The 54,616-nt window shown below is 42.6% G+C and carries 37 protein-coding genes, 2 tRNA genes and 1 pseudogene; 25 read left to right on the top strand and 15 right to left on the bottom strand.

Annotation, left to right across the window (positions count from 1 at the left end):
• Positions 1–688 (top strand): annotated as a pseudogene (locus ACOCD9_RS02380) (NADPH-quinone oxidoreductase); the annotation flags it as partial.
• Between the two features lie 118 nt (positions 689–806).
• On the opposite strand, the gene ACOCD9_RS02385 reads toward ACOCD9_RS02380, so the two are convergent.
• Positions 807–992, bottom strand: a complete 186-nt coding sequence (locus ACOCD9_RS02385) for a hypothetical protein (protein WP_419546278.1) — start codon at positions 990–992, stop codon at positions 807–809.
• Positions 993–1,118: 126 nt separating this feature from the next.
• On the opposite strand from ACOCD9_RS02385, the gene ACOCD9_RS02390 reads away from it, so the two are divergent.
• The 8 genes from ACOCD9_RS02390 to ACOCD9_RS02425 all read left to right on the top strand — a co-directional run bounded on the left by ACOCD9_RS02390 (position 1,119) and on the right by ACOCD9_RS02425 (position 11,082).
• A complete protein-coding gene (locus ACOCD9_RS02390; RefSeq protein WP_419546279.1) occupies positions 1,119–2,504 on the top strand; it encodes a hypothetical protein in 1,386 nt (461 codons plus the stop codon).
• Positions 2,486–3,457 (top strand): AAA family ATPase, encoded by a 972-nt coding sequence (locus tag ACOCD9_RS02395; protein ID WP_419546280.1) that lies wholly within the window; start codon positions 2,486–2,488, stop codon positions 3,455–3,457. The genes ACOCD9_RS02390 and ACOCD9_RS02395 overlap by 19 nt, the downstream gene beginning before the upstream one ends.
• 8 nt (positions 3,458–3,465) lie before the next feature.
• A complete protein-coding gene (locus ACOCD9_RS02400; protein ID WP_419546281.1) occupies positions 3,466–6,183 on the top strand; it encodes a formylglycine-generating enzyme family protein in 2,718 nt (905 codons plus the stop codon).
• 55 nt (positions 6,184–6,238) lie between these two features.
• Complete coding sequence (locus ACOCD9_RS02405; protein WP_419546282.1) at positions 6,239–6,712, top strand: hypothetical protein; 474 nt, start codon at positions 6,239–6,241, stop codon at positions 6,710–6,712.
• Positions 6,713–6,791: 79 nt separating this feature from the next.
• Entirely contained in the window at positions 6,792–9,140 is a 2,349-nt protein-coding gene (locus tag ACOCD9_RS02410) for an HD family phosphohydrolase (protein WP_419546283.1), read from the top strand.
• Positions 9,137–9,604 carry a DUF29 domain-containing protein gene (locus ACOCD9_RS02415; RefSeq protein ID WP_419546284.1) on the top strand — a complete coding sequence of 156 codons (468 nt, stop codon included), beginning with the start codon at positions 9,137–9,139 and terminating at the stop codon, positions 9,602–9,604. The genes ACOCD9_RS02410 and ACOCD9_RS02415 overlap by 4 nt, the downstream gene beginning before the upstream one ends.
• Before the next feature lie 38 nt (positions 9,605–9,642).
• Positions 9,643–10,290: a Uma2 family endonuclease gene (locus ACOCD9_RS02420; protein ID WP_287700313.1), complete on the top strand. Its 648-nt coding sequence runs from the start codon at positions 9,643–9,645 to the stop codon at positions 10,288–10,290.
• 144 nt (positions 10,291–10,434) lie between these two features.
• Positions 10,435–11,082, top strand: coding sequence for a Uma2 family endonuclease (locus ACOCD9_RS02425; protein WP_287700311.1), 648 nt, complete (start codon positions 10,435–10,437; stop codon positions 11,080–11,082).
• A 414-nt stretch (positions 11,083–11,496) separates the two neighbouring features.
• On the opposite strand, the gene ACOCD9_RS02430 is transcribed toward ACOCD9_RS02425, so the two are convergent.
• Together ACOCD9_RS02430 and ACOCD9_RS02435 are read right to left on the bottom strand one after the other, a co-directional pair.
• A complete protein-coding gene (locus ACOCD9_RS02430; protein WP_419546285.1) occupies positions 11,497–14,337 on the bottom strand; it encodes a UvrD-helicase domain-containing protein in 2,841 nt (946 codons plus the stop codon).
• Between the two features lie 279 nt (positions 14,338–14,616).
• Positions 14,617–15,189 carry a Uma2 family endonuclease gene (locus ACOCD9_RS02435; RefSeq protein ID WP_104397758.1) on the bottom strand — a complete coding sequence of 191 codons (573 nt, stop codon included), beginning with the start codon at positions 15,187–15,189 and terminating at the stop codon, positions 14,617–14,619.
• Between the two features lie 209 nt (positions 15,190–15,398).
• Here ACOCD9_RS02435 and ileS point away from each other — a divergent pair, with 209 nt between their 5' ends.
• The 4 genes from ileS (at position 15,399) to ACOCD9_RS02455 (ending at position 21,986) form a co-directional block, all read left to right on the top strand.
• Positions 15,399–18,257: an isoleucine--tRNA ligase gene (gene ileS, locus ACOCD9_RS02440; RefSeq protein WP_419546286.1), complete on the top strand. Its 2,859-nt coding sequence runs from the start codon at positions 15,399–15,401 to the stop codon at positions 18,255–18,257.
• A gap of 103 nt (positions 18,258–18,360) precedes the next feature.
• Positions 18,361–18,783 (top strand): hypothetical protein, encoded by a 423-nt coding sequence (locus ACOCD9_RS02445; protein WP_419546287.1) that lies wholly within the window; start codon positions 18,361–18,363, stop codon positions 18,781–18,783.
• A gap of 10 nt (positions 18,784–18,793) precedes the next feature.
• On the top strand, positions 18,794–21,460 hold the full coding sequence (locus ACOCD9_RS02450) for a ParA family protein (protein ID WP_419546288.1): 2,667 nt from the start codon (positions 18,794–18,796) through the stop codon (positions 21,458–21,460).
• Between the two features lie 109 nt (positions 21,461–21,569).
• Positions 21,570–21,986 (top strand): RidA family protein, encoded by a 417-nt coding sequence (locus tag ACOCD9_RS02455; RefSeq protein WP_002762767.1) that lies wholly within the window; start codon positions 21,570–21,572, stop codon positions 21,984–21,986.
• A gap of 40 nt (positions 21,987–22,026) precedes the next feature.
• Here the strand turns inward: ACOCD9_RS02455 and ACOCD9_RS02460 are convergent, their stop codons facing one another.
• From ACOCD9_RS02460 to ACOCD9_RS02480, 5 genes are all read right to left on the bottom strand, one after another.
• Complete coding sequence (locus ACOCD9_RS02460) at positions 22,027–23,907, bottom strand: DNA-directed RNA polymerase subunit gamma (RefSeq protein ID WP_272105027.1); 1,881 nt, start codon at positions 23,905–23,907, stop codon at positions 22,027–22,029.
• Positions 23,908–24,087: 180 nt separating this feature from the next.
• Complete coding sequence (locus ACOCD9_RS02465) at positions 24,088–25,623, bottom strand: hypothetical protein (protein WP_419546289.1); 1,536 nt, start codon at positions 25,621–25,623, stop codon at positions 24,088–24,090.
• A 42-nt stretch (positions 25,624–25,665) separates the two neighbouring features.
• The gene (locus ACOCD9_RS02470; RefSeq protein WP_419546290.1) at positions 25,666–27,246 is read right to left on the bottom strand and encodes a photosystem II high light acclimation radical SAM protein; all 1,581 of its coding nucleotides are present in this window, start codon (positions 27,244–27,246) and stop codon (positions 25,666–25,668) included.
• A gap of 257 nt (positions 27,247–27,503) precedes the next feature.
• Positions 27,504–31,034: a chromosome segregation protein SMC gene (gene smc / locus ACOCD9_RS02475; protein WP_419546291.1), complete on the bottom strand. Its 3,531-nt coding sequence runs from the start codon at positions 31,032–31,034 to the stop codon at positions 27,504–27,506.
• Positions 31,035–31,207: 173 nt separating this feature from the next.
• Positions 31,208–31,477 (bottom strand): YciI family protein, encoded by a 270-nt coding sequence (locus ACOCD9_RS02480; protein ID WP_106908692.1) that lies wholly within the window; start codon positions 31,475–31,477, stop codon positions 31,208–31,210.
• 321 nt (positions 31,478–31,798) lie between these two features.
• Between ACOCD9_RS02480 and ACOCD9_RS02485 the strand changes: the two genes are divergently transcribed.
• The gene (locus ACOCD9_RS02485; RefSeq protein WP_419546292.1) at positions 31,799–33,046 is read left to right on the top strand and encodes a phosphatase PAP2 family protein; all 1,248 of its coding nucleotides are present in this window, start codon (positions 31,799–31,801) and stop codon (positions 33,044–33,046) included.
• Between the two features lie 292 nt (positions 33,047–33,338).
• Here ACOCD9_RS02485 and ACOCD9_RS02490 read toward each other — a convergent pair whose 3' ends face one another.
• From ACOCD9_RS02490 to psbU, 4 genes are all read right to left on the bottom strand, one after another.
• Positions 33,339–34,412 carry a glycosyltransferase gene (locus ACOCD9_RS02490; protein WP_287701527.1) on the bottom strand — a complete coding sequence of 358 codons (1,074 nt, stop codon included), beginning with the start codon at positions 34,410–34,412 and terminating at the stop codon, positions 33,339–33,341.
• Positions 34,409–35,530, bottom strand: coding sequence for a HEAT repeat domain-containing protein (locus ACOCD9_RS02495; protein WP_287701528.1), 1,122 nt, complete (start codon positions 35,528–35,530; stop codon positions 34,409–34,411). The genes ACOCD9_RS02490 and ACOCD9_RS02495 overlap by 4 nt, the downstream gene beginning before the upstream one ends.
• A gap of 206 nt (positions 35,531–35,736) precedes the next feature.
• A complete protein-coding gene (gene nadB, locus ACOCD9_RS02500; protein ID WP_287701530.1) occupies positions 35,737–37,404 on the bottom strand; it encodes an L-aspartate oxidase in 1,668 nt (555 codons plus the stop codon).
• Positions 37,405–37,597: 193 nt separating this feature from the next.
• On the bottom strand, positions 37,598–38,005 hold the full coding sequence (gene psbU / locus ACOCD9_RS02505) for a photosystem II complex extrinsic protein PsbU (RefSeq protein WP_130757639.1): 408 nt from the start codon (positions 38,003–38,005) through the stop codon (positions 37,598–37,600).
• Positions 38,006–38,483: 478 nt separating this feature from the next.
• On the opposite strand from psbU, the gene ACOCD9_RS02510 reads away from it, so the two are divergent.
• From ACOCD9_RS02510 to ACOCD9_RS02530, 5 genes are all read left to right on the top strand, one after another.
• Positions 38,484–39,119, top strand: coding sequence for a peroxiredoxin (locus tag ACOCD9_RS02510; protein ID WP_287658282.1), 636 nt, complete (start codon positions 38,484–38,486; stop codon positions 39,117–39,119).
• 591 nt (positions 39,120–39,710) lie between these two features.
• Complete coding sequence (locus ACOCD9_RS02515) at positions 39,711–40,004, top strand: ferredoxin (protein ID WP_419546293.1); 294 nt, start codon at positions 39,711–39,713, stop codon at positions 40,002–40,004.
• A 137-nt stretch (positions 40,005–40,141) separates the two neighbouring features.
• Positions 40,142–40,226 (top strand) — tRNA-Tyr (locus ACOCD9_RS02520).
• A gap of 8 nt (positions 40,227–40,234) precedes the next feature.
• A tRNA-Thr gene (locus ACOCD9_RS02525) sits at positions 40,235–40,306 on the top strand.
• A 144-nt stretch (positions 40,307–40,450) separates the two neighbouring features.
• Complete coding sequence (locus tag ACOCD9_RS02530; protein ID WP_419546294.1) at positions 40,451–43,459, top strand: alpha-mannosidase; 3,009 nt, start codon at positions 40,451–40,453, stop codon at positions 43,457–43,459.
• Here the strand turns inward: ACOCD9_RS02530 and psbN are convergent.
• Positions 43,456–43,587 carry a photosystem II reaction center protein PsbN gene (psbN, locus tag ACOCD9_RS02535; RefSeq protein ID WP_002736132.1) on the bottom strand — a complete coding sequence of 44 codons (132 nt, stop codon included), beginning with the start codon at positions 43,585–43,587 and terminating at the stop codon, positions 43,456–43,458. The genes ACOCD9_RS02530 and psbN overlap by 4 nt on opposite strands.
• Positions 43,588–43,755: 168 nt before the next feature.
• Here psbN and ACOCD9_RS02540 point away from each other — a divergent pair, with 168 nt between their 5' ends.
• Entirely contained in the window at positions 43,756–44,604 is an 849-nt protein-coding gene (locus tag ACOCD9_RS02540; protein WP_108937450.1) for a carbonic anhydrase, read from the top strand.
• A 132-nt stretch (positions 44,605–44,736) separates the two neighbouring features.
• Here ACOCD9_RS02540 and ACOCD9_RS02545 read toward each other — a convergent pair whose 3' ends face one another.
• Positions 44,737–46,362 (bottom strand): ATP-binding protein, encoded by a 1,626-nt coding sequence (locus ACOCD9_RS02545; RefSeq protein WP_149107079.1) that lies wholly within the window; start codon positions 46,360–46,362, stop codon positions 44,737–44,739.
• Between the two features lie 556 nt (positions 46,363–46,918).
• Here ACOCD9_RS02545 and glsA point away from each other — a divergent pair.
• From glsA to ACOCD9_RS02560, 3 genes are all read left to right on the top strand, one after another.
• Positions 46,919–47,935, top strand: a complete 1,017-nt coding sequence (gene glsA / locus ACOCD9_RS02550; protein ID WP_287767373.1) for a glutaminase A — start codon at positions 46,919–46,921, stop codon at positions 47,933–47,935.
• A 391-nt stretch (positions 47,936–48,326) separates the two neighbouring features.
• Positions 48,327–48,686, top strand: coding sequence for a YtxH domain-containing protein (locus ACOCD9_RS02555; RefSeq protein WP_419546295.1), 360 nt, complete (start codon positions 48,327–48,329; stop codon positions 48,684–48,686).
• Complete coding sequence (locus ACOCD9_RS02560; RefSeq protein WP_002735843.1) at positions 48,687–49,052, top strand: hypothetical protein; 366 nt, start codon at positions 48,687–48,689, stop codon at positions 49,050–49,052.
• Between the two features lie 449 nt (positions 49,053–49,501).
• On the opposite strand, the gene ACOCD9_RS02565 is transcribed toward ACOCD9_RS02560, so the two are convergent.
• Entirely contained in the window at positions 49,502–52,195 is a 2,694-nt protein-coding gene (locus ACOCD9_RS02565; RefSeq protein ID WP_419546296.1) for a COR domain-containing protein, read from the bottom strand.
• A gap of 574 nt (positions 52,196–52,769) precedes the next feature.
• On the opposite strand from ACOCD9_RS02565, the gene ACOCD9_RS02570 reads away from it, so the two are divergent.
• Together ACOCD9_RS02570 and ACOCD9_RS02575 are read left to right on the top strand one after the other, a co-directional pair.
• The gene (locus ACOCD9_RS02570) at positions 52,770–53,576 is read left to right on the top strand and encodes a TPM domain-containing protein (protein ID WP_419546297.1); all 807 of its coding nucleotides are present in this window, start codon (positions 52,770–52,772) and stop codon (positions 53,574–53,576) included.
• A 150-nt stretch (positions 53,577–53,726) separates the two neighbouring features.
• Positions 53,727–54,431 carry a DUF2993 domain-containing protein gene (locus ACOCD9_RS02575; protein WP_419546298.1) on the top strand — a complete coding sequence of 235 codons (705 nt, stop codon included), beginning with the start codon at positions 53,727–53,729 and terminating at the stop codon, positions 54,429–54,431.
• Positions 54,432–54,616: the final 185 nt, after the last annotated feature.

Raw genomic sequence — 54,616 nt, forward strand, 5'->3', positions numbered from 1 at the left:
GGATTTACCCTACGGATGGGTGGATAAGTGCGAGGATTTCTGTGACTATTTTGACCCCAAAGTGGACGAATACGAGAAATTAATCACTAATAACCCGATTTTCCGCCGTCGTATTGAAGGGATAGGCTGCATTACCAGAGATGAAGCGATTAACTGGGGTTTATCCGGTCCGATGTTACGCGCTTCTGGGGTGAAATGGGATTTAAGAAAAGTTGACCATTACGAGTGTTACGACGATTTTGACTGGGAAGTGCATTGGGAAACCGCCGGCGATTGTTTTGCTCGTTATCTGGTGCGGATTCGGGAAATGCGCGAATCGGTGAAAATTATCCGGCAAGCACTGAAAGGTTTACCCGGTGGTCCCTACGAAAATCTGGAAGCAAAACGGATGGCAGAAGGGAAAAAATCAGCTTGGAATGATTTTGACTATCAATATATCGCCAAAAAAGTCGCCCCCACTTTTAAGATTCCTAAAGGTGAACATTATGTGCGCTTGGAAAGTGGTAAAGGGGAATTAGGTATCTTTATCGTCGGTAATGATGATGTTTTCCCTTGGCGTTGGAAAATTCGGGCCGCCGATTTTAATAATCTTCAAATTCTGCCTCATATCCTCAAAGGGGTAAAAGTTGCCGATATTATGGCGATTTTAGGCAGTATTGATATTATTATGGGGTCAGTCGATCGCTAAATCTCTTTCAGGGTGAGTTATCTTCTTAACTCACCCTCGTTTTGGCCTAGTTTTATGAAAAAAGCACATCGGCCTTTATTTCAGGTAATGTGCTTCAATCCCTAGTATTTATCTTCATTTAGTGGGTGTGAGTCTTTTTCCCCGCTTCCAATTGAACCTCAGGGATAGGGGGAATCTCGTTTTGGGGAATCTTTAACTCTCCCACCTGAACACCCAAACTAGCCAAGGCGGTTAAAGTGGTGATGATGCGGCAAATCACGTCAATGTCCGCTTTATGTTTTTGCCAGAAATTTTCCTTTTTCATAGATTTTGCTCCTGTCGCCTTAGGGCTTGTTTTTTGAGGACAAGTTGATTAAAATGCTTTCAGCAAATGCTGGCAAAAGGGGATCAAAAAGTGGATCAGATGGTAGGTTGACGTTTGACGAGATTTATGTTAAGGTCTGGCGAAATCAGATTATCGGATGAAGATGTAGAAACCCTTCGTAAGGCTAAAGATGCTTATGAGGGAGACTATTCTTGTGCTTCGGAGAAAATAGAGAAAATATTAATAGAAGCAAGTCGATGGTTACTTGAGGCATTTCTCGAAGAATACCGTAGTCAAACAAAAACTTCCAGTTATACCATTCCATTAAATGTCTTGAAAGCTTGGATGACAGAATCTCAGCCACAATCTGGAGCAACTAAAGAGGTTTTAAAACCAAAGGGTAAGAAATTGTACTTACAAAATAAATCTAAGTTTCAAGGATTTGAAAATGAGAAGAAAAGGGAGTACATTACTCAAAATAAAATAAATACAACCAGAATTGAAGATATTAATGATAATTCAATTCATTTAACCTTAGCAGATATTAATTATCTATTAGATTTGTCTATTTTAAAGGTAATTGGCATATCTGGAGATAGTTTGCGGTTTTGTACTGAACAAAAATATGGACTAGGAAAAAAAGGGCGAACCGCTAAACAATCTTATATTGTTCAAGCTTATTGCGAAGTATTAGGCCTAGATTTTGAAAGCTTACAATGTTGTCAACTTCATCATCAAAACCCAAAAGATCAACGAACAAATAATGGGAAGATTTATGATATTTTAACAGAATTTAATTACACTAATCTAGTAAAATTTACCAGTTCAATAGCTGCTAAACCTTTACGAGAAGGCAGTATTTATATTCCCCCTTGTCCTCATACATATCGTTTTTGGTGTTTACATCGTTTACACAAACAACTCTTTATCACTAATAATTTGCCCGTTAAAACCATTGTTTTTAATTTTCAAGAAGAATGGAATAGGTATAGTCTTTATGGACATTTTTTCAAAGATTTTAAAGATATTAAAGATATTAAAGATATTAAAAAAGTTTTAAAGGCTAATAATCTCTGGTTGATTTTTGAAGGAATTGATTGTGCAAACTTTTCCCTTTTAAAGGATATTTATTCGTTTTGGGAAAGCTTAATTGAAGAAGCTAGTAGAATACAAAATAGTCCCATTAAAGGCTTTTTATTAATGATTTGGTTAGATTATGGAAAAAGTAATGATTGGAGAGATAAGGACAAATTATCAGAATTTACTATTCACCGCTTACAGATTGACTCTTGCTTTGAAAAACGGTCTTTTCAGGAAATTATTCCTACTTTTGCTCAACAACTTCAGTTAGGTTGTGACTTACAGGATGAAACCACAGACTTATTTAAATCTACCTTGCAGAAATTATGGGAAAATAGCAATCAAGGCGACATAGAAAAGACATTGAACGCTTTTTATCAACAATTTCAAGGACAATTATCGAGGGAAAATAGATGGCTAAACTATCCTTAACTTACAGGGGAGAAATTCAACCCAAATCGGATCCTTATTATGAACCGATTCAACAAAAAATTTATCCCTATGACGCAGGTGATGAGTTAATAGAAGTTGTTAACTTGGCTATTGAATTGGAAATGCCTTTGTTACTAGAAGGTGAACCGGGATGTGGCAAAAGTCGTCTAGCTCATGCCTTAGTTTATGAATTTAATAATGGTCAGCAAAGTGGTCCTATAAAATATTATGAGTGGATAGTTCAATCTACAAGTAAAGCGGAAGATAGTCTCTATCAATATGATTATATTGGCCGTTTACAAGCTGCTCAAATTAGCGGAATTTTAAGCCAAAAAGAAATAGAAGAATCTTCTTCTGAGCCAAAAAATCCAGCTACTTCAAAGGATTGGGTTGATTTACAACCCTTGGGTAAAGCATTTAAACAAAGTCAAGATAAGCAAGAACAATCGGTAGTATTAATTGATGAAATAGATAAAGCAGATCGAGATTTTCCTAATGATTTACTTTTAGCCATTGAATCTCGTCGTTTTTTCATTAAAGAAACAGGAGAAACAATTCAAGCAAATGATCAAGCTTTTCCTCTGATTATAATTACCAGTAATCAAGAAAAAAACTTACCCAATGCTTTTCTGAGACGTTGCATTTATCACTATATTGAGCTACCCAACCAAGAAAGATTAAGAAAAATATTAACCGAACGGTTTACCGACGCTGAACAAGAGGTTATCATCAAAGCAGTGGACCGTTTTCAGGAAGTGAGAACATCACAAGACGAGACTAAATCTGAAGGAGAAAAAAAAGTTAGCACCAGTGAATTAATAGCCTGGTTTAAATCGTTGCTCAAGTACAAACCTGAAGAAATTATCGCCAAATTAAACGAGGACAAATTACCCCACGCTAGTGTTTTACTAAAAAGCCGTACCGATTTACAAGATTATGGAACAAGAGGTTAAAAAAGCCAATGACATCCCCCCTACTTGAGCTATTTTATCAACTCAGAGACGAAGAAGGATTTCTGCTGTCTATTGAACAATATTATCGGGTGGAAAATTACCTAATTCAAAAACTCGCCAATGATTCTGATATTGCTATTCAAGAAAATCCCAACTTAGAGAATCCTAAAATTAAACTTCTTTGTCAAGCTTTATGGGTTAAATCCCCGAAAGAAAAACAAAAGTTTGATCAGGCCTGGACAGAGATGCTACAATTCCAACCAGAAATAAATATAGAAATAGCCCAAAAAACACCTATTCGCCATCCAGAAGAATCGATTAGCAAAATCATAAACCCGATGGATGATAGGGAATCTCCCTCATTAGAAATTACCCCTCCGGGGGATACACCAATAGCACCAGAGACTTCATTTCCACAAATTGCCACAGCTATTGAAAAGCGAAAAAAAATCACATCCCTAGATAATCCTGATTATTATCCTATTGGCATCGCTAAGTTACAAGAAAGTTGGCAGCAACTGCGTCCATTACCCCTAGAAAGTCCTCGACAAACTTGGGATCTAAAAGCCACGGTGATGGCAACGGCTAAACGAGGTTTTTTTGATCAAATAATTTACCAAAAGAAACAACTTTATCGCCGAGAAATTATTATTTTTATTGATTGTTCTGACTCGATGATTCCCTTTGCAGGATTTGGTAGGATAATGAAGCAAACTTGGGCAAATGTTCCCCATTTTTACTTTGATAATCTGATTAGAGACGAGGTTTTACGACAAGAAAACGGTTGGGAAAGTCAATCTTTAAGCAAAGTTCTCTCTAACTATTCTCCGGAAGTAACCAGTTGTCTAATTCTTAGTGATGCGGGTGCCGCTAGAAAACGTTATGTAGAAGAGCGCTTGAGCGCAACAGAAACCCTTATCCGACGATTTAGCCGAAGATTTAGCCGAGTCGCATGGTTAAACCCCTTACCCTATCATCGATGGTATGGGACAACTGCGATCGATATTGCTGATTTAGCTGAAGATATACCCAATTTTTCCATGTTTGAACTAACCACAGAGGACTGGGAAAACTTGATAACATGGCTAAAAGAAGAAGCTATCCCACCCCGTCATTTATTTAATCCTAATCAGTTTCAACAAGGGGATAATTGGGATGAGGATGAAGATTTTTTTAGCGCAAAAAGCCGTTTAAGATTATTTGAAAAAGAAAACGAACCAAACACCAGAGAACTAGCGAAACGAGCGGCATTTCCCCTTAGTTTATCCCCTAATTTACTTTATTATCTGCGTCAACATCAAGATAAAAATAATCAAGCTCCCTGGTATGCGATCGCTGATATTTTACTCTCCAGTTTAGTCCGCAAAATAGATCGAGAACTCTATGAAATGTCTCCCGATGTTCGTAAACTACTATTAGAAAAATTAACCCCAGAGGAACTCAAATCTCTGGCCTATCAGTTACAAACCTATATTCAGGAACAAATCGGTGATTATTGCTCAAAATCGGTTTATTGGCAAAATCAACAATGGTTAGCTCTTGCCTACCTAAAACCCAGTCAAGCGGTCAACGAAATCAAACAGGTACTAGCAGAAGCTATCAAAAATAATAACCGAGTGCGTCTTGTGAGATTGACAGCTTTATTAGAAAATATATCGGCTGCTTTAGCCGATTATGAACCCTTGTTATTGCTTAATAAAACGATTGCCGCCTATTCTAGAGGGGATTTAAACCCCGTTGGCAATGTCCTTCAACTTTCCCCAGAAGACGAAGGAACCCTACAAAAACGTTTAATAGACGAAGTAGCCGCTATTGTTACCCGCGATGAAAACCTTTTTACCGCAGAAACGGTATTGGTTAATAAAACAGGCCAAGTTATCGAGAGAAAACCTGTTAAAGCCTATTTTTACGATGAAAACCTTGCGGAAGTTGGCAACTGGAAAAAAGCTCAAAACTATATCCGCATGATGTATATTCCCCAAGGAGAATTCTGGATGGGAACGGAAGATGAGGAAATCGAAAGACTGGTTAAAAAATTTGGTTGGGACGCACATAAAAGGGAAAGACCACAACACCTAGTCAAAGTCCCCGCTTTCTACATGAGTCAAACCCCGATTACCCAGGGCCAGTGGAGAGCGATTGCCGCAACTGCTAAAATAGACATCGACCTGAAGACAAACCCTTCTCGCTTCATAGGGGATGAGCTACCTGTAGAAAGAGTCAACTGGTATGAAGCAAGGGAATTCTGTAAACGACTATCAAGGGAAACAAAACCGGAATATCGGCTACCGAGTGAGGCAGAATGGGAGTATGCTTGTCGTGCTGGAACCACCACCCCATTCTACTTTGGGGAAACCATTACCGGGGAATTGGCTAACTACAATGCTGGCTATACCTACGCCGGGGAAGCGAAGGGAGAATATCGACAACAAACGACTCCCGTGGGACAGTTTCCCCCAAACGCTTTTGGACTGTACGATATGCACGGCAATGTCTGGGAGTGGTGCGCCGATACCTGGCACGATAATTATGAGGGTGCGCCAACGGATGGCAGTGTCTGGATAATATATGGGGCTGATAATCGTTCTCCGTTGCGGGGCGGTTCTTGGTACGACGATCCGAATTACTGCCGTTCCGCTTCCCGCGACAACAACGCCCGCCGCGTCTACTACCACTACTTCGGCTACGGTTTTCGGGTGGTGTGCGGTGCTGGGAGGACCCTGTAACCCTTTTTCTCTTTTTTTCCCGCCCAAAGGCCGGTCGATTTTGTAGGGGCGAACTGTGGTCAGTGAGTTTATCGAACTGCGTTCGCCCACCGGCAATAATCGTCCCACCGGCAATTATCGGCCCACCCGTTTTTGGGGAATTTGGGGGGAATTTGGGTTATTTGGGCGCACGCAATGCGCCCCTACGGGTTTTTGGGGGGTTGGGCGCACGCAATGCGCCCCTACGGGTTTTGGGGGAATTTGGGTTATTTGGGCGCACGCGATGCGCCCCTACGGGTTTTGGGGGAATTTGGGTTATTTGGGGGGAATTTGGGTTATTTGGGCGCACGCGATGCGCCCCTACGGGTTTTTGGGGGGTTGGGCGCACGCGATGCGCCCCTACGGGTTTTTGGGGGAATTTGGGAATTTGGGCGCACGCGATGCGCCCCTACGGGTTTTGGACGCAGCGGAAGGCGAAAAACCCCCGCATCAAGTTAATCTAGATACCTTTCGAGAAAAAATTTTTTTGCACAGGGAGTCCTTAAAATAGAAGAGGGAACACAAAACCAAATTGCTGGTATTTTTCCTCTGGGCATGGTGGCGCAGTTTATAGAATTTAGCTGGAATTTATGAATCATTTTCTGCATTCTTTCACTGTTTTTCCTGATTCTGCCCGAAAATCTCGCTCTTACTCCCTGGGTAAACTGCGACGACCCTTAATCTTCCTGTTTACCGTCGGTTGTCTGACTAGCGTGGTCGGTTATCGTTTCTATAATCAGCCGAAATTGGCCGTCGGGACTATTTCCCCCGTCACGATTATCGCCCCCGAAGATGCCCGTTTTCAAGACCAAGAAACCACCGCCCTCAAACGCCAAAAAATTCGGGCTGGACTGCTTCCCCGGCTGAAAAGAGACCCCCAAACCACCGACCAGATCGAGCGATCGCTGCGAGACACTTTAGGGCAATTAAGTCAAATTCGCCCAATTCTGCGAAGAAATTCCATTTTAATGGGCAGGACTATTTCCAACGCCACAATGGAAACGCTGCTCACCTTTTCTGCCCCTCAATGGTCAACTCTACAAAGCCGCCTCAACTATGAAGAATCTTTTACAAACCTCTTGACAAAAGAGCAGGAATATGCTGTTAGCGAAATCCAAGCCTATCGTCAGCGCGTGACGAAGGGAAGCTTTGAGCAATTTATCGATCGATTAGGGCAATTACGGCAAATAAAGGAGCAAACCAGCCAAAATTATCGGCATTCCAGCTTAAATAAACTCAAATACGCCGATCTGATCACAGTGGCCCAAATGGGCGATCGAGAGTGGCAAAACCTAGAAAAAGCCATCCTGCAAGCGAGTCGCCGGATTTTGGTGCAAGGCATTCCCCCGGGGATTTCCACCAGTCACCTACAGGATACCATCGCCGTGCAGATTAGCAGCGATCGCCTAACCGGTCGCCAGCAGTCTTTAGCCGAAAATATCCTTCTGGCGGCCCTGGAGGGAGAAGCGAACCTGATAGAAGATCGGGAGGCAACCAAAGAACAAGCCGCTAAAGCGGTGGAAGCGGTAGATATGGTCATGTCTAGCGCTCAAACCGGTCAAATTATCGTTAAAGCAGGCGAAAAAATTACTCAAGCTCAGTTTGTTCTCATTGATGGCTTTGGTTTGAGCGAACGGGGCATTAACTGGATGGGTTTAGGGTCAACGGCAATCCTTGTCACCAGCGCGATCGGGACTTTTTGTCTCGTTGCTCAGCGTCTCCATCGGCCTCTGCGTCACCGGGATTTTCTTCTCTTGGGTTTGCTAAGTTTTACCACACCGATCCTAGCGATCGCCAATATTCCCTTTACCAATCTGGCAGCCGTAGGTTTATTAGTCAGCAGTTTCTACGGCCCGACTCTGGCCGTCACCCAAGTCCTCTTAACTGCCGGTCTTTCCCTATTCAGCATCCAAGGTATCAGCGCCGATTTAATCGCGGGGACGATAGGGGGACTATTAGCGGCCATGATAGCGGGAAAATTGCGCTCCAGGGATGAATTATCGCTGCTAGGGATGGGAATCGGAGTCAGCCAAGGGGGTGTTTATCTGCTCACTTACCTAATCGTTAGTGCCACGGCCAGCACGATCATCTATACTCTACTACCCACGGCGCTCGTCTATGGTCTATCGGGGATAGCTTGGACGGTAATCGCCCTAGGATTATCCCCCTATTTGGAACGCTGTTTCGATGTGGTCACTCCCATTCGTCTGGTGGAGTTGTCCAATCCTAATTGTAGTTTGCTCAAACGTTTGGCCACGGAAGCGCCGGGGACTTTTCAACATACCCTTTTTGTCGCCTGTTTAGCTGAAGCGGCCGCCCGAAAACTGCACTGTAATGTGGAATTAATTCGCACGGGGACCCTCTATCACGATATCGGGAAAATGCACGATCCTCTCGGTTTTATTGAAAATCAAATGGGTGGCCCGAATAAACACGATGAAATTAATGATCCCTATGTCAGCGCCGAGATTATTAAAAAGCACGTTAGCGAAGGGTTAGTCATGGCCCGCAGACACGGTTTACCGCGAGTAGTCCGCGATTTTATTCCCGAACACCAAGGCAATCTCTTAATTTCCTATTTTTATCAGCAAGCTTTGCAAAAATCCGCCCAAAATGGTCAAGAATTCGTCGATGAGGCGGCTTTTCGCTACGATGGTCCGATTCCCCAATCGCGAGAAACGGCGATCGTTATGTTAGCCGATAGTAGCGAGGCCGCTTTGCGATCGCTGAAGGAGGCCTCCCCAGAACAAGCTATGGATATGATCAAAAAGATTTTTCAGGCCCGATGGCGCGATCAACAATTAGTAGATAGTGGTATTCGTCAGGAGGAATTACCAATTATTGCCGAGGTTTTTGTGCAAGTTTGGCAACAATTCCACCATCAACGCATTGCCTACCCGAAAGCAGTTTTAGAAGTCTCCTCAGCCAAAAAAATATGAAAAAAGATACTTGGCTAAATCCGTTACAATTTCTCTACGAACAAGATGAACATCTCTGGTTAACTGAAACAATTAAACTTCTCAAGGAAAATCGTCTAGCTGAGTTGGATATTCAACATTTAATCGAGGAGTTGGAGGCTTTGAGCAAACGGGATAAAAATCGAGTTGAGAGTTTTTTAAGACAGATAATTATTCATCTTTTGTTATGGCAATATTGGTCAGAAGAATTTGAATTAAATCATCGGCATTGGCAAGGAGAAATAGCCACTTTTAGAGTTCAGCTAAATGGATATTTAAGCACAAATTTAGAAAAATATCTCCTAGATAACCAAGAAAAAATCTATCAAGATGCCGTTTTTATTGTCGGGCAAAAAACTGAAATATCTCCTCACAATTTTCCTCTAAATTGTCCCTATTCCCTTGAACAAATGCTTGATAGGCATTGGTTGCCAGAGCGAAATTAGTTAAATCCCACAGCTAAAAATCAAGGATAATTACCAAAATGCTACTAATTACTCTCAACGAAAATACTTTATCTTTATCTCCCGGCAGTCAAGTTATTTTTCCGCATCAGACTTGGGAAGATTACGAAAGATTGCTGAGTTTACGTCTCCAGAAAACCTATCCCAAACTCTGTTTTAATCGCAAAACGCAAGAAATTCGGCTTATGTCTCCCTTACCAAGTCATGGCAAACGTATCAATCTTTTAAGTGATTTAGTAAAAATTATCCTTCGTCGTCAAGGCAAAGACTGGGAATGTTTTGATCCAATCACCTTGAAAATTCCGGGAGAAGCAGGAGTAGAGCCGGATACTTGTTTTTATATTGATAATAGAGAGGCAATTTTAGGCAAAGAGAGAATTGATTTAACTGTCGATCCTCCTCCCGATTTAGCTATAGAAGTGGACTTTACTTCTCTGACTGATGTAGAGGCTTATCAATTGTTAAAAATCCCCGAATTGTGGGTTTATCGTCGGGAAGAATTAAAAATATATCTGTTCAGAGAAGACGGTTATCAAGAAAGCGAAAATAGTCGTCTCTTTCCCGATATAAATATCAAGAAACTTTTACCCTATTATGTAGAATTAGGCTGGAATCAAGGTTCTAGTCTTGCTTTACGTCAGTTTGAAGCTTTAGAGAATTTTAGTTAAAACACTTTTTGTATAAAAGTGAGTCATGTATCCAATTAATCCCCCCTTAATCCAGGCTTAATAAGGCTTGATCCCCCCTGCTCCCCTTAATAAGGGGGGTGCCGATAGGCGGGGGAATCTGACAAACTAAAGATAATTACCAAAATGCTACTAATTACTCTCAACGAAAATACTTTATCTTTATCTCCGGGCAGTCAAGTTATTTTTCCGCATCAGACTTGGGAAGATTACGAAAGATTGCTGAGTTTACGTCTCCAAAAAACCTATCCCAAACTCTATTTTAATCGCAAAACTCAAGAAATTCGGCTTATGTCTCCTTTACCAAGTCATGGCAATCGTGTTGATACATTAAGGGATTTAGTAAAAATTATCCTCCGTCGTCAAGGTAAAGACTGGCAATGTTTTGATCCGATTACCTTGAAAATGCCTGGAGAAGCGGGAGTAGAACCAGATACCTGTTTTTATATTGATAATAGAGAGGCAATTTTAGGCAAAGAGAGAATTGATTTAACTGTTGATCCTCCTCCCGATTTAGCTATAGAAGTGGACTTTACTTCTCTGACTGATGTAGAGGCTTATCAATTGTTGAAAATACCCGAATTGTGGGTTTATCGTCGGGAAGAATTAAAAATATATCTGTTAATAGAAGACAGTTATCAAGAAAGCGAAAATAGTCGTCTCTTTCCCGATATAAATATCAAGAAACTTTTACCCTATTATGTTGAATTAGGCTGGAATCAAGGTTCTAGTCTTGCTTTACGTCAGTTTGAAGCTTTAGAGAATTTTAGTTAATACTAAATTCGCCACCGTGCCGCTACCCAGTGCCTTCGCCATCACCCTAATTTGGCCCGGCGGAATCGCTACCGCTAGACTAAACTTAGTTTATTGTGGTTCTGAGAACGCAGACTCGTCACTAATGTTTCAATGTAATTAATCGCTAGACTGGAGGAAAGAAAGGCAAAACTTGCTTTTTCTCCTCTTTTTTTGAGAAATCTTATGACAGTAATTAGGGTTTGCTAAAAAAGTTTGTTGGTGGGGTTAGGAGTCAGCAGTCAGTAGTCAGATTTGAATCAGTTATCAGTTATCAGATGTGAGTTTTCAGTTCACTGTTCACTGTTTACTGTTCACAGCACAAAACTCTCCGCTCCCCTATACCTTCTGAACGGGATTTAGTATTAATTATCAATAGGGACTCACTCAAGATTCCTAACTATGTAATTTTACTGAATTCGCTGCTTTCAGACAATCATGCTGTCCATTGTTAACGTGACAAACACATAATAAATTGCGAAAATCGTCATAAAAACACACCTCAACTCCATCAGCAATAGCATACCAAGAAGACTGATGGAAGAAATCATCGACTGTGGTGAAACTAGCCATTAAATCATGACGATACCAAATTTGTCGATGTTGATGGGAATTCCACTTATATCCTTGAGCTTTTAGCAAGTCTCTAATCTGAATAGTCGGGTGAGAACCCTTCCCTTTTTGATTGCCGATTTCAATAGTTATATATTTTGAATTATCTCCTGGTATTGGATATTCTTGCCAATTAATTTTATTCAGATTTAAATGGGCAAGAAAGGGCGAATAGTTAGGACTTTCTGTAATTATATAGAGTTGCTCGATCGCACGGGTGATAGCCACATAAAAAAGACGACGTTCCTCAGCAACAATTCCCTCGGGATGACTGCCAAAAATTCTAGTAAAAACCCAATCGGGATGAATTAAAGGATAGGAACGATTAACCGCATCTAAAATTATAACAACTTGTTTTTCTAATCCTTTGTATTTATGGGATGTGGAAATAGTCAAATGATCTCGCAAATTTTCGGGGAGATGTCCACGGATTGCATTAAGAAAGTCTTCTAATTTATTTTGATCATTGACAAACCAATGCAGGTTATTTTTGCGATTGAGTAAAACCACTTCTTGATTATTTTCAATAATAATCTTCTTGATTAAACGTAATAAAGCAGGAGTAATATGATCCCCATTATGATCTTCAATCTCTCTTGGGGTTGGCTCAAAATCTTGTAGATCAACCAGTTTAACAAATCCCGACTCTTTTTTATGAGGTTGAGCGGGTTTTCCTAAACCATTCATCAAGTTATTTCCTGTGGTGACAATGGCAGAGGCTGAACGATAGTTTGTTGATATATTTAATTTTAGAGAATTGGGAAAATAATTAGCAAAGTTTTGATAATAGTTAAGATCGGAACCAGCAAAACCATTAATAGCTTGCCAATCATCCCCTACACAAAAAAACCAAGCTTGAGAATTTTGCTTTCTAATGGCTGTGATCAAGCGATAAAATAGCTCGGAAAAGTCTTGATATTCATCAATTAAAATATATTTAAGGTTACTTAAATCACCCACACCAGATTTCCGTCTAAAAATTGTTTGCCCGGAGGTGATAAGTTTAGCTGCTGTTTGCATTAATCCGTCAAAATCTTCTTCTCCTGTAGCTTTTAATCTTTCTAGATACGCTCGATAAAAAACCTGTCCTAATTCTAGAAACTGTGACTCAAATTCCTCTAGACAATTATGATTAAAAATTTTATTCTCTAATTCTTCAGTAGTTAAAAACTGCTGGCGACAGCGTTGCACAAATTGAACCATCGCTTTGGTAAAATGATCGATCGAGCGTCTTTTGACTTTTGCCCAAATTTCATCTTCACTCAGTCTATTACAGAGTAAACCAAAACTTTCAATTTTATGCTTCAGTAAATTACCAAATTGCTCCTGTGCTGCTTTTATATCCTGAGGATTAAATTCAAGAAATTGCCATCGAGCTTGATTTTGAGCATTTTGCCAAAACTGACGTTTTCTTGCGGACATTTCGTCATAATCTGGATCACCTTGTAATCCAAAATATTCAATAATAATTCCTTGATTTTTGCCAGTAAATATGGTAAAGTCTGGACGATAATTTATTCCATTCCAATCATAGTTACGTTCGTAGCTATAGAATAAATTATGCTCAAATAAAAAGTTTGCGATCACTTTTTCGCCAAAGGATTTATAGTATCTACCATCTAATCCTTCTCTGGGTAGAGAACGACGATAAGATAACATTTCTTCTCGATTTAATAAATGACCACCTCTAACTAGATTTTCCCAATCTCCACGAAACTTAGCCATCATTAAATCACGAATCTTTGAGAAATACTGTGGAGACTTGAGGTGATCATCAATTACTGATTGTAAAGCTTTGCTTTTTCTTTGTTCCCCACCGGATTGATCGAAAATTAGTTCTTCTTCTGGGTGAACTAACCCATAAGCTAAAGCATGGAATGTCATCACATAGGGAATGTTATTTAGTGAATTGTGTTCAATTCTTTCTCTTATTTCCTCGGCTGCTTTGCGGTTGAAAGCTAGTATTAATATTTCCCTTGGTAAAATACCACAATGTTTCTGCAAAAATAAAGCTTTGTTGACTAATGTGCTAGTTTTGCCGCTACCCGCACGCGCTAAGACTTGGATATTATTATTAACTTCTCCAATGGCTAAAGACTGCTCTAAATCTGGTTTTCTTCCTAGATTTTTTTCTAGCCAAGATTGCACAAATCTATGTTTCTCTTGCCAAAATTCTCCCTTAGTCAGATATTTATACAATCTTTCCTGATAAAGTTTATTTACATTAAGGAAATCATATTCAAGCTTCTGGTAAATATCTTGTAGTATTTTATTTTTAATTTCTGGTACTTTTTGGAAAATTTCTTGTACGGTAATAAAGGGAAATATATCACTAAATTGATTAATAATTTTCTCGATTCTATATTCAGCAAAAAAATTATGCTGATATTTAATATGCACAGACACGGTATCATCTTCGTATTTTATGTTGATGATTTGTCCATATTTATAATTCTTAGTGCCTTTTATCCCCGTCTTTTTCCCTTTGTATTTCACTTCTTCACGAATACGACTAACCTTTTTACCCACAAGAAGCTTCCAAGCTTGATCATAATTACCAACAAGCTCGGCAAATTCCTGAATATTATTAATTACTAATTGCTTATTTAGGTTTGAATTATCCATTGTAACCTCACCTGACCTTACATGATCGAGTGCTGTCTTTCAGCTATGTTTATTGTTCCCTAGGGTAGTGGGAAACTAACAGCGATCGCTTCCCATAAACATAAAGTATAACCTAATTTGGTATTGACGAACAGCTACCGAAAAGGAAAACTTCCTAGAGGTGTGATAAATAGAATTAAATGCTTGATAATCTCGGTTTTTAGGCAAAGGGAGACAGATCTACCCCTATCCCTAGGGACCGAAAAGTGCGATGTCAAGAAAGAATGGCAATCATGGCAATCATAGCAAACCGGGGACTTTGCGATAGATAGAAACGGTCGATCCCCGGAATCCTACACTGGTAAATTCTACTTCATCTCCCGCTTCATAGATATGTTCTTGCCAAACTCCCGAATCCTCGCGACGGTGACATTCAATTTTAATCTGGTTTTGATGAATAAGAATGTATTCTTTTAAGGTGGGACAGGTTTGATAATCGCTGAATTTATCACCCCTATCAAAGGATTCCGTAGATTTCGATAATACTTCAATAATCAGAACGGGATAGAGAATAAAATCATCGGTATTGTTAATCTCTCTCTCGTCACAAACCACCGCAATATCGGGATAATAATAACAATTTGCCTCCTCTAACCGGACTTTGATATCGGAAGTGAGAACAAGACAGGGACTATCATCGAGATGATTACCTAAAACCTTGGCTAAATTGGCCGATAAAACGATATGCGGCTTTTTTGCCCCTACCATCGCATAAATCCGTCCTTTTCGGTACTCATGCTTGATCGGACTGACTCTTTCCCCTTCTAGATACACTTCTGGAGAGACATAAAAAAAATTAGGATTCGTCACCATCGTCCCCATGCTCCCTATCCTCGAATAACTAAATTATAGCCTTTGGGAATCATCGCTCTTGGACACAATCTCGCTAGACTTATAGATCAATGATTGTCACTTGTAATATTTATATTACAGTTATGTGACAGACTAGAGATAACGACTCTCAAAGGGACGTTATTTAGGAATGAATCCCGAAAACGATTGATATCCATAGGTTTGCCAGAATGTCCAACGCTAAAAGTTACAAAGATACCGTTAATTTGCCTCAAACTGACTTTGATATGCGAGCAAATGCCAGCAAACGTGAGCCAGAAATCCAGAAATTCTGGCAAGATGAGCAAATATACGAGAAATTAGCGCAAAATAACCCCAAAGAATTATTTATTCTCCACGATGGTCCACCCTACGCTAACGGGTCACTGCATATCGGTCATGCTTTAAATAAAATTCTCAAAGACATTATCAATAAATATAAACTGCTGCAAGGCTACAAAGTGCGCTATGTGCCGGGTTGGGATTGTCACGGGTTGCCGATCGAACTGAAGGTTTTACAAAGTCTCAAAAGCTCGGAAAAAGAGGGTCTAACCCCTTTGAAATTACGTCAGAAAGCCCACGATTTTGCCCTTCAAACGCAAAAAGAACAGTGTGAAGGTTTCAAAAGGTATGGAGTCTGGGGAGACTGGGAAAATCCCTATTTAACCCTACAACCGGAATACGAGGCCGCTCAAATTGCCGTATTCGGAAAAATGGCCCTAAAAGGTTATATTTATCGGGGACTAAAACCAGTTCACTGGAGTCCTAGTTCTCAAACCGCTTTAGCTGAGGCAGAATTAGAATATCCCGAAGGTCACACTTCCCGCAGTGTCTATGTTGCTTTCCCGATCACATCAGTTTCAACCCCGGTTTTAACGCCATTTTTGCCTAATTTATCCGTGGCTATCTGGACGACTACCCCTTGGACTTTACCCGGGAATTTGGCCGTCGCATTAAACCCAGAATTAAACTATTCAGTGGTGGAAACTAGCGAGTCTAATTATCTAATCGTAGCGACGGATTTAGTCGAAAAATTGGCCGACACTTTTAACAGGACTTTGACGATTAAAGCAACGGTTAAAGGTCTGGAATTAGAACATACTAAATATCGTCATCCTTTGTTTGACAGAGAAAGTGCGATTCTCATTGGTGGGGATTATGTCACCACCGATTCCGGCACCGGATTAGTTCACACGGCCCCCGGCCATGGTCAGGAGGATTATATCGTCGGCCAACGTTACGGTTTACCGATACTTTCTCCCGTGGATGATAAGGGAAATTTCACCGCAGAAGCAGGACAATTTGCGGGTTTAAATGTCTTGAAAGATGCTAATGAAGCGATAATTTTAGCACTGACAGAAAAAGGGGCCTTACTCAAAGAAGAAGCATATCAGCATAAATATCCCTACGATTGGAGAACCAAAAAACCGACAATTTTCCGCGCAACAGAACAATGGTTTGCTTCCGTGGAAGGATTCCGAGAATTAGCTTTAGACGCGATTGATTCAGTGCGTTGGATTCCCGCAACAGGGAAGAATCGCATCACTTCTATGGTTAGTGAAAGAAGCGATTGGTGTATCTCTCGTCAGCGCAGTTGGGGGGTTCCTATTCCTGTTTTTTATGACGAAGAAACAAATGAACCTCTGTTAACGGAGGAGACGATTAATCACGTTCAAGCTATCTTCGCAGTCAAGGGTTCTAATGCTTGGTGGGAGTTATCGGTAGAGGAATTATTGCCTCCCAGTTATCGCGATAATGGTCGCAGTTATCGCAAGGGAATGGATACTATGGATGTGTGGTTTGATTCTGGTTCTAGTTGGAATGCGGTGGCTAATGCTCGACCAGAATTAAGTTATCCTGCGGATATGTATCTAGAAGGATCGGATCAGCATCGGGGATGGTTTCAATCGAGTTTATTAACCAGTGTCGCTGCTAATGGTATTGCTCCCTATAAAACGGTGTTAACTCACGGTTTTGTTTTGGATGAACAGGGACGAAAAATGAGTAAATCTCTGGGTAATGTCATCGATCCCAATGTAATCATTAATGGGGGTAAAGACCAGAAAAAAGAACCCGCTTATGGGGTAGATGTGATTCGGTTATGGGTGTCCTCGGTGGACTATACCAATGATGTGAATATCGGTCAAAATATTCTTAAACAGTTGGTAGATATCCGTAATAAAATCCGTAACACTGCTAGGTTTTTACTGGGGAGTTTAAATGATTTTGATCCCGTTAAGGATGCGGTAGCTTATGAAGATCTACCGGAGATCGATCGCTATATGTTACATCGTATCTCGGAGGTGTTTACGGAAGTAACGGCAGCTTTTGAAAGTTTCCAATTCTTCCGCTTTTTCCAGACGGTACAGAATTTTTGTGTTGTCGATTTATCTAACTTTTATATCGACATCGCTAAGGATCGTTTATACATTTCTGATCCTAATTCTTTCCGTCGTCGCAGTTGTCAAACAGTCTATGCTATTGCTTTAGAAAATCTCGCTAAAGCGATCGCTCCTGTCCTGTCTCATCTAGCGGAAGATATCTGGCAATTTCTACCCTACAAAACTCCTTATTTATCAGTATTTGAGTCAGGATGGCTAAACATCAATCCTGCTTGGAATAATCGCGAATTGGCCGATAAATGGGCGAAATTCCGGCAGCTACGCACCGAAGTTAATAAGGTGATGGAAACTGCCAGAAATGATAAGGCGATCGGTGCTTCTTTAGAGGCAAAAGTTTTACTTTATGTTCCCGATGAAACCTTACAACAGGAGTTAGAATTATTCAACAATTGTGATAGTTTAACTGGGAATAAAGTTGATGAATTGCGTTATCTATTTCTCTCTTCCCAAGTGGAATTAGTTAGTGATATTAGCGCGATTCAAACCGCAGAATATAAGGGAGAATCAGACTTTGTTTCGGTGGGAATTGTCAAAGCAGACGGCGAAAAATGCGATCGCTGTTGGAATTATTCCACTCAAGTGGGAAAATTTGCCGATGATCCCACTATTTGCGAGCGCTGTAATGCCGCTTTAAAAGGAGAGTTCTAAGCTAAATTAAAAGGGTGCTTTATTGTCTAATAAAGTACCCTTGTTTAATCCTCAGCTAAAAACTTATTCACAGGTATTAACTCTAGGGAATAGATAATTAGGGATGGAAGATTACCAATCAGCTTTTTCAGAACGTCATCAAGATACAGAAATACTTTGTGAATCTAATAGGAAAATAGCTGCTATGCACTTTGGAGGTATTACGATCGAATGTTTGCTGAAATCTATGATCTTAGCTTCGGTATCCAGTCAAGAATGGAAAACTGATTCCAATAACCCCGGACATACCATAACTAATCCTGGTCACAGTTTGACAGCAGCTCTAAAAAGTAATAATCGTCTCTATTCGAGAGTTCAAAAATTTCCAGAGGTGATAAAATGGATTAATATAGTAGAAAATCCTAGTCAAAATTTTATAACTATGCGTTATTCCAGCAGTGAACCGAATGACGATAAATACAAAGAGTGGTTATCAGCTTATACAGGTCTGAAAAGATGGCTTCAGAAACAAGCTACTCAACTTTAAGGAGATAGTTATGTCAGAAACTTGGTTAAGATCACTGAAACAAAAATTAACAGATATATATGTTCAAAAAGAAGCACAAGAATGGGTTGATCTCAATCTATCTACTGCTAGACTTTTGAATATAACTATCGTCAGTGATAAGTTTGAAAATTTATCAACAACTCAGCGAAGAGAAGCGGTTAAAAATGACATAGAACAACAGCATAAATCTTTAGGTTTTATATCTTTATATACTATTCAGGAGGCAGCCTCTCTCGATCTAAAAGCTCCACAACTTCTGGACGCAAAATCAATTCACACTTGGCAAGATTTAGCCTTGTGGTCAACTAATCCACAAAATCAATCACCGTCTTCTCCCGAACTTTGTCTTCCTAGAACCGTAACTTTTTATTCTTTTAAAGGGGGAGTAGGTAGGACAACTGCTTTAATTCATGTTGCTTGGATTTTAGCGATGCGAGGTCGTAAAGTAGTAGCTGTTGACTTGGATTTAGAAGCACCGGGGTTAAGCACAGCTTTCCCCTTAAATCCCTCACCGGAATACGGAATTGTGGACTATTTTTATGAAAAATCCTATTTACCAGAAGGTGTAACAGCAAAGATTAATATCACTGAAATATTTGGAGAAGTTAATATTCCCGATGCAACGGGAAGACTATTTATTGTTCCTGCGGGTTATTTGAGTCTTGATTACATTACTAAAGTTGATGATCTGCGAGCAACAACAATTCTCGATAATGGGGAAACACTCTGGTCAACTTTTAGTCGAGAGATTCAAAATCAGTTAAAACCTGATCTTATCTTAGTAGATTCGCGCACTGGAATCAATGAATGGGGAGCTTTATCTTTACTACAGGCAGCCAACGAAGCAATTATTTTTTTATTTCCTAACGAACAAAATCAAAAAGGAATCGAGCTTCTTTTGCAATCTTTGACTTCTTTCGGCCGACTTTCGCTTAATTTTGTTTTTTCACCCGTTCCCGATTTAAGTGATACAGGAATAACTAAAGTTACTCATGCTTGGCAAATTTTACAAAAACATATTGACAAAAATATAGATATAGATGAAACTACCGATCATGATTTAGATATAGATTCAGAAGACTATCTAATCATACCTTATATTCCCTCGATCGCTCTAGCAGACCGTTATCCTGTCACTGGATTACTGGATTATTATACTCGCATTGCTAACTTAATCGATGAAGATACCAATAAAATTCGCTTGCAAAAAATTCTGGCCAGTTCCAAACAACGTTGGCAAGTTATTGAAAGTCTTAATTTTATGCCATTAAATGCGGGAGATATCCGTTCAGATATTAGTCTTTTATTTCAGAAAACTGCTAACTTTGATAAATTTCTTGATCAAGCAACTTGTCTGATCAGAGGTCGTAAGGGAACAGGAAAGACAGCACTTTATTTGTTACTACTCCGGCAGGAGTCTGAGGCACGAAAATTGGCCTATAGTCGTCTAGATAATGTGACTTTATTATCTGGTCATGGGAGCTATAATAATAGTCGTCCATCCCGGGATGAATTCCAGTATATAAATCAAGAATTGCTAGAAAAACAAGGTACCTGGGAAGCAGTTTGGCGAGCTTATTTGCTGATAAATGTGTTCAGAAAATTTGAAAATAGTATCTTTATTAAAGGTAAACAGGGGGCAAAATTTCAGGCGATTAAAGGAATTTTTCAAGGATTAACCTCGGAAAATTGGCAATTGGAACATACTCAAGCTTTAGTTCAATTAGCAACAGATTCAAATTTGACTCTCCTGATTAAAGATGCTTTAGATCTAGTTAATCAGAAACAATTAAAAGAGCAGCAGACTCTCTGGTTTCTTTATGATGATTTAGATGAAGATTTCCCAGAGAGAGAGGGTATTCGTCAACAAGCTCTCACCGGTTTATTTCAGTTTGTTCAAGCTTGTGATGCTAAGACACTAACAGCAATTCGTTTTAAAATATTTCTGAGAGAAGATATCTGGAAACGTCTTAACTTTGATAATAAAAGTCACTTCAATGGACGAGATTTACTTCTACAATGGACGAGAATAGATTTCTTGAGATTAGCTCTCCGTCAAGCTTTTCTATCGCCAGAATTTAAAGATTTAGTCGCTCGTTTTGCTCCCGTGGAAAGTATCGATCAAGCAACGGAAAAAGCTCTAAATCATGCCTTAGAATTACTTTGGGGCAGTCGCCGACGAAGTGGCAATAAAGCTAAATACGTTTATCGATGGGTTTATGAGCGTTTAACAGATTCTAGTGGTACTACTTTTCCTCGCAGTTTAAGCGCTCTATTACAAGGAGCAAAAGAACAAGAATTAACCTACAAAGGACAGTCATCAATTCAGTCACCAACTGATCGCTTATTGCGAGCAAAATCTCTAGAAATTGGTTTAGAAAAAGCTTCTGAAGAACGCTGTGACGCTATTAGACAAGAATATCCTGACCTAGAGAATTTTTTCCGAGCTTTAGAAAGAATTTCTGCTTTACCTTCTAGGGAAGAACTCAGTCAAGTGTGGGAACGTACCGCACGGTTAATAATACCTGATTTCGATAGATTTGCCGAGCTTTTAAGCGAAATTGGTCTTGCTCAATGGCGCGAAAAAGAAAAAAGATATGGATTCGCAGATATTTATGTGTATGGATTTAAGATGATTCGTACAGGTACAAAGTGAGTCATCGATCGACTTTTCTCAAACGATCGCTTAGTCAAAATTAAACCCCCTAACCGGCGAAAATTAACTACAAGCGATCGAAAAACTGGGAAAATATTCAATTGATTCAATGTCATCTTTTTTAACTATCCTGCCCATGAATAATCAGGTCATCCGTACTGATAAAGCTCCGGCCCCTGTGGGTCCCTATAATCAAGCGATCGCCGCTCCTGGTCCTTTTCTCTTTGTTGCGGGACAAATTCCCCTAGATCCCGTCACGGGTGAAATCGTCTCCGGGGAAATTAGCGCCCAAACCGAACAAGTTATGGCCAATCTAGAGGGCATTTTAACCGCTGCTGGGGCTAATTGGTCAAATGTGGTGAAAACTACCGTCTTTCTCTCGGATTTAGCCAATTTCGGGGCGATGAATCAAGTTTATGCCCGTTATTTCCCCCCAGAAACTGCCCCGGCCCGGGCCTGTGTGGAGGTGGCCCGTCTTCCCAAAGATGTGCTAGTGGAAATAGAATGTATTGCCGCTTTAGCCTAAAAATTAAGGTGGGCAATGCCCACCCTAACCTAATCTCTCTCTAGACCACCAAAGCTTCTAGAATCGTCTTATTGTAGATAATTCGCCCTACAGTAGTACGCACATACTGGGAAATTATCTGACCATCCTTCTCGCGGGTTTTGCGCTCCCGATAATATTTCCAGATGCTGCCATCGGGGAGAGTTTCCGTTTCCAGGACTTCCTCATCGGGTTTATTGGTTTTCACCTTTTCTCCGACCGGTAAACGCAACCACACGGAAGCGTGCAGATCCACCAATCCCTGATCGAAAGAGCGAATAGCGTCATCCATGCTGGCGAAATAACGACCCCCACCCTTTTGGGCCTTGGGATTTTCGGCCGTGAGATAATAACAACCCAAAACCATATCCTGAGAAGGGGCAACAATCGGGCGACCGGTCGCCGGTGAGAGAATATTATGACAGGCCAACATCAACAAGCGCGCTTCCGATTGTGCTTCCAGGGAGAGGGGAATATGTACGGCCATTTGGTCCCCGTCAAAGTCAGCGTTAAAAGCGGGACAGACGAGGGGATGTAACTGAATCGCCCGGCCCTCCACCAGTATCGGTTCAAACGCTTGAATGCCCAAACGGTGCAGGGTAGGAGCGCGGTTTAACATCACCGGGTGTCCCGTGATCACTTCATCCAAGACGTGCCAAACATTGGCATCCCCCCGTTGGATCATTTTCTTGGCTGCCTTGATATTATTGACGATGCCTAATTTAATTAAACGATGGATAACGAAGGGTTGGAACAATTCGATCGCCATTTCCCGGGGTAAACCGCATTGATAGATCTTCAATTTCGGACCGACAACGATAACCGAACGTCCCGAATAGTCCACCCGTTTACCGAGGAGATTTTGACGGAAACGCCCCTGTTTACCCTCGATAATATCCGATAAAGACTTCAGGGCGCGATTATTGGCCCCCACCACCGTGCGACCGCGACGACCGTTATCAATTAAAGCATCGACGGCCTCCTGTAACATCCGTTTTTCGTTACGGACGATAATTTCGGGGGCGAGAATTTCTTGCAGACGGGATAAACGGTTATTGCGGTTAATCACCCGACGGTAGAGATCGTTCAGGTCAGAGGTGGCAAAACGGCCGCCGTCCAACTGCACCATCGGGCGTAAATCGGGAGGAATCACGGGAATTACGCTTAAAACCATCCATTCTGCCTGAGAACCCGTGGCGATAAAGTTATCGATTACCCGGAGACGTTTAATTAATTTTGCCCGTTTTTGCCCCTTACTTTCGACAATTTCCGTCCGCAGTCTTTCCGCTTCTTCTTCCAGGTTAATTTCCTGTAAGAGTCTTTGGATAGCCTCGGCCCCGATACCCACTTCAATGCCAACTAATTCCGAGTCCTCCGCGTAGATTTCTTCTTCGATCTCTAACCATTGATCTTCGCTGAGGAGTTGTTTATAACTAAGATTGCCCGCGTTACCCGGATCGAGAACCACATAGGCATTAAAATAGACGATCTGCTCCACGTCCCGCAGGGGCATATCGAGCAGGATACTGAGATAACTGGGAATACCTTTAAGATACCAAACGTGGGTGACGGGGGCGGCTAATTTGATAAAACCCATGCGATGACGACGTACCCGCGACTCGGTGACTTCTACCCCGCAACGTTCACAGACAATCCCCCGGTGACGGACGCGTTTGTATTTACCGCACCAACATTCCCAGTCCTTGGAGGGGCCAAAAATTTTCTCGCAGAATAACCCATCCATTTCCGGTTTAAGAGTCCGATAGTTGATCGTTTCTGGTTTGGTTACTTCTCCGACGACTTGACCGTTAGGTAGGGTTCTTTCTCCCCATTGCCGAATTCTCTCGGGGGACGCTAAACCGATTTTGACGTAATCAAATCTTTGATCTGTTGGAGTCTTCATTCTGAATTTTTTACTATGGGTAATGATTCTGGGATAAGCGATCGCTCTCGCGTTCTCGATGCCCCGATGACAACTATTAGGCAGAAACGACGGTTAACTCAGTCACTTTTTCTTGGGGTCAAACTGGCCCGATCGAGTCCGGGACATTACATTATACAATTTTTCTAGTTCGATCGACCATTAAGTGATATTTTCCCAGATGGTGATGCTGCCGTCGGCCGCGGCCGCTGCTAGGTGACAATAATCGGGGCTGAGAACTAAACTGGAGATCGGCGATGATCGCCCATCGGCAGCGGTGAGAGTTGCGATCGCCTGTTGAGAATTGGCTAACCAGATTTTAATTTCTCCGTCGGTTCCCCCGGTAAATAACCACTGACCCTGCTCTGCGAATACCAAGCTTGTCACCTGACCATTATGGGCATTAATCACCCGAATTGGCGCAAAATGACCGCTTTTCTCTGGGTTGTATTGCCAGATTTTCACCGTCCCATCCACACAACCGGCGGCAATAATCTGACTATCAGCAGCGATCGCCAGACTCTGCACCGAAGAAACGTTACCGGATAGGACGGCGATTTTTGCTCCCGATCCCAATTGCCAGAGGGTGACAGTGCCATCACCCCCAGCTGCGGCGATAAAATCTTGATTAGGAGCCACTTCTAGGGCATAAATTGCCCCCAGACTGTCATAGGAGCTAAATTCTTCGGTTTCCTGCTCTAAATTCCACTGTTTTAGGGTTTGATCGTAACTACCACTAACCAAAAAATGCCAACGGGGGGCAAAATCCAGGCCGTGAATCGAACCGAGATGACCGAGGAAAATTTGATTTAATTCCAGATTACTGGCATCGCTGGCTAAAGTCCATAATTTAACGGTTTGATCGAATCCCCCCGTCGCTAGATGATAATCGCCGTTTCCGGTCACTGCTAGGGCTAAAATGCCCTGATCATGAGCTTCCACCGTATTAATCAGGGTTCCTCTCGCAAAATCCCAGATTTTTAGGGTACGATCCCAACTAACGCTAATTAAAAACCGTTGATCCTCGGTAATTGCGATCGCTGTAATCATTTCCCGATGGGCGCTCAGACGGCGATAATAGTGCCAATGGGGGATAGGGACGGGGGGGGAAGTGGGAGTTAAATTAAGGGTGGGTAGGGTGATTTGTGGCTCATTTTCCGCTTTTGTGGCGGTAATATCTGCTGATTCTTCCTTAAGCGGCAAAATCTCTCTTTGTAAGCGACTGTAGGATTTTTCCAAATGTTCGATGCGTTCCAGCAGCCCGTTACGGTTGATATATTGAATAATTTGATTGTAGGACTGTTCGAGGGTGAGAATATTCTCCTCTAATTCTGCGATCTCGCGTAGCGAGCGCGTTGCGACCGCAGGGTCGTTATCGCTGGCCGCTGCGGGATCGAGGGACTGTATTTGGGCCGATAAAGCTTCTTTTTCTTCTTCCCACTGACTCTGTAAATGACCGGTTATCTCGGTTAAGCGTTGACGTTGCAGGGTTCTTTCTCGGAGACGATTGAGAATATTTAACCCGAAAGTCACTACTAGGAGGAACAAAGGCAAAAACCCCGCACCCATGGCGATAAGGGTAAGCAGGGTTAATCCTAGGGCGATATATTCCGCTAATTCTAGCCAATGGGGGCGATGGTCGGTCATTTTGCAGTTACCGGTAAAGGGATTTTGATCATCTCCTGATTTCAGACTCATGGTAACGCTAATTGCCGCCTTGGGATTGACTAAAATTAATTTTTAAGCAGGAATTAAGACTTTTTTCTTAGTTTCTATCGGTGCGGTTAAAGCGGATTCTAAATCGGCCTTCCCTAGTCTTGCTTCCAAAATTTTCAGCACTTCCCGTCCAAAATCATCGGGATTTTGTCGCCATGCTTGCAGACAAACTTCGCCAAAGAATGACCCCAAAGGTTCAGGATTCCAGAGCAGTTTTTTGGCTGTCCAGGGCATTAAACTCATGGGATCATAGTCGGGTTTAAGAATTTCTTTTTTGAGGGCGTATTCTTCTAGATGGGTGTGGGGTTGTAGTCCGATAAAAAAGATGGCTGGTTCCACTTTATCGACTCCAAAAATGTTTTCTAATTCCCGATGATAGGCGATGGTTTGACGAATGGTTTCTAGGGTTTCATCAATGACATTGAAAGAATAATTTACCGAAACCAGATCATTAAAACCCGCCGCTTTTAAGTCTCGACAATTTTGCAGAACTGTCCGCAAATTATAGCCCATACGCATTTTGCGGACTAATTCCTGAGAACCACTGGTGATGCCAATTTCAAAGTAGTTCATGCCTGTTTTTACCATTAAATCGCACAGTTTCGGGGTGAGATTATCGGCACGAATATAGGCAGCCCAATGGATATCTTTCATCCCAGCGGCGAGGATTTTTTCTAATAGTTCTTCTACATCGTTGATAAATTTTCTGGCGGGGATAAATTGGGCATCGGTAAACCAGAAATTGCGAATGCCGCGGTCGTATAATTGGCGTATTTCCTTAACTACTTCATCGGCGGGATTAATGCGTACTTGTTTCCCTTCGACAACGGTATAGATGCAGTAGCAGCAGTTATGGGGACAGCCGCGCTTGGTTTGTACCCCGATATAAAAGTCGTTTTCTTGGAAATAGTAGGAAAATTCCGGCCAAATACTGGCGATGTAGTCGTAGTTACAAGCGGATTTTTCTAAGGGGGTGGGGGATTCGTGGATTAAACGCGGCCGGGGTGTGGTTTCTCCGACGACATAACAACGTTCATCGCTAAAGTCCCGGCCGGAGAGGAATTTTTCTAGCAGGGTTTCCCCTTCTCCCACTGATACAATTGTTCCTGTGGGCAGTTTGGTTTTTAGTTGTTCGTAGAAAACACTGACGGCACCACCCCCGACGATAACTCGCGCTTCGGGATGGTATTTTCTGGCCCGCTGCAACCCTCGGCGAATTAGTCCCTGATTCCGCCATAATTCGCCGTAGTAGGCTGTTGTCACCTTCAAACCTCCTAAAGCACCGCGCAGCTTAATTAGGGGGTTTTTAGCGTAGTAAAATTCAAAGGCGTTTTGCAGGGGATTGCCACCGCGACCACCGACGGGAGCATATATTTGAATATCCCGCCAGGAGAATACTAGCAGGGTGGGCCGAAATTCGTCAACACAGCGATCGAGTGCCTGGTTAAAGTCTAAGGGTGGGACTGCACCAAGGTCAAAAATCCTTTGTTCGATGTCGGGGAATAGTTTATGAACGTGGTCGGAAAGGTAAACCACACCGATGGGGAAAATGGGGTTACAGGGGAGTCTAACGTAGAGGATGCGTTGTGCTTGCGGTTGAGTCATGAGATTTCTGAATGGGACGAGGACGCATTCTGAGTAATCTTAATATAACTTAACTTTGTCCGGCTTGTCTGGCAGTTATCAGTTATCAGTTATCAGTTATCAGATGTGAGTTTTCAGTTCACTGTTTACTGTTTACTGAAAAGCTTCCCACTTCCCCACTTCCCCACTTCCCCACACCCCACACCCTACACCCTACACCCTACACCCCACACCCCACACCCCACACCCCACACCCTACACCCCACTTGCGTCTAAGGTTAAACTTTAATTCCTAGTACCTGTGTATGGGTTCCCCGCGCTTGGGTGACACCGATGGTTCTTTCCGATGCTTCAATCATCGGCCGACGCAAACTAACGACAATAAACTGCGCTTGTTGTGCTTGTTTTTGAATCATTTTGGCCAATTTCTCTACATTGGCCCCATCTAAAAACATATCCACTTCATCAAAGGCATAAAAGGGAGAAGGACGATATCTTTGTAGGGAAAAAATAAAGCTTAAAGCGGTTAAAGATTTCTCACCTCCAGACATGGAACTTAATCGCTGTACGGGTTTTCCTTTCGGATGTGCCACCAGATTTAAGCCACCATTAAAGGGGTCATTTTCGTCTTCTAGTTGTAAGTAACCATCGCCATCGGACAGGGTAGCAAATATACTCTTAAAGTTTTCGTTAACGGCAGTAAATGCTTCCTGAAAAGCATTAAATCTGAGGGTGGTAAAGTTTTCTATCCGTAAAAGTAGTTCGGTTCTTTCTCCTTCTAGAGTTTGCAGTTTTTCTGATAGTTCATCTAATCTCTCTTTAGTTTTTTGGTGTTCTTCTAAAGCTAACATATTCACAGGTTCTAAAGCTGCCAATTTCTTTTGTAACTGCCTAATATCACTTTGAATTTTCTCGAAATCTCGATCGCTTTCGGGAATTTCTGGCAAGGGATTGGGTAAGTCGCTTTCTAGTTGACTAATTTCTGTCTGTAAAGTGGTTAGTAATGCTTGTCTTTCTTCTTGATTGTTGACTAACTTTTCCGATTGCCAGATAGCCTGTTGTTGTTGGTTTTGTTGTTGTCGCAAAACTGTCTCTAATTGGTCTCTTTTTTGCTTGGTTTCCCCTAGTTGTCGGGATAATTGCTGTAAAGCTTGATTGATTTCTAAAATATGCTGATCAAGTTTTTCTATCTCCAGATTACCGATATTTCTCTGATTAACTGCATCGGTGATTATCTTGTCAATCTCAATAATTCTATCCGCAGACTCTTGACTTTTTTCCTCTAGTCTGATTTGTTGACTTTGTAAATCTTTTAACTGTTCGCGGACTGTAGCGAGGTGATTTTCTTGGGTTTGTAACTCTAATTCTTGAGCGCGAATTATTCCCTGTATCTGTTGCCATTCGCTATGGGTATGATTGGCCTCTAAAGCAGTTAATTTCTCCTGTTCTTGCTGTAAAGATAACTCTAACTCAGGAATTTCTCTGGTTAATACTTCTAACCGTTGACGAGAAATAGTAATTTCCTCTTGCTGGCCCGATAATTGACGGGTTAAATCCTCTTTTTCTGTGGTTAAACGTTGTAAATCCTTGCTTAATTGTTGTAGAGATAATTGATTTTCCCGATGACTTTGACGGGTTTCGGTTAACTGTTGGGTTAACTGACTGATAAGATTATTAACTTGGGTGATTTTTTCTTCGTTGCGGGTAAGAATGCGATCGATTTCTGCTAATCTTTCCCGTAGAGATTCCGCTTCACTAGACTCCTTAGGAGAAATTTTACCAAAACGCAGCCCCGATCGCGTCGGTTGGCTGCCTCCGGTCATAGCGCCAGTCATCTCTAATAACTCGCCATCCAAAGTAACGATGCGATATTGATTGATATAATAACGGGCAGAATCTATATCCTCAAAAACCACCGTACTGCCAAAAATATAGTTAAAAACCTCCCGATACTGGGGTTGAAACTTAACCAAATTCACCGCTAAATCTAGATAACCCCGCGCGTGACGCAGAGAGGAAATATCCTGGGGACGGGGAGGACGAATTTTATTCAGGGGTAAAAAAGTGGCCCTACCGATGCGACGCTGTTTTAGCAAGGCAATTCCAGCGGCCGCAACGCTATCATCTTGGACGACTACATGACCTAAACGACCTCCGGCGGCGATTTCAAGAGCAATTTGATAACTTTCCTCTACTTCCCCCAATTGTGCCACTAATCCGCAGATTCCGGGCAAATCTGACTGTAATAATATTTGAGTGGCATAGGTTCCCTGGGCCTCCTGTTGCGCTTGCTTGGTCGCTTCCAGTTTATCTAATTCCCTCTGTTTGTCCCGTTGTTCCTTGAGCAGACGTTTTTGGGTGTCCTGACTGATAACGCGATTTTGTTCGGCAATGGTGAGTTTTTGGGCTAAATTTTGGATATCGGGTTCTGATTGATTAATTTTTTGTAATATTTCTTGACTTTCTTCTGTTTTTGTGCTAACGACTTGCTCTAATTCTTGCAGACGTTGACCAGCTTCTACTATATTAGTTTGCAATCGATCGCATCTTTCGGTCAATTGGGCCCGTTGGCTACGGTAGGGGTTTAATTGTTCCTGAAGACGGGTAATATTGCGGGAAAGGTCACTTTGTTCTTTTACCCAAGCTTCTGACGCTTCCGCGAGACTACTTGCTTGCAGACGATGGGTTTCTAGGGTTTCCCTTGCGGTTTGGGTTGTCCGTAGGAGATTGGGTAAAATTTCAGTTTCTAAACGGCTTTTTTGGGCAGTAATCTGGTTTAATTCGCGATTATAGCGATTAATTTCCTCTATAAGTCTGGTTTTCTGTGCCTGAGATTCTTTTTCGAGGTTTTCTAGCTCTTTTTGTCGTTGTTGCTGTTGTTGTCGTTTGGCCTGTTGACTCGCTAATCGGGAAGTCAGGGACAGGTGTTCATCTTCCCCAAAAGCTTTAACCTGTTGATTGAGTTTCTCTAATTCTTGACTATTTTGGGCGATTTGTTCGGATAAATTGGCGATAGTCTCCGTTAAAACCTGTTTTTCCCTTTCCCCAGCTTGAATTTGTCCTTGTACTTGCTGGCAGCGCTGCTGGAGATTTTGCCAATGGAGGACAATTTCCCATTGTTGTTTTTCTTGGACTTGGGCCTTGAGTTTTTGGTATTTTTCGGCTTTAATGCGATCAAGTGCTAATTTTTCCAGAGATTTTTGCAATTCTGTGGCAATAATTTGGCAGCGTTCTTCCCTTTCTTTAACCGAATCGATATTCTCCTTAGTTTTCTCAATTTTGCGGTCAAATTCGGCTACTCCTGCCAATTCGTCGATAATTTCCCGTCTTTCCTTGGCATTCATGCTGATAATTCGGGTTACGTCTCCCTGTAACACCACGTTGTACCCTTCGGGATAGATGCGTAAACGGTTTAATTGGTCGTGAAGTTCGCTAACCGTACAGGTTTCCCCATTGATATAGTAGGTAGAAGTATAGCTGCCACCCTTAGCCACTTTTAAGCGTCGGGAAACCGTCCAATCCCTATCGGTTGCGTCAGGAATATCGCTAACATCAAAAGTCACCGAAACACTCGCTTCGGTGCTATGACGTTGACTGTTATAGCTATGATTGACTAAATCCGGTAATCTTTCGGCCCGCATTCCCTTGGAAGTAGCTAATCCCAAGCAAAATAGCAATGCGTCGAGAATATTCGACTTTCCTGAACCATTTGGACCGGAAACCACCGTAAACCCCGGTAAAAAGGGTATGGGAGTTGTTCCCCCGAAGGATTTGAAGTGTGAGAGTTCGACCTTTTTGATGTAAACCATGGCAATAAGCAAAAAGTAGGCAAGCTATCAGCTGTCAGCTTGAATCGATAAGGGATAAATCCGGTTTATCCTTGACAATATCCTCAGACTTGACCGGAGATGAGTTTGATTAGTTGCGTAGTTGGAAAATTTTATCAAGATACCCTTATAGAAAAATATAGCTGATAGCCCCCTTAGATGGCTTGAATCCATTCCTTGACTTGGTACTCTGTCCAGATGCCATTTTGCCAGTAGGGATCCGCTTCGATTAACTCTCGCACTTCTGACTCGCTGGCTGCCTGATAAATTGCGAAAACTTGGCTTAAATCTGCCGTTGGTCCGATAGTAATGAGAATTCCTCGTTCTTTCTGTTGATTTAATCCCTCTAGATGTGCTTGACGATAGGGAGCGCGTTTTTCCAGCACATTTTCACAATAACTACCCCAGATAACAAATTTCGGCATATTTGACCTGTACTCTCTTGATCTGTTGCTATTTTACGATCGAATCGTCAATCAGACTAAATCGCTATGGAAAAGTGGCAAGTGGTAGGTTTTTCGGTTATCAGTCAACAGTCATCAGTGAACTGAACAGTCAAATCTGATAAGTAATAACTGCAATAGTTAATTTTTGTAAAAAGTAGTTGACAAATTGCCAGTGCTTTAAAGTGGGATTTACGTCACTTAACTTCTTGTTAATAGCCTAAACTTCTATGGTTACTATTGAAATTATTCAATAGACTGGGGCTGTTAAGTCAAAGTTGCGATATTAAAGGAGGTAACGATATGAACGTAATTATCGAGTGGAATGACGTTTTTTTAGAAACTATTCGGAAAATTGGTGGCGGTCCGACACCGATTGCCCGGGCGGGGGCGATGTTACAGGTGGCGATGTTTAACGCCATTAATGCCCTTTCGGGGAATTTATACAGTCCCTATCCTAGCAATTTAAAGTTAAAGCCTGATCCCGGTACTTCTCCTGAAATAGCGGCGGTTTATGCGGCCCATCGTATTCTTAGCCGGATTTATGTCAATCTGACCATGACTTTTAATACTGCTTTGGATACATCCCTGCAAAGATTAAACGTGGTTAAGATGTCCGATGCCGATACCAAAGGTAAAACCTTTGGGCAGGCCGTGGCCGATTCCATTCTCACCCTGCGTCAGAATGACGGTTCTGACCAACCTCCCCTGTATAAACCGGGTAATCAGCCGGGGGATTGGCGACCGACAGGATCCGGGGATGCGGTTGCCCCCCAATGGCCGGACGTGACTCCCTTTGTCATGACTTCTGGGAGTCAATTTCGGCCGCCCTTTCCGGGTAACTATGCTAATAAAATCGACCTTCTCCGTAGTCCTGAATATGCGGCCCAGTTTAACGAAGTCAAACTGTTAGGGGCGGCCAATTCCTCTGCGCGTACTGCTGCACAGACTAGAATTGCCTTTTTCTGGGCGAATGATGTGGATGGAACCTATAAACCCCCCGGCCATCTGTTCCGCATTACCCAAATTGTTGCCCAACAAAGAAATTTATCTCTACTGGAAACAGCGCGTTTATTTGCCCTAGTGGGTTTAGTCATGGGTGATGCCGCTATTGTGGCGTGGGATGCTAAGTACCGGCTGCCGATTAATCTCTGGCGACCGGAAACAGCGATCCGTCTGGCCGATCAAGATGGTAATCTTTTAACCGAAGCTGATCCCAATTGGCAACCCCTATCAATTAATACCGCCGGTCAGCGTTTTAGTCCCGCTTTCCCTGCCTATGTTTCTGGTCATGCCACTTTTGGGGCGGCCCACGCTGGGATTATGCGTAATTTCTTTGGTACTGATAACGTCACTTTTACCGCCGACACGGACGATCCTAACGCCGAGGGGATTAAACGCACCTATAATAGTTTTAGTTCGGCGGCTTTGGAAAATGGTCGCAGCCGTGTTTATCTGGGAGTTCACTTTCAATGGGACGGTGACCACGGTTTCTGGTCAGGTACACAGTTGGCTGATTTTGTCTATGCCAAAGTTTTACAGAGAGTTTAGGTAGAGTAACCGATAAACTACGCCTACCCATTAGTTTGAGGTAGGCGTTTTTGGCTCTTCTAGGTTCTGTGTGATAAGTTTAATACCAATTCTCCAAAGTCTGACTACAGAAGTTTAATCCCCCTAAATCCCCCTTAAAAAGGGTGACTTAAATTCGATGTGTAGTTTTCATTTAGAGAAATGGTATAACTTATCATAGGATCGATCAATCTTTGTGTTCTTTGTGTCTCTGTGGTTGATCCCGAACCCTTCTGGGATAAAGATTTAACCAGACTAAACCAAGAGAGCCTATTTATTTTTGACTGCGAGTAAAAATTTCTTCAAACCAAGCAATAACTCGATTTCCTAAAGCTTCTAGGGAATATTTTTGCTCGACTACTGCACGACAAAAATATCGATCGATCTGGTCTAAATTTTTAATTCCTGTAACTAATCCCTCGATACTATCGGGTTCAACTAAAAACCCAGTTTTTCCATCTTCAATAATTTCTACCAGACCACCGCGACGATAGGCAACTACGGGAACACCACAGGCCAAAGCTTCAATAGCCACGTTACCAAAAGCCTCAACCCAGCGCGGGGTCATCAACAGGCCAAAACAGTCGCCTAGCTCTTTTTGTAGGCTCCCAGTGGGCAAAAACCCGCGATAATCGACTAAATCGAAACTGTAGGTATCCTGTAAATTTTGCCAGTAGAGAGGATCGGAAATATGACCGAAAACGCGTAAAGGCACACCTAACTGTTGACAAGCAGCGATCGCATCTTCTAAAGCTTTTTCTGGGGCAATCCGTCCCACCCAGGCTAGACAGGGGGAGGAATCGGCCCGAAACTGATACAAAGATAGGTCTAAACCACTAGCCAAACAGCGATAGGGGGGAGAGAGGGAGAAAGTTTCCGCTTGGGCGAGGGTGTAAAAAGCGAGTAAATGGGGAAAACTGCTATAGGTTTTTTCAATAATATGATCCATCGCCAAAGAAACGGAAGCCATGCTGACGAAATGGGCGACGGGAGTGGCAAAAAAAGGAGTGAGATAAAAAGGGAGCCAATCGTAGGCAAAATTAACAATTAAATCATACTGACTTTGTACTGATTGGGCGTAGTGCCACATATTGGCCAAAACGGCATTTTCGGGCATTAAAATCGGGGCTTGCTGGCCCTGACTTTGGGCGGAAATCTGGGCATTTCCTGCTATAGTGATTAAGGGAATATCATGCAACTGCGAGGCTTCTGGAGCCACTACCCGCACCAGATAGCCTTGCCTGGTCAGAGTGCGAGCGAGATTATAAAGAGTTAATTCTACGCCACCGCCGCCCCCCGAACCCAGAAATCCCACGGGGGTGGAGATAAATAACAGTTTTCGACTCAATTTTGCACCTCAGTGGATGTGGTTTCGGTGAAAGTCAGTGTGGTTTCGGTGAAGGAAGTATCCTGTACATCATCATCTTCTGGTTCACCGGTGGTTTCCAGGGGAGCAATATCTAAACGGGGAGCTAATTGCAGATTTAACTGTCTAATTGCCCAGCGTGCCGTTTCCTGCACTTCCTCATCGGAATCATCAAGGGCATGACAAATTAATTGACTGATCTGAGACATGACATCGTAGAGTCTAGTTAGATCGCGAATGGCATTTTTCCGCACTTGGGGATTTTTATCCTGGAGAGAGATAGCCAAAGCTTGGTTCATCGGTCGCAGGGAGCGGGTGCAGATTTGAGCGAGAGCTTCTAGGGTTAAACTACGTTCGTAGGAATCCCCATCCATCATGCTATCGACTAAAGGCTGCATTGCCCTAGAATCAGACATCTGTGCCAGCTTCCAAACCGCCCGTCTGCGGGTACGGGGATCGTCATCGCGGAGACTTTCAATTAAACTCATAATTGAGTCTGCGTTCGGGATGCGGGAGGTAGCTTGTACGGGCAAAGAAGACGCGAAATCATCCTCCCAATTGTCATTAATCTCACTGCTGGTTTTGGTGTCCGCACCGAAGGAATTGCCATTGCCCTCAAAGAAGTTGTCGGGTGGGTTTTTAGGATTGACGTTGACGTAAGTTGTCTTTTTGCGGCGTTTTGAGGCCTTGCCCTTGGGACGGTATTGAAGGAAAAGCGATAGTAAAGCTGCCAATAAAGCGATGGATAACAAGGCCGAGCCAGCAATTAATGGTATTGGCAAATTCTCATTTTTGGCGGCAGGGTTGGCAACCGTGCCGGTTTGACCTAGGTCTTTCTGCGTATCAGCGATCGCATTTTGAGCAGAGTTATCGTTCGGACGTTGTGCCAGAGCTTGTTGAAATTTTTCTAGGGCGAGTTGATAATTCTTTTGGGTTTTGGCCTCGTAACCAGCTTTCATCAACTGATCGTAAGTGGCGACAGTCTGGGCCTGCTCTAACCTAGGTGGAGTTTGGGCGTTAGCCTTGGATAAAGCCTGAAAATCATGACCCCAACTGCTCACACCGATAGCTAACAACAATAGAAAATTAGGTTTGATCATAGAATTTATGTAACTGTTTAGGGGTAGGTAACAGTATGATAGCCTAAAAGCCATAAATGACAAGCACTGAACCCCAGAGATGGGTCATAGACCAGGATGATGGGGAAAAGCCCCCGGTCAGCGTCAGGCAAATCGTGCCGCTGCTGGGATCGGAGATAGATTCCACTGTTTAGCACTCAGAGATTATCTGTGAAAAACCGGCCTAATTAAGCTTGTACAGGAGTTTTGCGCCAGGTTCGACCTTGAATAGTCGTGTGTACTTGCCAATTAGCCACAGTTTCTGGATAATCGCCCCGATAGTGACCACCTCGGCTTTCTGCTCTTAATAAGGCACTTTCCAGAATTAAGTCGGCGATATCTAAAAGATTTAACGTCTCGATCGCTATCCTTATTTCTAACTGCACCGAGGGACACAAAAATAATTGTCCTTTGTCGGGGAGAAGATTCTGGAGAAATTGGCCCATCTTTAAGGATTGTAACTGTTGTTTCCACTGATGCACCCGTAGGATAGCAGTTTCTAACTCATTTTGAAATCGGCAAATTCCCGCATTTTCCCACATTAAAATCGGTAATTCTCTCCGTACTTTTTGCCAGTATTCCTGTTCTTCCTGCCAGTTTTCCGCAATTTCTAAGGTTTTTTCTGGTCTTTCCCCCACCAAGTTTTCTGGCTCTAGACCTATTTCAACTAAATTTGCCGCAAAGACAATACATTCCAAAAGAGAATTACTGGCTAAACGATTAGCACCGTGAACACCCGTACTGGCCGCCTCGCCGATGGCATATAAACCGGGTAGAGAAGTGCGGGCGTTTAAATCGGTGGCCACTCCTCCCATCCAATAGTGAGCGGCGGGGGCAACGGGAATCACATCTTCAAACACATTAATGCCCCATTTTTGACAGATGCGGATAATATTGGGGAAACGATAACGCAGACGCTCTGGTTCGATCGGTCTTAAATCTAGATATACTTTGGCATGGGCGGGATCGTCAGAGGTTTTCTGCAAATGGCTAAAAATCGCCCGACTGACCACATCCCGGGGGGCCAATTCTCCGGCAGGATGATAATCGAAGGCAAAACGCCGCCCCAGAGCATCAATTAAATGCGCTCCTTCGCCGCGCACCGCTTCACTAATTAAAAACCGCGGCGCCCCCGGCACAGTCAAAGCGGTGGGGTGAAACTGAAAAAATTCCGGGTCGCGAATCACTGCCCCAGCACGCCAAGCGAGGGCGACTCCATCCCCAGTGCTAACGGCGGGATTAGTGGTTTGGGCATAGACTTGACCACCGCCTCCCGTCGCCAGAATGACTGCTTGCGCTCGCAGCCAATAGAGATGATCTTGATGGAGTAAACAAATACCTTGACAGCGTTGCCCTTCCGGGTCAAGCCAGAGTTTCAGCGCGATCGCTTGGGGAATAATGGTAATATTGGGTCGCTCGGTCACTTTTTCCATCAGGGTACTGACGATCGCTCTCCCCGTGCGATCAGCTGCGTGCAGCACCCTGGCCTGGGAATGGGCAGCCTCAAGAGTGCGGGCTAAGTCATCTCCAGAGCGATCAAAACTAACTCCTAACCGCAGCAAATCAGCGATCGCTTGGGGGGCCTTCTCGACTAAAAACTGCACGGCATAGCGATCGCATAAGCCCGCTCCGGCTTTCAGGGTATCTTCTAAATGGAAAACGGGGGAATCCTGAGGAGACGTGGCCGCCGCAATTCCCCCCTGCGCCCAATCACTAGCCCCAGTTTTCAAATCTTCTTTGGTAATTAAACCCACCTTTAAGTTAGGGGGTAAACACAGCGCGGCATACAATCCCGCCGCTCCCGATCCCACCACTAAAACATCTTGATAACTCGGCAGTTGCGAGGAAACGACCATGTAGGAGTTAATTGATAAATTCTATTTATTCTAGCATTGCATTTCTCTATAGCTCTGGCAAAAATCCCCGGTCTTTCCCTTGGGGCAGTATGCCAGATTCTTTACTTTTGCCTCTTGCCTTCAGAAGCTAATCACTGAAAAAGGTGAGCGATCGCTCACCTTGGAATTTTTTTAAAACCGTAATTAACCGGATTTAGTAAACCCCGGGGTTAAAACGGTCATCACCCTCGATAAATTCTTTAGAAGGCTCAGTAACGGTGAATTTCTCCAGATTAGCCTGTAAACGCTCTTTTTGAGTGGCTGAGAGTCCGGGGATATTGAGGACATCTTCCACTTCTTCGTAGGGGGCGTTTTTGATGATTTTACCGGCTAAATTGGGATAGAACCCTCTCAAGTCCCGGAAATCACGAATATCACTGTTATTAAGGTCGATTTTCGCCCCAAATTCTGTGGTTAGTTTGGCATCAGCCGCATTTAAGACCGCCACGGGATGAGAGGGAAGGGTGATCGAGGTAAGATTGAGAGCTTGAGCGGGAACTTTGCCCCAAAAACTCCCGATAATCAAGGCAATTACCGCCAGCAGACGAACAAGATTCTTCATTGCAGTTGTGGTCTCCTAAAACCAAGGCAAATTAACGATCAGGACAAGAAATTAAGCCGTCAGCTTTCCGACTAGGCATAGGGTGGGGAATTGGGATTTGCCACCGCAGCCTAGCTATTAGCTGAACGCTGATAGCTAGTTAAAAAAGTTATATCATGCCATTAGACCAGATCATAACCTAGTTTGCCCCCCTAGGGGAAGGGTTTTGCGGTTTTGGGGTTTGATCACAAAGAACAAGTTGGTTAGGACAATCTAAATCTCTAAAACCCCTTTCTGGCAAAGATTTTCCTGCTGCCATCTGGCGGCTGCTACAGTTGAATTTCCCTATTTCCCTATCTCCCCACTTCCCCCATTTCCTCATTTCCCTATCCCCTAACCCAATTATTATAAATCCCTAAAATTATCAATGACGAACAGCACTCCTATGGCATCATAAACTGTTGCTTGTCTTGAAATATATAATAAGGAAGACACAATTATGGCTCTCCAATTGGGTGATATCGTTCCAGATTTTACACAAGATTCTAGTGAAGGTCCGATTTCTTTTCACCAGTGGGTAGGAGATAGCTGGGTGGTGCTGTTCTCCCACCCGGCTGATTATACCCCCGTTTGTACCACGGAATTAGGTACGGTGGCTAGTCTTAAGTCAGAATTTGAGCGACGCAATGTGAAAGTGATCGCTTTGAGTGTGGATAGTGCCGAATCCCATCTGGGTTGGATTAATGACATCAACGAAACTCAAAACACTACCGTTAACTATCCGATTATCGCCGATGGCGATCGCAAAGTGTCGGATCTCTACGGCATGATTCACCCCAATTCCCTCAATAATCTCACGGTACGTTCGGTGTTTATCATCGATCCCAACAAAAAATTACGTTTAACCATTACCTATCCTGCCAGCACGGGACGCAATTTTAACGAGATCCTGCGCGTGATTGACTCCCTGCAGCTCACCGATAACTATCAAGTGGCTACCCCCGCCAACTGGACTGATGGCGGCGATTGTGTGGTGGTTCCCTCTATTCCCACTGAAGAAGCTCGCAGCAAATTTCCCAAAGGGGTTGAAGAAATTAAACCCTATCTACGCATGACTCCCCAACCTAATAAGTAATTAGTGATTGCTAATCGGTGAACCATATCCTGGAAAACTGACAATCCGAAAACCATAAAATCGTCAGGGAGGGTTAGCCATCCGTTTTAACGGATGCTACCCCTGGCCACAGGGGATTTATCTCCCTCTATCATTTATTGGTTTGATTGTCAACATATTTTTTCCTAGTTTCCCTAGATGTGTTACCGGCAGTAGTGCCGAAAAGCAATTTCTTGGCTGGGTTAAAGACAATTCATCGACATCTATCTTAACTATAAGTTAAATTAATATTTAATAAAAATCGGCTTAAGGCTAAAAAAACAATTAACATTATAGCTCCAAATGCTTAGTAGTGGCTAGTTTAGCTAGATTGTAGAGGGATGAAATTATCTAGAGATCGAGCAAGTATCCTCAAGAATTCTGGGTTAGATATATAAGTAAATTTTATTTTAAGTTTATTTAAGACTGTCATTACTAATGCAAGGCTGAGTCAGGCAGATTTTCCCGTAGTATCAAAAATGAAACTCGCTCCAATCGTTCACTCTGAGGACGGGCGAGAGGCAATTGTAGAGACTGCCGCTTTCACTAGCATTTAATTAAGAGGAACAACCGATGGCAACCTATAAAGTCACCCTGATAACACCCGATGGCAAGCATGAAATTGAAGTTAAAGATGATGATTACATTCTCGATATAGCTGAAGAGCAAGGACTGGACTTACCTTATTCCTGCCGTGCGGGAGCTTGCTCCACCTGTGCCGGTAAACTTGTATCTGGTACAATCGATCAATCCGATCAATCCTTCCTTGATGACGATCAAATTGCAGCGGGTTATGTCCTCACCTGCGTCGCCTATCCTACCTCTGACTGTGTGATCGAAACTCACCAAGAAGAAAGTTTACTCTAATCTCTCTCGAGATTATCAGAAAACTCCCGTTAAAGCCATGGCTTTAACGGGAGTTATTTTATGGCTCAAAAATTTTTTTCCCTAAACACTTGTGTGTTTTAGCTAAGGGTGCTATGATTGTTAATCGTGGAATTAATGGGTCGGTGCCCGAGTGGTTAATGGGGGCGGACTGTAAATCCGTTGGCTACGCCTACGCTGGTTCGAATCCGGCCCGGCCCACCACGATCAATGCCCGTGTAGCTCAGTGGTAGAGCACACCCTTGGTAAGGGTGAGGTCATGAGTTCAATCCTCATCACGGGCTTTCTCTTCCCTGCTCATTCTCAATCAGCCGTTGGCGGATGAGATTAAGTAAGTCTTCAGCACTATGGCGTTAACATAAGTTCTCCCCTAGCCCAATTAGACATCGATCGCCTAAAATAGTCAAAATTAACTTATTTGTTGGCTCATGTCTCCCCTAGACAACATCGCTAAACTGTCTCACCTCACCCGCAGAGATGTTCAGAAAAATTGGTGGATCGCTACAGCAGCGGGAAAACCAATTCAACCCGTCACCCTCAATGAAAAACAATACATTATTTGGCCGGCCGGCAGACAAATCCAATATCTAACTCAAAAAATTATTGTCCCCGAACATTTAGCCGGTTATCCTTTAGCGGGAATGGAACTGAGATTAATCTTAACTTGGTGGGCGGAAGATGTCAAAATTTATGTTAATAATCAATTTATCCAAGCAGGAGATCTCTTTGATTCTTCCACGCGCATTTTACTTTCTAACTCGGTCTCTACTGGTCAAGAAATTCTTGTTACTCTGCGTTTAGTCAGTCCCAATCATGATATTGGTGGTTTGATGAAATCGCAGTTAATCTATGAATATAGCCAAGCGATCGATCCTAGTTTTGTTGCTGATGAATTAACCATCCTCCATAATTATCTACAAACTTTTTATCCTGAAAACTTAGCAGCTTTTACCGCTACTCTCGATAATATTGACTGGGATAATGTCACCAACAAAGATAGATTTAATCAATCCCTAGAATCAATTCGTCAATCCCTACAACCCCTCGCTAAACCTCTCAAAGAACGCAGTTTTCATCTTCTCGGCCACGCACATTTGGATCTGGCTTGGTTGTGGCCGTTGGCAGAAACTTGGCAAGTAGCAAAAAACACTTTTATCTCGGTTTTAAATCTGCAAAAAGATTTTCCTAACCTAGTATTTGGTCATTCTAGTCCCCTAATTTACGAATGGATAGAAAAACATCATCCTGACCTATTTCAAGCAATTCTAGAGGCATATAAAGGGCAATCTTGGGAACTTTTGGGCGGGATGTGGGTAGAACCAGAAGTCAATTTAATCTCCGGGGAATCCCTATTTCGACAGCTGCTTTATGGACAACAATATTTTCAAGAAAAATTTGGGCAAATCACTGAAACTGCTTGGCTGCCGGATACCTTTGGGTTTCCCTACCAATTGCCACAAATTCTTAAATCCTTTGGCATCAAATATTTTGTAACTGGGAAACTCCATTGGAATGATACGACTAAATTTCCCCACGGTTTTTTCTGGTGGCAATCTCCCGATGGCAGTAAAATTCTTTCCCTCATGTCTCCTCCCAATGTTGCCGGAGTTATGGATACTAACCCAATTATTATGACCGATCATGCTCTCAATTGGGAACGGCAAACCGGCTTAAAAGATATTTTTTGGCTGCCCGGTGTTGGCGACCATGGCGGCGGTCCGACTCGTGATATGTTAGAGGTGGCCCAACGTTGGCAAAAATCTCCTTTTTTCCCCCAGTTAAAATTTAGCCAAGCAACAACCTATCTGGACAGTCTGGAGACAAGTAATCTCCCTATCTGGGATGATGAATTATATCTAGAATTCCATCGGGGTTGTTATACTACCCACGCCGACCAAAAGGCTTATAATCGTTACTGTGAAATCCTCTTGTATCAAGGGGAACTATGGTCTTCTCTGGCTAATATTTTACTAGAGATTCCCTATCCGAAAGTCGAGATAGAATCCGCATGGAAAAAGGTTTTATTAAATCAGTTTCATGATATACTGCCGGGTACTTCTATCCCCGAAGTATTTAGGGATGCTAATCAGTTATGGCGGCAAGTTATCACCACAGGTGAAGCAATTTTAGATCAAGCTTTACAGGCAATTGCTAATCAAATTAATTTGCCTAATCCCCCCCATCCCCAAGCAAAGCCTTTTCTAGTTTTTAATTCTCTTAACTGGGAAAGAACCCAGGTTATCTCTTTAGCGATAGAATCTGTCAATTGTTCGGTTTATGACTTGAATAATTGTCTTTGTCTTTCGCAATTATCCCACGACAATCAGCTATTATTTCTCGCTGAAAATATTCCTTCTGTGGGTTATAAGTTATTTTGGTTAGTTGCCAATCAGCAAGCAGCCGAGCAAAATTTAACCAACTGCCAATTTATTTTAGATAATGGACTGCTTAAAGTTACTATTAACTCGGAAACGGGGGATATAGATAGTATATTCGATATAATTAATCAAAAAGAAATCCTGCAAGCTGCCGGTAATCAATTACAGGCATTTAAAGATCAAGGACAATATTGGGACGCTTGGAATATCGATCCGAATTATCAACAATATACCTTACCTAAAACAGTATTAAAATCGATCGAATGCTTAGAATGTGGTCCCTTGCGCTGGCAGATTCGCGTGATCAGAAGTTTAGCTGATTCGGAATTTTGTCAAGATTATATCTTAGAAAAAGATGCTCCTATGCTCCAGATTAAAACTATTGTTAATTGGCAGCAAGAACATACTTTGGTAAAAACCGCTTTTCCTCTCACCCTAAACAGCGATTTTACCACCTATGAAATTGCCTGTGGTGCGATCGAGCGTGATCACGAACCAGAATCGCCAAAATGGGAAGTTTACGCCCATAAATGGGCGGATTTAACCGATACAGAGGCAAACTATGGTGTAAGTCTTTTAAATAATAATAAATATGGCTATGATGCTACTAACCAGCAACTGCGATTAACTCTGTTGAGAAGTCCCCGATGGCCCGATCCCGAGGCGGATATGGGAAACCAAGAATTTACCTATGCAATATATCCCCATCAAGGTAACTGGAAAACGGCGAAAACTGTCCATCACGCTTGGCAGTTAAACTCACCTGTCAACGTTATTTTTATTAATAATTCTTCTCGATCAACCCAGTTGCCACCCGTGGCACAATGGTTAAAATTCTCGGCCGATAACTTAATTTTAATGAGTTTCAAACCAAGTGAAACAGCCTCTCGGGGTTGGGTAATGCGCGTCTATGAATGTCAGGGAGAAAACGCTGTAATTGATTTTGCCAATCAATTACAATTAACAATAAAAGAATCGATCGATGGTTTAGAAAAAGCGATCGATCCTATGGAGCAAATTTCTCCTTGGCAGATAGCCACATGGTTATTAAAGAATTAATCTTCGTGATCTTCAAAAGGATCGCTTAATTCTGCTGCCGGCGGTCCAAAAGCGGTATAAAGAGCTAAAGCGGTAATCCCTACCAAAGCGGCAGCGATCGAAACACCCAAAATTGTTGCAGTTTCCATAGAATAAAATTTGCTTAGATACAGTCTGTATCTTATCTTAACAAAATATAACCGATCTCGCCGCCGATAACGATCGCTAATCTGGCCGGTTGCATTGCTGTTATCTCATGCCCGATAATGCTGAAAGGATCGAGTAAATAGCGATCAAACTAAACCAGAAAAATTATTATGAAGAAACTCCTACAGGGACTAGAAAAGTTCCAGAGTGGTTATTTTGATGAACATCGGCAATTATTTGAGCAACTCTCCCACGGACAAAAACCGAGAATCCTGTTTATCACCTGTTCCGATTCCCGTATCGATCCTAACCTAATTACCCAAGCGGAGGTGGGGGAATTATTCGTAATTCGTAATGCGGGAAATATAATTCCTCCCTACGGAGCAACCAATGGTGGTGAGGGTGCATCTATAGAATATGCTATCAACGCTCTCGGCATCGAGCAAGTGATTATCTGCGGTCACTCCCATTGTGGAGCGATGAAAGGTTTGCTAAAATTGCAGAGTCTGGCCGATGAAATGCCTTTAGTTTACGATTGGTTAAAACAAGCAGAAGCTACTCGACGTTTAGTTAAGGATAATTACAAAGAACTAGAAGGAGAAGAACTGATCGAGGTGACAGTAGCAGAAAATGTTCTCAATCAGTTAAGTAATTTGCAAAGCTATCCAATTATTCGTTCCCGATTACATCAGGGTAAATTGTCCCTACACGGTTGGATTTTTCGGATTGAAACCGGCGAAATTTTAGCCTACGATCCCATCCTACACGATTTTGTCGCTCCCCATAGTAAAATTACCCATCCCGAAGCAGCAGACAATTTACCCTCTAGTCGTCATCTTCCCAATAGTCATCCCTTCAAGATTTCTGAGGATTATATCAGGACTCACGCGGAGGTAAAAAAAGCGACTCCTGCGGTTAATACTGTGGCCAAAAAGAATGGCTCCTCAACCCAAAAACCGGGCTATACTTATTTAGAACCGTCCCAAGCTGATCGCATTTATCGCGGTTCGAGAAGTTAATTAGGGATTACAGAAATTCTCTAGAGATGTGCCTATTAACGTCTCTAGAGTTTTAAGAACATAGTTTTAATCGGTTTCTGCTTCTATGCTATCATCAAGTTACTACGGCCTTTGAGTTTATTCCCATCAGAATCATTTGAGTCTGCGCCATGTTGACTTATTGCGAGGTTTGCCAGGAACAGTTTCAAGAAGGCTTTTGTTTCGCAATCTATTGAAAACATTTCTGGCTTTACTGGCATCAATTCCGAGTATTTCCCGTGCTTGACGATTATTTATTTCTTCATTATCGTCTAGATATTCAAGGATTTTTTTTTCGTACTCAGGATATAAATCCTCCATTGGTTTGGTATTTTCGTCTTGATTTTTAAAAGTTCCAGTTTTACACCAAGAAGCCTTACACTTTGGTCTTCCTGGAATCAGTTCAATTAATCCTGTTCTGTGCAATCTATAAAACACGCCTTTGATGGTTCCTTCTGAAGTAATACCAGTTATTTGTCGAGCCTTCTTATTGGTAATTTCTTGATGGTCATTCAAATAATCCATTATAGTTGTTTCTGGAGAAGCTAGGTGTTCATGTTTAATAGAGACGATCACAGAATTCTCTCTTTCGCATATTTCTGGTGGTTTTAATCGCAATTTAGCCATTGCCTGGAAAGCTGTATTTAATCCCTCTCCCACATCTTTATTGGGAGGATCAGGAAACTTATTAATAATCCTAACTATAGCTCCATTTCTTGCAAATTGCTCTTTTAAAATGTTTTCCACAGTAATATGTCCTGGTAATTTGCCTGGACTTTCGATCTCAATTCTATTGTCAAAAATACGGACTTGTACATCTGATACTATGCTATAGTCTCTGTGTAATACTGCATTTGTAACAATTTCATGAATAGCATCTTGAGGATATTTTATTGATTCTAGTCCCTCTTTTCCCATCTTAGAAACTTCTTGTACTACTTCAATAATTTTAGATACGGAATTTTGTATTTGAACGTACAAACACCCCTCGATTGTAATTGGATCGAAAGCTAGAGTTTCTCTTGTACCCTCTAATTCTTTTGTCTTATAACGATATATTTTTATACCACAACGCTTCGGTATAATTGCTTGAGGCTCATCAGAAAACAGAAGAACACCTGCTATTGTCGGCTTACCATATTTTAGTAATTGTTGTTTTTTTACCCATGTCTCTGGCATAGAATTTGGAATAACAGAAGTAATAAACTTTTTTATTGTTTCTGATTCAACAATAACATCTGATTCTACATCTATGGTTTGTGTTTCATAGGAGTTTATACCCTTATCTAGTCGTAATCTATCTAGACCTTGAGGATCGTTTACAGGTAAATTTTGTGCGCCTTGCCTAATATACGGCTTTCCATCAGAAGCATAAACAATTTCTCGTGATTTATGAATCGTGAATTGTAAAACTAAGCCAGAGACTTCTTGAGATTCCAGAAATATACAATCATAACCATTACGATCAGGAAAAATCTCATGTAAAAGCTGTAAGTGTGCATTGGCGGCTTCTTGATCATCAAAACCACGCCAATTTCTGATTTTCTTGCCTTGTCTATTATCATCTTCGTCAATTCCAATGTAAATATCTCCTGCACTAGCATTGGCAAATGCAGATATAGATCTACTTAATTTAGCTGGTTTAATATCTATTGACTTTAAATCTAGAAAGTGGCCTTCTTTTATCTGGAGAATTTTGTTTAACTGCTCTTGCGTTATCTGAGATACTTCAAATTGCATATTAATCAAGGAGAAAATGTCAGTTCACAATAATATAAGAACTATTGAATGTATGATACAACAGCTACGGCGGTTCCTCTATCCATCTGGCACAGACAACCCCTTATTGGATAAGCCTTTCGGCGTGGAGAATGTACCAGACCAGTCCTGAATCCGCCATATTTGCTTAGTTAAGTAAAAAATTAATTGGAGATTGAAGTGTATCAATATATAGTATGACTAAATTATCATATCTCAAAACGTTTTCGATTGTCAAGATACTTACAGAGTATAATTAAGCTGTTCAGCATCTAAATTTCCGAAGCACTCTAAGCATGGCAAAGGGGGCGGCACCCGAAACAAGCAGTTACGAATAGCTTACTAGATCATAACACTTTTACAAAATCTCAATATTTGAATATTTTGTCCCTTGCTCGTCAAATCATGGAATAATTTATAGGGGTTCCCATCAAGCTCAAAGATAAATTCATTGGGCATCGTCTCCTCAATACTGGGGACTGACTCCCCAAAACCACAACCTTGTCACTCATTATTAGGATAACTGCTATACTCCTCTATGGCTTCCCCAAAAGATTTTATTAGTCCCGTCAATTCCGAGCAAGAGTTAGTCTATCCTTTTCGGAACTATCTTAACTATCTGCACGCAAAATACTCTGATTTACAGACGGGTAAGATCGCCGATTATATTCCGGAATTAGCCCTAGCAGCTCCAGAATGGTTTGGTATTTCCGTAATTAGCACTGATGGTCAGATTTTTGAGGTGGGAGACTGTCAGCAAACCTTTACAGTACAATCAATTTCTAAAGCTTTTGTCTTTGGATTAGCTCTAGAAGATCACGGAAGGGAATACGTTAATAGTAAAGTCGGTGTTGAACCCACCGGAGAAGCTTTTAACTCGATTATTCTCGATGAAAAAACCAATCGTCCCTATAATCCTATGGTTAATGCTGGTGCGATCGCTACTACGGATTTAATCACCGGACAGAATGCCACGGAAAGGCTAAAACGTATTTTAGAAATGTTTAAACGCTATACCGGCAGGGATCACGAGATTAATGTCCCCGTTTTTCTCTCGGAAAAATCCACCGGCAATCGCAATCGGGCCATGGCCTATCTAATGCTAAATTTTGGCATGGTTAGCGATAAAATTGAAGAAACCCTCGATCTTTACTGTCAACAATGCGCCATCCTCGTCCATGCTCACGATTTAGCTCTGATGGCTGCTACCTTAGCTAATGGAGGTGTCAACCCAATCACAGGAATACGGGCGATCGATGAACACTACGTTCAAGATGTGATCAGTGTTATGCTTACCTGTGGAATGTACGACGCTTCGGGAGAATGGGCCTATCGGGTAGGATTACCAGCAAAAAGCGGTGTCGGGGGCGGAATTACGGCAGTAGTTCCCCATCAGTTGGGAATTGGGACTTTTTCGCCCCTTTTAGATGAAAAAGGCAACAGCATCAGAGGAGTGAAAATTTGTCAAGATATTTCAGAGGATTTTGGTTTACATTTATTCAATGTGGCTAAACCAGAACGAGATTTAAAAACGTGGCTTGAAGGTAATAGTTGATATTGATAGCTGTCCCCGACAAGAGCGCCTACCGATCCCAGGAAATTAATTTGGCCAGAGGTCTGTGGAAAAAAATGTCATAAACCTCTTGACAAAAGCAGCGGATTATGTGTATTATTACTATTGTGTGAGGAGTATAAGTTCAGCATAAGAAGAACCTTTGGGGTCGAAACACGGCAAGACTCCCAGAGGTTCTTCTTTTTCACTCCCTTATTGGCTCAAAGTCAGCAATAAAATCAGGTTTTTCCCTGATCGCTAGTTTTTTCTCAATTTATCCCTTCTAGGTCTGTTGCTGCTTACCAAGAGCAACAGTCCAAAATTTTGCCGAAGAAACTGCACAAGAGAAGTGTAATTGCTCGTAAAATTGGGAATTAAGTACAAGGGCAATCCTATGGCAGATAAAAATAACGGTAACGGCGGCTTATTCTTCGTCGGGGTTTTAGTGGGCAGTGCGATCGGAGTAGCGGCGGGTTTATTAGTAGCGCCGAGATCTGGAAAAGAAACCCGTCGAATTCTGCGAAAATCCGCCCAGGCTTTGCCTGAATTAGCCGAAGATCTGACCACGACGATGCAATTGCAGGCCGATCGCCTATCGGAATCGGCCCGGCGTAATTGGGATGATACTTTAATGAGATTAAAAGAGGCGGTGACAGCCGGAATCGAAGCTAGTCAAAGTCTAGCCACGGACAATCCTTTCCCCGACTCGCAAGAATCCCCCGAAGGCGATAATCAACACTCGAATCACTACTAAATGACCGAACCTATTTTCTGGCTAGGATGTTCTTTACTGCTAGTCGCCGTTAGTTTAACGGCGGTTTTCATCGCCGCTTTACCTGCTCTGCAAGAGTTAGCCCGGGCAGCCCGGAGTGCCGAAAAATTATTCGATACCCTCCATCGGGAATTTCCCCCGACTCTAGAAGCAATTCGCCTGACAGGGGCGGAAATCAGCGAATTAACCGACAATATCGATGAAGGGGTTAAAAGTACCCGCCAAGTTGTCCAAGGAGTCGATCGCAGTCTCGGTAGTGCTAAAGCTGGTCTTAGCAAGCTCGATCGTGGCAGCCGTCGCCTCTTGATCGGTTTTAAAGTCGCTTGGAATACTTGGAAACGCAGTTAAGGAGATGGGGCAGTGGGGTGTAGGGTGTGGGGTGTGGGGTGTGGGGTGTGGGGTGTGGGGTGTAGGGTGTGGGGAGATAGGAGAATTTCAACTAATACCCCAAAACCCTCAAACCCCAACTCCCTAAAACCCCAACTCTCAACTCCTAACCCCACCAACAAACTTTTTCAGCAAACCCTAAATAGGGTTTGCTGAAAAAGTAGGGGCGAAGCATTCGGATAGAAAATCTACGGTTTCACCGATAAGTTATTGTCCGAATGCTTCGCCCCTACAGGACGCGGAACCATGAAGACGCAAGGTTTTGAAGCACGATTCTCTCAGAATCTTGCACCTGTTTCGGGAGAAAAGCCACAAAACCTCTACCTTGCCTACATTTCACATTTATTCAGCAAACCCTAAATATTTGTAAACTTTTTCGTCTAAGTTACCTTTCTGTGGTAAGCAAATCTTTACTGCTCCGATTTGGGGGTTTCTTGGGGGGTGTCATCGTTGTTGGTTTTTGGTTCTTGTCCTTTAAAAGTAGGGATAAATCGCGACAAAACTTCAAAAAGCTGATTAAAGGTCGTTTGATTGATTTTACCCGTCAAGAGCAATAACACAAAGACAATAAAAACAAAGATAACAATAATTGTCAAAACGCTGGTAATATGCTTTGAATCTGGCACAAAATGGGCAATCACCGCAACTATACAAGCAACCACAGCTAAAATCAGCAACAAAGCGAGACTAGGTTTCAGGAGATTGGGAGTTTCTGGCGTTTTGGGACTCATAGGGCGATTTTCTCGGCTTTTGCGGCCACGTTCCTCCCTTATATCGAGATCTCTTGCTCTTTCTGTCTTAGATTCCACCCCTTCTAAGATATCGCGGATATTATATTTGCCGCGCAAACCGGGGAGAGGTTCTTCCACTCTGCCTTGGCGATCGAGTTCTATCAGATGGAGATAATCGACGGGAACTTCTACCCCGGTGGGTTGTTCCCCTTGCAATTCTCGAATCACTAACTTTTCCTGTACGGCTAAATTAGGGATAGTAGCGTGAATTTTATCAAAATCTGCCCTAATAATAGCTAAAAGCGCATTAGCACGGGAACCCTGGGCTTTTATGCTGATGTAGTTATCTTCCTCGTCGGCACGCACCAAAGCTTTATTAAGATCCATTGTCAGAACCACACCACTACGCCAACGCATGGTTTTATAGATCATCTGGTGATTACGGACGATAAAGCGGGAAATAATGCTACCGGGCAGGATATCATAACGGTACTGGAAGTGTAAAGGTGCGTTTTCGTAGCTATCCACATCCGGTTCATCGATGGGTAGAAGATCGGTGATTAGATAGCGATCGGGACTGTAACCATCAAGGGGAAAACAGAGTTCAAATTTTCCCATCAAATCCATCAAAAATCGGCGTTTATTTTCGGGATAACGTTGGGTTTTTTTGAGAATATCTTGCAGATCTGGCAGTGAAAGAATGCCCTTTTTTTGCACCATCAAATCGTGATTATTGAGAATATCATAAACACCGCTAGTTACCCATTCCGGGTTCAGGACATTGGTTTCATTCAGTCGCGGATCATCTTGGTAGTTGAGGACAATACCGAGATCGTGGAGAAACTGCACTAAACTTTTTTGATCGCTGGCCTCTTTAATCTCGGCTGTCTGACACATTTCCTGATACTTTTCGTAGGAAATAAAGTCATAACTCTTTTGCATCGCTTCTAGTTGAGTTTTGATCTCAAACCAACTATTAGGGAATGGATCTTTGATATGGGGAATAGCATCGATTTGAGAGGCGATTTCCTGCACAAGTTGCTCGATTCCCGCACCGGTTTTACAGGAAGTGGCGATTAGCTTGGTGATTTGGGGATATTTTTTCTGGAGGGTGCGGATCTTAACTTGCGGGGGATTTTCATCGGCACAATTACCCACGATAATCACGGGAGAATTGCCTCCGTAGGTTTCAATGAGTTTTAACCAGTATTCCAGACGGTTTTGCTGTTCATTTTTGCGGTTGTCGAGGACAAGCAGATAAAGACTGCGTTTAGTCAGAAAAAACTGATGGGTGGTTTGCATCACTTTCTGACCGCCAAAATCCCAGATATTGAGGCGAATATCGGGTTTTTGGGGCAGTGGCCACTTTTCAATATTAATGCCGGGGGTCTTGGGTTCTCCGGAATTAAAGGTATTGTGCAGTAACCGCTTTAACAGGGAAGTTTTCCCCACATCCCCCTCCCCCACCAATAAAACTTTAAGCTCATTAAGAGGGCGTTTAGCTTTATCCTTGAGATAACTAAAAATCGCCTGCGGATTGCCATCATCCCATATTGTTTTACCCCATCCCTGACGAATAATTTCCGGGGGAACGTTGGTAATCGGGTTATTTTCGAGGACTAATCGCTTCAGGTTGACTAGGTGAGCGAGTGCTTCTGGTATCTCCCTGATTTGGTTATTTTTGAGGTGGAGGTTTTGCAGGGAGGTGAGTTGAGCGAGTGCTTCTGGTATCTCCCTGATTTGGTTATTGCTGAGGTAGAGGACTTGCAGGGAGGTGAGTTGAGCGAGCGCTTTTGGTGTCTCGCTGATTTGGTTATTGCTGAGGTCGAGGACTTTCAGGGAGGTGAGTTGAGCGAGTGCCTCTGGTAACTCGCTGATTTGGTTATTGCTGAGGTAGAGGACTTGCAGGGAGGTGAGTTGAGCGAGCGCTTCTGGTATCTCGCTGATTTGGTTATTGCTGAGGTCGAGGACTTGCAGGGAGGTGGGTTGAGCGAGCGCTTTTGGTATCTCGCTGATTTGGTTATCGCTGAGGTCGAGTTCTTGCAGGGAGGTGAGTTGAGCGAGCGCTTCTGGTATCTCGCTGATTTGGTTATTGCTGAGACGGATGTGCTGCAGGGAGGTGAGTTGAGCGAGCGCTTCTGGTATCTCGCTGATTTGGTTATTTCTGAGGTTGAGGTATTGCAGGGAGGTGAGTTGAGCGAGTGCTTCTGGAATCTCCCTGATTTGGTTATTTCTGAGGTAGAGGTATTGCAGGGAGGTGAGTTGAGGGATTTCGGGGGGAATTTCTGTTAAGTTTTTGTCGGACAGATCCAACTCCCCCGCTCTTTCGTCTTTTGCCCGTTGAATTAACTCTAATACTTCCCGTGCTGTCATTGACCATCCCCCCGCTACTATATTTACTCCATTTTGGCAAAAGATCTGGTTAATGCAACTGGTTGAGACCTCATCAGCTTGAGTTGAGTTTCTGGAGAGTGAACTGAAAACTCGCATCTGATGACCGATAAGGGACTTGCGTGGGAATAATATCCTAGCCAGAAAATCGCTCTGTAGAAGAATCAGGCCAGCCAGATGGCATATTATCAAAGCGCAAGTCCCTTAGCTGCGGGGACTCTCAAAGGCTCTCCCCCTACTTAGGGTGATCAGCAAACCTGGGCGATCGGAGGGCGCAGGTTCCTTGCGCCCCTACAGTAACGGATTTTGTCCACAATGTAGGGGCGAACTGCGTTCGCCCAAAAGGTACATTAATGTAGGGGCGAACTGCGTTCGCCCAAAAGGTACATTAATGTAGGGGCGAACTGCGTTCGCCCAAAAGGTACATTATCAAAGCGCAAGTCCCTAACTGGGTGACTAAAGTTGAGAATTCCCTTAAGATAAAGTAAATAAGTGTAAAGAAACTGAAAGTTAGCCTACACCCTTGCTGAAAAAATTCTCATTGTCTAGAAGTGCTATGCTCAATCGTTTTTGCCGAGGAATCTCGATCGCTCTTGTAATTGGTGTCATTAGCTGTCTGGGTTGGATTATCTGCCCAAATCAAGCTCTAGCGGTGAATAATCCCGAATTACTGCCCAATCAAGTCACTCCGATCGTTGATTTAGCCAATTATCTACCCGCAAAACAGGAAGAGGCATTAATCCGAGATATCGAGACATTTCAAGGGGAAACCGGCTGGAAAATGCGAGTTTTAACCCAATATGACCGCAGCCCCGGCCGGGCCGTGATTAATTTCTGGGGATTGGATGATAAAAGTATTCTCCTAGTGGCCGATGGTCGCGGCGGTAATCTACTATCTTTTAGTATTGGTGATGCCGTCTATGAATTTTTACCCCGCACTTTTTGGATCGAATTACAGGCCCGTTTCGGTAATATGTATTTTGTTCGGGAAAATGGCGAAAATAATGCGATCGTACAATCTTTAGACACGGTAAAAGGCTGTTTAGTTAAAGGTGGTTGTGCGGTGGTCCCCGGTTTACCGAAGGAACAGTGGATACTAACTTTAATTACCTCAATTGTCGGCGGTTTAGTCTTCGGTTTTGCCGGTATTCCTCGCAAAGAAGGACAGGTTTTCGCTTGGCAATGGGTTTTAATTGTCTCTCCCCTCTGGTTTATCCTCTTTGTTGCTTTTGGCATCGGACCGGTGGTTACTCGCACCAGTGAATTACTGCCCCTTTTCCGCAATTTAATCGGTTTTGCCCTCGGGGTTTTAGTCGCCTATCTTTCCCCTCGTTTTAATTCCCTCAACGCATCAAAAACCTAAAAATTAGCGGCTTTTCAGTGATCAGTGATCAGTAATCAGAAAGTAGCGAAGTTTTTACCTATAACTGATAGCTGACGGCAGCCCCTCATGGTTCGATCGATCTAGCTCTGTTACAATTAGAAACATTGTGGAGTGAGTGAGATAACGTTTATGTGGGTCAATACTCAAAGTGAGATTATTAGTAAGGTTTTACCGCCAGCAGTACGTCTGTTCTTAAGAACGCAAGTAGAACAGATAGAAGATTTAGAAATGCAGCTGCAAGGTCATGATCGGCAAATTTTGCGCGGTTATATCCCCGGGGTATTTTTAGCCGTAGGAAAAGCGATTTATCAAGGTTTACATCTGGGTAAAGCGCAATTAAGAGGGGAAAATATTCGTCTTAATATCGGGCAGGTTTTGCGAGGGAAACCCCTAAAAATTTTGGAACCTATTCGGGTTAGCGGTGAGGTGGAAATTAACGAGCAGGATTTAAATAATTCGATCGCCTCGACTATTTTAGTTAATGCTTTTGCCGATTTACTAATTTTTTCCCTAGAAAATAACGGAATTGTTAACGCCAGAGAAATTATCTCACAACAGCGTTTTAACTGGAAAAATGTTCTCTTAAATCAGGGTTATTTCTCTCTTCTCGGCTATAGAGAAACAGGTGCAGAAGTAATTTTTACTGCTGATATTACCTTAAAAGATGCCCGCACTTTAGGGATTAGTCCCCGACAATGGCAAGGTTTAGCCCCAGATTTATCTATTGATTTGCAACCTTTTACCGTCGATTTAGGCAAAGATGTGGAGATTAAATCTTTTATTCTCGACGATCAAACTCTTTTCTGTCAGGGAAGTTTTTTGATTTTACCTTAAAAATAAACGGGATGATTCTGGTGGGTTAACTTAGTTTAACCCCCCTAATTAGGGCTTGCTGAATAAAGGTGAAATGTAGGCAAGGTAAGGGTTTTGTGGCTTTTCTCGCGAAACAGGTGCAAGATTTTGAGAGAATCGTGCTTCAAAACCTTGCGTCTTCATCGGCCCGCGTCCTGTAGGGGCGA

Source organism: Microcystis sp., from assembly GCF_048564745.1.
Classification (GTDB): domain Bacteria; phylum Cyanobacteriota; class Cyanobacteriia; order Cyanobacteriales; family Microcystaceae; genus Microcystis; species Microcystis ichthyoblabe_A.

Coding starts and splice junctions, on each gene's coding strand:
- ACOCD9_RS02385 (WP_419546278.1), bottom strand. CDS start 992: ATGAAAAAGGAAAATTTCTGGCAAAAACATAAAGCGGACATTGACGTG.
- ACOCD9_RS02390 (WP_419546279.1), top strand. CDS start 1,119: ATGTTAAGGTCTGGCGAAATCAGATTATCGGATGAAGATGTAGAAACC.
- ACOCD9_RS02395 (WP_419546280.1), top strand. CDS start 2,486: ATGGCTAAACTATCCTTAACTTACAGGGGAGAAATTCAACCCAAATCG.
- ACOCD9_RS02400 (WP_419546281.1), top strand. CDS start 3,466: ATGACATCCCCCCTACTTGAGCTATTTTATCAACTCAGAGACGAAGAA.
- ACOCD9_RS02410 (WP_419546283.1), top strand. CDS start 6,792: ATGAATCATTTTCTGCATTCTTTCACTGTTTTTCCTGATTCTGCCCGA.
- ACOCD9_RS02415 (WP_419546284.1), top strand. CDS start 9,137: ATGAAAAAAGATACTTGGCTAAATCCGTTACAATTTCTCTACGAACAA.
- ACOCD9_RS02420 (WP_287700313.1), top strand. CDS start 9,643: ATGCTACTAATTACTCTCAACGAAAATACTTTATCTTTATCTCCCGGC.
- ACOCD9_RS02425 (WP_287700311.1), top strand. CDS start 10,435: ATGCTACTAATTACTCTCAACGAAAATACTTTATCTTTATCTCCGGGC.
- ACOCD9_RS02430 (WP_419546285.1), bottom strand. CDS start 14,337: ATGGATAATTCAAACCTAAATAAGCAATTAGTAATTAATAATATTCAG.
- ACOCD9_RS02435 (WP_104397758.1), bottom strand. CDS start 15,189: ATGGTGACGAATCCTAATTTTTTTTATGTCTCTCCAGAAGTGTATCTA.
- ileS (WP_419546286.1), top strand. CDS start 15,399: ATGTCCAACGCTAAAAGTTACAAAGATACCGTTAATTTGCCTCAAACT.
- ACOCD9_RS02445 (WP_419546287.1), top strand. CDS start 18,361: ATGGAAGATTACCAATCAGCTTTTTCAGAACGTCATCAAGATACAGAA.
- ACOCD9_RS02450 (WP_419546288.1), top strand. CDS start 18,794: ATGTCAGAAACTTGGTTAAGATCACTGAAACAAAAATTAACAGATATA.
- ACOCD9_RS02455 (WP_002762767.1), top strand. CDS start 21,570: ATGTCATCTTTTTTAACTATCCTGCCCATGAATAATCAGGTCATCCGT.
- ACOCD9_RS02460 (WP_272105027.1), bottom strand. CDS start 23,907: ATGAAGACTCCAACAGATCAAAGATTTGATTACGTCAAAATCGGTTTA.
- ACOCD9_RS02465 (WP_419546289.1), bottom strand. CDS start 25,623: ATGAGTCTGAAATCAGGAGATGATCAAAATCCCTTTACCGGTAACTGC.
- ACOCD9_RS02470 (WP_419546290.1), bottom strand. CDS start 27,246: ATGACTCAACCGCAAGCACAACGCATCCTCTACGTTAGACTCCCCTGT.
- smc (WP_419546291.1), bottom strand. CDS start 31,034: ATGGTTTACATCAAAAAGGTCGAACTCTCACACTTCAAATCCTTCGGG.
- ACOCD9_RS02480 (WP_106908692.1), bottom strand. CDS start 31,477: ATGCCGAAATTTGTTATCTGGGGTAGTTATTGTGAAAATGTGCTGGAA.
- ACOCD9_RS02485 (WP_419546292.1), top strand. CDS start 31,799: ATGAACGTAATTATCGAGTGGAATGACGTTTTTTTAGAAACTATTCGG.
- ACOCD9_RS02495 (WP_287701528.1), bottom strand. CDS start 35,530: ATGATCAAACCTAATTTTCTATTGTTGTTAGCTATCGGTGTGAGCAGT.
- nadB (WP_287701530.1), bottom strand. CDS start 37,404: ATGGTCGTTTCCTCGCAACTGCCGAGTTATCAAGATGTTTTAGTGGTG.
- psbU (WP_130757639.1), bottom strand. CDS start 38,005: ATGAAGAATCTTGTTCGTCTGCTGGCGGTAATTGCCTTGATTATCGGG.
- ACOCD9_RS02510 (WP_287658282.1), top strand. CDS start 38,484: ATGGCTCTCCAATTGGGTGATATCGTTCCAGATTTTACACAAGATTCT.
- ACOCD9_RS02515 (WP_419546293.1), top strand. CDS start 39,711: ATGGCAACCTATAAAGTCACCCTGATAACACCCGATGGCAAGCATGAA.
- ACOCD9_RS02530 (WP_419546294.1), top strand. CDS start 40,451: ATGTCTCCCCTAGACAACATCGCTAAACTGTCTCACCTCACCCGCAGA.
- psbN (WP_002736132.1), bottom strand. CDS start 43,587: ATGGAAACTGCAACAATTTTGGGTGTTTCGATCGCTGCCGCTTTGGTA.
- ACOCD9_RS02540 (WP_108937450.1), top strand. CDS start 43,756: ATGAAGAAACTCCTACAGGGACTAGAAAAGTTCCAGAGTGGTTATTTT.
- ACOCD9_RS02545 (WP_149107079.1), bottom strand. CDS start 46,362: ATGCAATTTGAAGTATCTCAGATAACGCAAGAGCAGTTAAACAAAATT.
- glsA (WP_287767373.1), top strand. CDS start 46,919: ATGGCTTCCCCAAAAGATTTTATTAGTCCCGTCAATTCCGAGCAAGAG.
- ACOCD9_RS02555 (WP_419546295.1), top strand. CDS start 48,327: ATGGCAGATAAAAATAACGGTAACGGCGGCTTATTCTTCGTCGGGGTT.
- ACOCD9_RS02560 (WP_002735843.1), top strand. CDS start 48,687: ATGACCGAACCTATTTTCTGGCTAGGATGTTCTTTACTGCTAGTCGCC.
- ACOCD9_RS02565 (WP_419546296.1), bottom strand. CDS start 52,195: ATGACAGCACGGGAAGTATTAGAGTTAATTCAACGGGCAAAAGACGAA.
- ACOCD9_RS02570 (WP_419546297.1), top strand. CDS start 52,770: ATGCTCAATCGTTTTTGCCGAGGAATCTCGATCGCTCTTGTAATTGGT.
- ACOCD9_RS02575 (WP_419546298.1), top strand. CDS start 53,727: ATGTGGGTCAATACTCAAAGTGAGATTATTAGTAAGGTTTTACCGCCA.